Raw genomic sequence first — 56,007 nt, 5'->3', positions numbered from 1 at the left:
TAGGCGACCAGGTGCTGCGTCAGTTCTCCCATACCATTCAGGACCAATTGCACGAAGGCGAGCTGTTCGCCCGCCTCGGGGGCGAAGAGTTCGTGATCATCGTTGCAGGGCTTGCGCCGGAGCAGGCCACATTCACTGCCGAGCGTCTGCGTCGCGCCGTGCAGGACTTGCGCGTGGTGGTGCTCGACCGCCGCCTGCAGATCACCGTCAGCATCGGCCTGGCGGGTTGCCGCGCCCAGCAGTTGGCGCCCAACCTCGACAGCTTGCTGGCACAGGCTGACCAGGCGCTCTACCGTGCCAAGGCCGCGGGCCGCAATCGCATCGTACAGGCCGAGGCGCAGCGCCAGGTCGTCTGACTCAAACCGCCAGCAAGTCCCAGGACAACTTGGCAATCAGCACGCACAACAGCACCAGGAACAGTCCGCGAACGAACCCCGCCCCCTTGCGCACCGCAAGCCAAGTGCCCGTCAGCGCCCCCAGAATGTTGAAGGCCGCCATCGGCAATGCGATGGCCCAAAGTACATTTCCAGATGGGATGAAAAACACCAGTGCGGCCAGGTTGGTGGCGATGTTCACAAGCTTGGCTGACGCCGAGGCATGGAGAAAATCCAAGGCGAAGAAGCGAATGAACAGGAAGATCAGAAAGCTTCCGGTGCCCGGCCCGAACAGACCATCGTAGAAGCCGATCACGCCACCGATCAGCACCGCCAGGCACTGCTCCTTGCGACCGATTCGGGCGGGTTTGTGCAGGGTGCCGAAGTCCTTCTTGCAGAAGGTGTAGATGGCCATCAGCACGATCAGCACCAGCACCGCCGGGCGCATCACGCTGGGTGGCACCAGCGAAACCGTGGCGGCGCCGGCGAACGACATGACGAAGGCACTGGCAGCGGCTGGCACGATCAGGCCCCAGTCCAGATGCACCTTGCGCAGGAACGAACGAGCCGCGAACGAGGTGCCACAGACCGAGGCCAGTTTGTTGCTGCCCAGCAGCGCGGCCGGTTGCGCGTTCGGCAGTACGTTGAACAGCGCCGGAATCTGGATCAACCCGCCACCGCCAACAGCGGCATCGATCAGCCCGGCGGCGAAGGCGAACAACGAAAGCAGCGCGATATCCATCATGGGGCAGGTTCCGGAACGGAAAGCAGAGCCCCAAGGCTAACCAAATGGTGGCGCTTATGTTGAAATGCGACGTTGCGAAAACTGCAATCAGGAGCGTCCATGGCATTGGACATGTTGCGAGAAATCCAGGCCTTCGTCACCGTCGCCCACAAGCGCAGCTTCGTTGCCGCCGCCCGTGCCCTGGGGCGCTCGCCAAGCGCCGTCACCCGCGCCGTGCAGGCGCTGGAAGACAATGCCGGGGCCAAGCTGCTCAATCGTAGCGCCAGTACCGTGACCCTCACCGAGGCCGGTGAACGCCTGCTACCTCATGCCGAGCGCTTGCTGGATGTGCAACGGGATGCCGTCGACGAGCTGGCGGCGCTGAGCGGCTCATCCCAAGGCTGGATTCGCTTCGCCGCGCCCGAGCTGCTCAGCCAACAGCTATTGCCCGCGGTGCTCGCTTCATTCTCCCAGCAATATCCGCAGGTCACCCTGGACGTGCAGTTCAGCGACCAGGCCCTCGATCCGCTGCAGGGCAAGTTCGACTTCGTCATCCGGGGCGCCTTTCCGCAGTCCAGCGAGCTGATCGGTTATCCCCTTTGGTCCTATCGGCGCTACCTGTACGCCAGCCCCGATTACCTGGCCCGCCACGGCATGCCCGAGCATCCTGAGGCATTGCATGGGCACGCCCTGATCCTGCATACCGCGCCGCGCGTGCTCAAGGCCTGGCACTTCTATCGCGATGGGCAGATCAGCAGCCTGCGCCCACATCCGCGGCTGCGTCTGAGTGCTGGGGGGGCGATCCTGCAAAGCGCGTTAGCCGGTGCGGGAATCGCCCGCCTGGCTGATTGGGTGGCCGAGCCAATGGTGCATGCCGGGCGCCTGGTTCGCGTCTGCACCGACTACCGCCTGACTTCGAGCAGCGGCCAGGATCCGCAGATGCATGCGCTGTATCCCGCAGGGGAACTGCCCGTGCGGGTGCGCGAGCTATTGCAATGGGTGCGCCGCGCCTATCCTCAGCACTAGGTCAGTGAGCGTACGCATGCGCATAGCCCCTTACCGACAGCGCTGCTCAAATTCTGTTCAATTTAACAGAGCCCGCCGCCGGCTTGGGTTGCAGCGATTTATCCACAGACCTACCCACGTTTTTTGTGGACAGATTTCTCAACGCCGAGAATGACTTATCGTACGCACGACAACGCCGCAGGGCATCGCCCTGCAGCGTCTGGAAGCGGGTCATGCCCAAGAGAATAAGCCCGCCTATTGACGCGGCGGGCCGGCGCGAACGTATCAGCTTGGCGGAATGGTGCCTAACAGGCCGACCAGGATTGTCAGCAACAGGAATCCACCCAGGAAAAGTGCGAGCTTGCCCATCGGAACCTCTATAGATAATGGCGAAACGGCGAGGCTGGCCGGTGCTGTTGCAGAGCAGCGCAGCTTGCCCAGCGCACGCCGGTTCGGAAGGCTGGGCTTGATGGGTATTGTCTGATCCAGGCTGATACGGTTACAGATTCAGGTTCGTGGAAAAAAAGCATATCAGATGGGGCCGCAGACCCAGTCGCAGAGCAAACGTCACAAAGCCATGACCATCTCGTGCCAAGCCATCCCGCCATGGTCGGAGGCCGAAGGCTGCACATAGCGGTAGCCCATTTTTTCGTACAGCCCCACGTGGCGGTCCTTGCACATCAAGTGGATGGTGGCCTTGCCGCGCTGACGCATCTGATCGACGAAATGGCTCATGAGCAGGCCAGCGAACCCTCGCCCCTGAAAGGCAGGATCGACCACTACCGACATGATCACTACGTTCGGCGCCTGGGCGTCATGGCCGACCAATTCCTTGAAGGACTCGTCGGACATCACCACGTCAAAGGCACAACCACTGTTGATGAACCCGATCACCACCCCCTCGAGTTCCAGCACCAGGAACCCTTCCGGGTACTGAGCGATGCGCGTGGCGATCTTCTCGCGGGTGGCGGCCTCGTCACCTTCGTAGGCGCTGATCTCGATCTGATAGCAACGATCCACATCCTTGGATGTGGCCTGGCGCAAATGCGGGGTACTCATGGGGGCAATATCCGAAATACAAAAACGGAACGACATGCTAGCGCAAGTCTGTGCGCACACCGAATGAGGAATGCCAGCATTCACCCGTAAGTTCTGCCCAATGAAGCAGCTACCCAGCGCGGCAGGCTTTCACCTGCTCTGCGTCCAGCGCTCAGAACCGGGATCGACGGCAGCCGTGGCCACGTGATCTCTGGAGCGACAGGCCATGCGCGACGCGTGATTTCGAGCCCCATTTGCAACATAACTTTTCAGTGGATCGACACTGGCCATGCGCGCCTGAGCGCGACACTGAGCGGACTGGAGCCCGTGCAACCCCCATGAACATTGAGTGGTAAGCCGTAGGCGGTACATCACCTGAAACACTCCTGCCACCTTTCCTGTAGGAGGGTTCCTATGTGCTAGTAGCTTCCAGACTACGAGCTTGGCCGCTGCTGTATGAAACATCAGTTTCACCTGTTTGAACGAGCTGATACGGTCGCGGCCTCCTACCCCAGCATGGAATGCACGAGAGCGACATGGACCCCTATCGAACCTCCGCCCTGGCCCTGCAGAAGACGCTTCTCAACCTGCGCCAACAGCGTGACCTGCTCAAATCCCAAGGCCGCGACCAGGAAGCCGACAAGCTCGCCAGAACCATCGCCGGCATAGAGGCGACACTGCGCGAGATACCGGACACCCCTACCCTGCAGTAACACCTGATGCCAAAACCGCCTGGTTTCGCGGGCCAGGCGGCAGGCAGCTCTGAGGCAATCGCACCGGTGCGGGGTCAAAACGAATGGTTGAGCAGCAGCCCGCCGCCTGAATCAGGGCTCGCGTCGGAAAAGCCTTTCAGCGCATACAGCTGGACCTTCCAACCCTCGCTGAGTTTTTGGGTCAGAAACAGGGTGAGCTCCTGGATCTCATCGCCGTCTGATGACACTTTCTGTCGCCAGTCGTACACCGCCCCTATCGATGTGGCTGTTGCGATTCGGCTGAGCAGGCCGATGGAAGTGAAAACCGGATCATGGAAATCCGAGCCGGCAGGATCGCCGAACTTCTTCCAACCCAATGTGGCGAAGCCATTCACCGCACCGAATGCCCGAACCAGATCCACCTGGGCGGAATAATCGGTCTTGCCGGTGCCCAGGCAATGGTCTTCATCGGCGGTGGGCAGCTTTATCTTTCCAACCAGATCCACAAGCAGATTACCGCCGTCGCGGCCATCGAGCAGTGCGTAATCGGCACTGGCCACCGTATCGCCGAGCCCGCTCTCGACGCGCCCACAGTCGTCACCCGCCAGCGGTTCACCACCCGGCCCTACCGCAGGATTGGTGATGCGTAGATAGGGAATGGTCAACTTGTAGATCATCGGACCGGTTTCGTACTTGCCAATGACCGGGACATACCAGGTCTCGCTGGTGGCCGCCGTGCCGTAGTGCCCCCGCGAGTAATCCATCCCCGTGGACAAGGTCACTTCATCGGCCAGGGCTGGCCAGGCCAGGGCCATCAGGCAGGGAAACAACCCACGCATCGAAATCATGCCTACCTCGTTGCGATCAGGACATTACATCAGGTGCGGTACAGCCTGGTCTGGATGCTTTGAAGCATAGCCGGGCGCAGGCAAACCGAGCCTAATGAGAACCAGAATGTTCAGAGCGCTCGAGCTTCTCAGGCCGTTCCACTTTTTCAGGGCGCTCAGGGCGCTCGACCTTCTCGGGCCGCTCGACTTTTTCCGGACGCTCGACCTTCTCAGGGCGTTCGACTTTGTCCGGCCGCTCTACCCTCTCAGGACGCTCGACTTTCTCGATGCGCTCGATCTTCTCGATGCGGTCAGGCTTGTCTGGCCGGTCCGAACGCTCGATCTTCTCAATCCGTTCGATCCGCTCAACACGCACGCCATTTTCGAAGACCTCAATGCGCTCGCGCGTTTCCACCCGATCACCGGATTCGCGCGTTTCGATGCGTTCTCGACGCTCTACGCCCCCCGACTCAGATACGTCTGTGCGCTCCACCTTTTCTCGGGCTGCGCCACTCTCGATGCGCTCGCGGGTGTGCCCCTGTTCATGGCTGGAGCCACGGCCAGCTTGCTTTGCGGATTCGACGGCTGTAGACGTTCCCGATTCGACTTCCCGAGGCCCATCGGACTCGCCCCCCTGAGACTGACGGGGCTGCACGCCATGCCAGTGACTGTCGCCGTGATGTTCATGCACCACCTCCACTCGCTGCGCGTGAATGATGCGCCCAGTGTCGAACACACCGCTGACGCGGACGCGTTGACCGATGGCAAGCGTCTCGACCCGTCCCTCGGTGGCGCGGTCGACCTTGGCTGTGAAACCACCGACTTCGATGCGATTACCCTGCTGTCCACGTACCAGCCCTTCGACCAAGGCGTTACGCACTCGTCCAGCGAAGGGGAAGCTTGGATCCCGGAGGGTTTGCGCCACATTCAGTTGTTGACCGTTCCAGGCGCCGCGCACCAGTACCTCACCCGTGGGTGGCAACACCTTATTCAAGGCCAGGCCATGCAAGTCGCCCGGTTTGCCGATATCACCGATGGCACTGACCTGGACCAGACCCGGCGCTCGATCTACGCGGCTGGCCACCACCTCGCCCTGCGCATTGCGCATGCCGCTGACACGCACCGGCTCGCCAATGCGCAGGCCCGGCGCTACCCGGGCACTTGCCGCCACCCGCACCGGTTGGCCCATGACGCGCATCGGCGTATCGCCGGATGCAAGCCCAGTCACCGGCCCTTCATAGGCATTGAGTATGGCAATGCTGCGCGCTTCCAGACCCCGACGGGACGGCTGGGCCTCGACGGCCACCACCTGGCCGATCGCCAATCGTTGACTGCTGGCAGGCTGGCCGTTCTCGCTGAGCGCCACTTTGTTGTCGAAATGAACCTCCACGCCATTGACGCAGATCGAACCGAATCCTGTGATGGTGCCGACGATGCCCGTGCCGCCCACACCACCTTCGTCCTGCGACGCACCGGTACCCCCGATGCCGCCACCGCCCGGACGCGCACCGGTCCCACCGACGCCTCCATTGTCAGGCGCGCCTGTCCCACCGACGCCGCCCGGCGCCATCATGCCTGTACCGCCGCTGCCACCCGGCTCGAGGCAGGCAGGCGCGGCACTCAGCGGCGCCGACAGGGTAAGCGCGCAGCACAGCGCTGCGAGCGAGCTCAGCAGGTGCGACGTCATGTTCATGGCTTACTGGCCTTGGTCGCGGACGCGGCCTCGGGCGGGCTGGGTTCGGCGTAGAAATAAAGGCCGACGGTGATGCGCTGACGGGCCTCAGCCGGCGGCTGTTCGCGCTCCTCGAGCTCGGCGGCCAGCTGGTTGAGCGTGAGCAGGAGCTGCATGCCATCGGTACGCACGGCGTCTCTGAGCTGCTGGACACCCGCCTGGGACAAGCTGTCGTAGTGCACGCTGCGCTCGAAGAACGGCTCGCCTGCATCGGTCAGGTTATGTACAGCGGCGCAGGCATGGTCATGCAAGTTGTGCCGAAAATAGGCGATCTTTTCCTCGAAGCCGCGCTGAGGGATGAATGCTCGGGTCTGCAAATGGACCTGATCGTCTTCATCGACGCACACGATCCCTAGGCGGAGCCACTCATCCAGCACGACACGGGCGCGGATATCCGTGCTCAGCGACGCGACCAAGGCATCGAATGACCGTTCGCCGCCCACACTGGCCAAACGCGGCAATGCCCGAGGTTCGCCGGGTTGTTCACAGAATGGCTCGTGGTTCAGCCAGATACTCACCAGATGCGCGCCAAAAGATACTGCTTCCGGCAGGCTGGCCTCGTCCTCCAGGACCTGGGACCGCAAGCGCCGGACGTCCTTGCGGTGAACCCCTGTCAACAGACTGATCCGACTGTCGCTGGGCGGTTTTCCATCGAGACGGAACTCGCGCTCAGCAACCTCTACGAAGACCTCCTTGAGCAGGTTGACGAAGCTACTGAAGGTCACTCCCTTTCTCAGCATCAACCGCACCAATGGCCGCATCACAGAGCGCAATGCCGGTAACAGGGAGGGCGGTAGAGTGGGCAGATGCATTGCAAAGCTTCCTTAACCAAGGGGGAGCGCACGGTGCTCATGGGCGGTACATTCGAGCACCTTGCCCTGCACATCACAACCGTTCAGGACCCGCCTCGTCGATGCGAAACCCGGATCGCTCCGGGTTTCGGCTTCCGAGGTTCAGCGGTCAGGCACCGCCACGATCATCACCAACATCATGATCGGGGCCATCATCGGCGCCGCGGCCTACACCGTGATCGTCGCCCACGTCGTGGTTAGGACCATCATCTGCGCCATGGCCGACACCATGAGGCCCGCCAGCGTCGTGGTTGGCACCATCATCGGCACCGTGGCCGACACCATGGGTACCACCGTCATCGCTGCCACGCCCCGAATTGCCATGGCCACTGTTACCGCTATGGCCTCCATCGCCCCCGTGACCTGAGCCACCATGGCCACCACCAGTACCACCATGCCCCCCACCGCTGCCGCCACCATGACCGCCTCCGCCGCCACCGTGGCCACCGCCGCCATGACCGCCACCACCTCCGCCATGGCCACCGCCGCCATGACCGCCACCACCTCCGCCATGGCCACCGCCACCGCCACCACCACCACCGCCGTGGCCACCACCGCCGCCACCATGACCGCCACCTCCGCCGCCATCCTTGGCGTATGCGCTGGAGAAATCACTAATCGAGTCAGGCACCAATGCCAGCGATGCCGAAAGGACGCCACCGATGGCCAGCGCCAACAAGCATTTTTTGAGCAGCATGACGAATCTCCGCTTCAGAGTTGCATTTCCGTACTCAAATCGAACGCAACAACCAATGAACTCCAGCTGCCTTGCGGGCAACCAGCCAACCAGCGGCCGTTCCTTGGTGATGAAGGTGCAGTAACTCGTGCACGTTCCCTTCTATGCCAGTCAGCGTTTTTATTTTGTGGGAATTTTTCCCACGTAATGAGATTAGTTTTTCACACTGGAGAGTCAATGACCGGTTATCCGGTTATTGGGTGCAGAGATCGGTCAGGGGAAGCCCCGCCCTTCGGGAAATGCCAGAGGTGGCTACAAAGGGCGCGGGTAAGACAGGCCAGTGGAGCTCACGCATGCCAGCAGCGGTACCAGCCATCCTGTTCGGTGATGCGCAGCTGCGTCTGGTAGAGGGCGGACAAGCGTTCGCTGGTCAGCACTTCGGCCTTGGGACCATCGGCGATGATGCGTCCCTTCTCGAGCAACACCACACGCTCGATCTCGGGAATGATTTCGTCGATATGGTGAGTGGTAATGATCATCGCATGGTCTTCACCGCAGAAGCGCCGCAACAGGTTGAGCATGCCCAGGCTGGCGCCCATGTCCAAGCCATTGGCCGGCTCGTCGAGAATCAGCGCTCGCGGCTGATGGACCAACGCCCGTGCCAACAGAAGCCTGCGTCGCTGGCCGGTGGACAGACGCTGGAACATGGTCTGCTCGTATTCGGCCATCTCGACGACTGCTAGCAACTGACGCGCCCGCTCGCGCTGCTCATCGCTCGGCTGCAGATGGCCATGGGCGCCAATGGCACCAAAGAAACCGGAAACCACCACATCCAGGGCCTGGGTATAGGGTGTGTAATCATCCTGCAGGTCTTGAGAGATGAAGCCGATGCGGCTTCGCAGCGCCCACAGATTGACCGTCTCGCTCCCGAACAGGCGCAAGTGGCTGCCTTCGCGCTCCACCGGGTAGAGCTCTCGGGTGATCAGCTTGAGCAACGTGCTCTTGCCGGCACCGTTGGGGCCCAGAATGGCGACTTTCTCGCCTTCGCCGATGTGCAGGGAAAACCCATCGAGCACGCGGGTCTGCTGCTGGAAGGCGGTCACATTGTGAATATCGATCATGGTTGGCTCATCTGAGGGCAAACGAACGCAGAGTGTGCCGTCGATGTACACAAACGGAAAGACATGAAGCGCGCCATGAAGCGCCAGTCCTAGAACATCTGCGGATTGTCGATTTTCGAGCCGCTGCAGACCATGCCGACATCAAGGCGATATCGCGCCGTTAAAAGGACACCTCCATGCCCCGCCCTGCCTGTAGCTTCACGAAAAACATTGCCGGTCTTGATTGCCCAGACCAGCCACAACCGAATGGCCATGAGGAAGTGTGCAATCATGATTGATCGACCTGAGGCCTGGGCCTGGCTCGAACGCTGGCTTCAAGATAACTGGCCAGGGCTGTACGCAGGCCTCTTGGCCTTAATCATCGCAGCGTTACGCGTAATTTATGGGGGCGGCTCGCTGCGACGAATGCTGATCGAAGCCCCCTTGTGCGGCGCCCTCGCACTCGCTGCAAGTCACGGCCTTTCGCTGATCGGCGTGCCAAGCGAAACCGCACCCTTCTTTGGCGGCGTGATCGGACTGCTCGGCGTCGAAGGCATACGTGCCGCAGTCATCAAGTTCTTCGTTCAGAAAAAGCCGTTGCCCTGACGCTGCGCAACGGCGATACAAAAAGCCCAGCTCAGGCTGGGCTTGATGAGGGGGAGGATATTCAGAGACTGGCTCTAGAACACATCAGCGCCGCATCGAGCAAACGGCCTTGGTCGTACCAGGCATCTCGCTGGTATGCCAGATATTGATGCTCCTGCCCTGAACCCTTGACTTCGACAAGGCCAGTTGCCTGGTTCGGGTCGGTACTGTCGACATATAGCGCGAGCACGTCCTGATGCTCTTGCGTATACGTCTTCGCGCTTGCCGGGAGCTCACTCTTCACACAACTTAAGTAAGCCGATGGGTTTTTCCCCGTGTAGCCCGAGGAATTGTCGTGCCCCATGCGGATATCAGGATCGTGTGTACAGCCAACAACGAAGAAACCCGCAAGGACCGACAGCAGCGCGCCATGCGCCAGCGTTCTAGGCGTTATGGAACTGTTCATGTGAAATCTCCGGCCACCCCACTGAAATGGATAGGTTCGGACCCACACTGCCCCTTTTTTGAAATAATTACTGCGGTTCGATTTTCGAGCCTACACCCTCCGTTGGTGTTTGGCGCGTAAAAAAGCTCATCTATTTCAATTCGCTATAGAAATGAAATCACCTCGTTCTATACAACGAATGGCACTCGTTCTTGAATGTACGGCACGATCTTCCCAAGCAATTAGCGGGCATAATCCACCAACTCAAGCGGCGCATCACGCTCGAACAGCATGACCTCGAACCAAGGACTCATCGTTGCGGAAAATTTCGAAAACAGTCTGATCTTCACGACTGCACACGAGCGCTAGGCCATCGTGGCCGAGCGTCATGCTGGGTCGGTCAAGGATTCGAGGTGCCGACCCTGGTCCGGGGCCTTCAGGGGATGACTGGCGGCATGGGCTCAGCAATGATTTGCCTACCCTAGAAATGCAAAAAGCCCTGAATAATCAGGGCTTTGAATGTGGCGGAAGCGTAGAGATTCGAACTCTAGGATAGTTGCCCATCGACGGTTTTCAAGACCGTTGCCTTAAACCACTCGGCCACGCTTCCAGGATCAATTTTGCGGCCGCAATCATACCGTAATGAAACAAGCTGTCAAACTCTCTGTGTCGCGGCTTGCAGTTGCTCTGGTATCCTCATTGCAACCATTCGTTTCGAAACCACAGATTCACACCACAGGAGTGTCGCCATGCGCGAACAGGATTATGCCGTCCACCACGGCCAGCAGGCCGAGCAGCAGGAAGTCAGCCGCGTCCTGCGCAACACATACAGTCTGCTGGCGCTCACCCTCGCCTTCAGCGGCGTCATGGCATTCGTGGCCCAACAGATGCGAGTCGGTTACCCGAACGTGTTCGTGGTACTGATCGGTTTCTACGGTCTGTTCTTCCTCACCGCCAAGCTGCGTGATTCGGTCTGGGGTCTGGTCTCCACCTTCGCACTCACCGGCTTCATGGGTTTCATCCTCGGCCCGATCCTCAACCGTTATCTGGGCATGAGCGGCGGCGCCGAAGTGGTGAGCTCGGCCTTCGCGATGACCGCCCTCGTATTCGGTGGTCTGTCGGCCTACGTGCTGGTCACCCGTAAGGACATGAGCTTCCTCAGCGGCTTCATCACCGCTGGCTTCTTCGTGCTGCTGGGCGCTGTCGTGGCCAGCTTCTTCTTCCAGATCAGCGGCCTGCAACTGGCGATCAGCGCGGGCTTCGTGCTGTTCTCGTCGGTCTGCATCCTGTTCCAGACGAGTGCGATCATCCACGGTGGTGAGCGCAACTACATCATGGCGACCATCAGCCTGTATGTATCGATCTACAACCTGTTCGTCAGCCTGTTGCAGCTGTTCGGCATCATGGGCCGTGACGACTGATAGCCCTGCTACTAGAAAGAGCCCGCTTCGGCGGGCTTTTTCATGGGTGACTTTCGAGTTCCTGCACACCCCACCGCGGGGCCAGCCAGCCTAGTGCCCTGCGAATACATGGACAACGCGTTATCCTGCTATAACCTGTCAGGCCTCAAGTACGGCCGCCTTCACGCATTTCCCCCTACCCCAATCCAGTCTTGCCCCGTAGAATGCGCTCCTTTTTTCATCCTGGGCAGCTTCCCATGAGTTCCATCGAACACGGGCCGGGCGCGACGGCGCCTGCCAATGAACTGGTCCTCGGTCTAGAGGACAAGCCAAGGCCGTTGATCGGCCTGCTGGCTGCACTTCAGCACCTGCTGGCGATCATCGTCCCGATCGTCACTCCTGGCCTGCTGATTTGCCAGGCTTTGGGGGTTTCCCCGCGTGATACCAACCTGATCGTCTCCATGTCGCTGGTGATTTCCGGTATCGCGACCTTCGTCCAGTGCAAGCGCTTCGGGCCGTTTGGCGCTGGGCTGTTGATCGTGCAGGGCACCAGCTTCAACTTCGTCGGACCGCTGATCGCAGGCGGTGCGCTGATGGTCAAGCAGGGCACCCCGGTAGAGAGCGTGATGGCTGCAATTTTCGGTGTGGTGATCGCCGGCTCCTTCGTGGAGATGGGCGTGTCACGCATCCTCCCGTTCGTCAAACGCCTGATCACCCCTCTGGTGACCGGCATCGTGGTGCTGATGATCGGTCTTACGCTGATCAAGGTGGGCCTGATCAGCATGGGAGGCGGCTTCACCGCCATGGGTAACGGCACTTTCGCCAACGGCGAGAACCTGCTGCTGTCGGGCGTTGTGCTGGCGATCATCGTGATCCTCAACCGCATTCCCGTGGTGTGGATGCGCAGCTGCGCCATCGTCATCGCCCTCGCCGTGGGCTATGCCCTGGCCGGCTACCTCGGCCGCCTGGACTTCACCGGCATGCATGAAGCCGCGCTGTTCCAAGTGCCGATGCCGCTGCACTTTGGCCTGAGCTTCTCGTGGGCCCTGTTCATTCCGATGCTGGTGATCTATCTGGTGACTTCGCTGGAAGCCATCGGTGACGTCACGGCCACCAGCAAAGTCTCGCGCCAACCGGTCGAAGGCCCGCTGTGGATGCAGCGCATCAAGGGTGGCGTGCTGGTCAACGGTGCCAACTCGCTGTTAGCTGGCGTGTTCAATACGTTCCCCAGCTCTATCTTTGCGCAGAACAACGGCGTCATTCAGCTGACCGGCATCGCCAGTCGCCATATCGGTGTGTGGATTGCCCTTATGCTGGTGCTGCTGGGCCTGTTCCCCAGCGTTGCCGGTGTGATCCAGGCAGTGCCTGAACCAGTGCTCGGTGGCGCAGCCATGGTGATGTTCGGCGCGGTAGCAGCGTCGGGTATCAACATCCTGGCCAGCACCCGCCTGGACCGTCGGGCACTGCTCATCATCTCGGTATCCCTGGCCCTAGGCCTGGGCGTGGCACAAGTGCCGGAGTTCCTCGCGCACATGCCGGCGGCGCTGCGTAACGTGCTGGAGTCGGGCGTGGCCACCGGCGGCATCTGCGCCCTGGTGCTGAATTGGTTCCTGCCAGAGAGCAAGGGCCAGGCCTGACGCATGCTTGCGTTGACCCAAAAAGCCCGCGCCGACAGGTGCGGGCTTTTTGCTTTATCATGGCCCCATCCCCTTGCACGAGCTTTCCATGAAATTCGCCATCGCGGTTTTTTCCCCGGCCCATGCGCCCTCCTCGCGTCGCGCCCTGCGTTTCGCCGAGGCAGCGCTGGCCGCTGGGCACGAGATTGCCCGGCTGTTCTTCTACCAGGACGGGGTACACAGCGCCTCGGCCAATATCGTTGCCCCCCAAGATGAACTGGACGTTGCCGCCCAATGGCGCGACTTCATCGATAGCCATCGGCTGGATGCCGTGGTCTGCATCGCCGCAGCCCTGCGTCGAGGCGTGCTGGATGAGAGCGAAGCCAACCGCTACCAGCGCCCGGCCGTGAACCTGCCGGCCCCTTGGGAGCTGTCGGGCCTCGGCCAGTTGCATGAGGCAGCACAAGTGGCCGACCGCCTGGTCTGCTTCGGAGGTGATTGAGATGGCCAAATCCCTGTTGATCATCAGCCGCCAGGCGCCCTGGAACGGCCCCAGCGCCCGTGAGGCCCTGGATATCGCCCTGGCCGGCGGCGCCTTCGATTTGCCCCTGGGCATGCTCTTTCTCGATGATGGCGTATTCCAACTCGCTCCCGGCCAGCAGCCTGGCGCACTGCAACAGAAAAATCTCGCTGCCAATCTCCAGGCGCTGCCGATGTTCGGTGTCGAGGAACTGTTCGCCTGCGGCCACAGCCTGGCCGAGCGCGGCCTGGCGGGTGACGCGCTGGAGCTGGCGGTCGAGGTGCTGGATGATGCAGGCCTGACCGCCCTGATTGCCCGTTTCGACCAGGTGGTGACACTCTGATGACGACCTTGCATGTAATCAGCCATTCGCCCTTCGGCGACAATCGTCTGGACAGCTGCCTACGCCTGCTGGGCACGGATGATGCTCTGCTGCTGTGCGGCGACGCTGTCTATGCCCTGCGCGCCGGCAGTGAGCCATGGCGCAAGCTCGAAGCCGCCGCCTTAGGTAACCGCCTTTACGCCCTCGCCGAGGATCTGCAGGCCCGCGCCATCGACAGCGCATTAGCCGAGCCTGTGGACTATCCGGCCTTCGTCGAACTGTCACTGCATTACCACAAGGTCAACAGCTGGCTATGAGCAACCTCACTGTCGGCGATCAGCAGATCGCCCTGGACAAGGACGGCTTTCTGGCCGACTTGCAAGCGTGGTCCCCTGAGGTCGCCCAAGCGCTGGCCGCACGCGAGAATATTGCGCTGACGCCTGAGCACTGGGAGGTACTGGAAGTGCTGCGCCAGTTCTACGATGAGTTCCAGCTGTCACCGGCCACCCGCCCGCTGATCAAGTACACCGCCCTCAAGCTAGGCCCGGAAAAAGGCAACAGTCCGCACCTCAATCGTCTGTTCAACGGCACTCCCGCCAAACTCGCTGCCAAGCTGGCGGGCCTGCCCAAACCAACCAACTGCATATGACCATCGCTCGTCCACTCACTTTGCAAACCCCGGCCGAACATCCCTTCGCTGAATTCGTGCGCATCCTCGGCAAAGGCAAGCGCGGCGCCCGTGGCCTGACCCGTGAGGAGGCCCGCACGGCCATGACTCTGCTGCTCGAGGGCAAGGTCGAAGACACCCAACTGGGCGCCTTCCTCATGCTGCTGCGGCACAAGGAGGAAAGCGCCGAGGAGCTCGCCGGCTTCACCGAGGCCTTACGCGCTCACCTGCAGCCCCCTACCATCAACGTGGACCTGGACTGGCCCACGTACGCCGGCAAGAAGCGCCATCTGCCTTGGTACCTGCTTGCGGTCAAATGCCTGGCGGGTAACGGTGTGCGCATTATCCTGCATGGCGGCGGTGCGCACACCGCCGGGCGCCTGTATACCGAGCAATTGCTGGACTTGCTGGACATCCCCCTGTGCCGCGACTGGCCCGCTGTAGCCCAGGCCCTGGAAGAGCGCTGCCTGGCCTTCGCACCGCTGCAGGACTGGGCCCCGCAACTGCAGCGCATGATCGATCTGCGCAACACCTTGGGGCTGCGCTCGCCGATTCACTCGCTGGCCCGGGTGCTCAATCCGCTGGGCGCACGCTGCGGCCTGCAAAGCATCTTCCATCCCGGCTACCAGGCTGTGCATCGCGAGGCGAGCCGTCTACTGGGCGACCATGCCGTGGTGATCAAGGGCGACGGCGGGGAGATCGAGGTCAACCCCGATGTGATCAGCCATCTCTATGGCACCACCGCCGGCGCAGCCTGGGACGAAGAATGGCCGGCGCTGAGTGCCCAGCGCCACGTCAAGCCAGCCACCCTGCAACCTGAGCACCTGTTGAAGGTATGGCGCGGCGAAGCCGAGGACAGCTATGGCGAACTGGCAGTGCTGGCGACCATGGCGATGGCCCTGCGTGGGCTTGGGCAAAGCCGTGAGCAGGCCTTCGAAACCGCACGCAACTACTGGACGCAACGTAAAAACATCGAATAAATCGATCCGATCGCCGCAGTCTTTGCGCTATTTATTCGAACAGAGTTGCCTAGACTGAGCTCCAACGACAAACGACTATGTTCCGAGGAGCTCACCATGGGCCTTTTAATCGACGGCCGCTGGCATGACCAGTGGTACCAGAACAGCAAGGACGGCGCATTCCAGCGCGAGAACGCCCAACGCCGTAATCAACTACCTGCCGCCGAAGCCGGGCGCTACCACTTGTACGTCTCCCTGGCCTGTCCCTGGGCTCACCGCACCTTGATCTTCCGTGCCCTCAAGGGCCTGGAACCGCTGATCGATGTCTCTGTAGTGAGTTGGCTGATGGGCGAGCATGGCTGGACCTTCGATCGTCAGCACGGCTCCACCGGCGACCACCTGGACGACCTGCAGTACCTTCACCAGCGCTATACCCAGGATGACCCACACTACACCGGCCGCGTGACGGTACCGGTGCTGTGGGACAAACAGCAAAAGCGCATCGTCAACAACGAGTCGGCAGAGATCATCCGCATTTTCAACAGCGCCTTCGATGAGCTGACAGGCAACCGGCTGGACCTCTACCCCGAGCCGCTTCGCCCGACCATCGATGCACTCAACGAACGCATCTACCCGGCGGTGAACAACGGCGTGTACCGTGCAGGCTTCGCCACCACCCAAGAGGCCTACGAGGCGGCGTTCGATCAGGTGTTCGCTGAACTGGATCACCTCGAGACCCTGTTGGGCCGTCAACGCTACCTGGCGGGGGAATATCTCACCGAGGCCGACGTACGTCTGTTCACTACCCTTGTGCGCTTCGACGCCGTGTACCACGGCCACTTCAAGTGCAACCTGCGTCGCCTGGCCGACTACCCGAACCTGTCCAACTGGCTGCGCGAGCTGTACCAGTGGCCGGGCGTGGCCGGGACCGTGAACCTGGAGCACATCCAGAAGCACTATTACATGAGCCACAAGACCATCAACCCGAATGGCATCGTGCCCAAAGGGCCGCTGCAGGATTTCAACCAGCCGCATGACCGCGAGCGGCTGGCGGGCAAAGGCATCTGGCAGGCTTGAAACAGCTGGGGCCGCTTAGCGGCCCCAATCATGTCACCCTTGTTGTGATCCTTCGAACCACGCCAGCTTCTCGCGTAGCCGCACCACCTCCCCGACAATCACCAGGGTCGGCGCATGCACTTCATGACGCGCCACCAGCGCTGGCAGATCCGCCAGGGTCCCAGTGAACACCCGCTGGTTACGTGTGGTCCCCTGTTGCACCAACGCCGCCGGGGTACTGGCCGCGCGGCCATGGCGAATCAGTTCGGCGCAGATGGTCGGCAGGCCGACCAGGCCCATGTAGAACACCAGGGTCTGGGCAGGCGCCACCAGATCATCCCAAGGCAAGTTGCTGGTGCCATCCTTCAGATGCCCGGTGACGAAGCGAACCGACTGGGCATAATCCCGATGGGTCAGCGGAATTCCGCCATAAGCTGAGCAACCACTGGCCGCGGTGATGCCCGGTACCACCTGAAACGGGATACCCTCCTCGGCCAGCTCTTCGATCTCCTCACCACCACGGCCGAAGATGAACGGGTCGCCGCCCTTCAGGCGCAACACTCGCTTGCCCTGGCGCGCCAGGTCCACCAGCAGGCGATTGATCTGCTCCTGCGGCACCGCATGATCGGCGCGGCGCTTGCCAACGTAGATCCGCTCGGCATCACGTCGGCACATCTCGATGATCGCCGGCGCCACCAATCGGTCATACAGCACCACATCGGCCTGCTGCATCAGGCGCAAGGCACGGAAGGTCAGCAGGTCCGGGTCACCCGGGCCGGCACCGACCAGATACACCTCGCCCCCTTGCTGCACCGGCGCACCATCGACCTTCGCCTGCAACAGGCGCTCGGCCTCGCTGCCCTGCCCGGCCAACTGGCGTTCGGCGATCGGCCCCTGAAAGACATCCTCCCAGAAACCGCGACGCTGGTTGACGTCCGGATACAACGCCTTGACCTTGTCGCGAAAACGCGCGGCCAAACCGGCCAACTCGCCATAGGCGGCTGGAATCCAGGCCTCCAGGCGCGCGCGGATCAGCCGCGCCAGCACTGGCGCGTCGCCGCCACTGGACACGGCCACTACCAAAGGCGAACGATCGACGATCGCGGGGAAAATCACCGTGCACAGGGCCGGCGCATCCACTACGTTGACCGGCAGGCTACGCGCCTGGGCATCGGCAGAGACCTGGGCATTGAGCACGGAGTCGTCGGTGGCGGCGATCACCAACCGGCAACCGTCAAGGTCGCCTGGCTGGTAACCGCGCACCAAGACCTCACCGCCACCCTCGCGGGCCAGCGCGGCCAGCTGGCCGTCGACCTCCGGTGCCACTACCCGCAGTGCGGCGCCGGCGTCGGCCAGCAGACGCGCCTTGCGCAGGGCGATCTCACCGCCACCGACGACCAGTACCCGACCACCCTGCAGCTTGTGGAACAGCGGCAGGTAATCCATTTAGCGGATGACCTCGACACCACCCATGTAGGGCTTGAGCACTTCCGGCACGCGAATCGAGCCATCGGCCTGCTGATAGTTCTCCAGCACCGCCACCAGGGTGCGGCCGACCGCCAGGCCTGAGCCGTTGAGGGTATGCACCAGCTCAGGCTTGCCGGTCTCCGGATTGCGCCAGCGGGCCTGCATGCGGCGGGCCTGGAAGTCGCCGCAGTTCGAGCAGGAGCTGATCTCGCGGTACTTGCCCTGGCTCGGCACCCAGACTTCCAGATCGTAGGTCTTCACGGCGCTAAAGCCCATGTCGCCGGTGCACAGGGCCAGGACACGGTACGGCAACTCCAAGGCCTGCAGCACGCGCTCGGCGTTGGCGGTCAGGCCTTCGAGCGCTTCCATCGACTTGGACGGCTCGACGATCTGCACCATCTCGACCTTGTCGAACTGGTGCTGGCGGATCATGCCGCGGGTATCGCGACCCGAAGCACCGGCTTCGCTGCGGAAGCACGGAGTGTGGGCGACGAACTTGATCGGCAGTTGCTTGGCATCGATGATCTCGCCGGCGACGATGTTGGTCAGCGACACTTCGGCGGTCGGAATCAGGTAGAAGTCCGCCTCGCCTTCACGGGCGATCTTGAACAGGTCTTCCTCGAACTTCGGCAACTGGCCGGTGCCCTGCAGGGCCGGCGCTTGCACCAGATACGGGGTATAGGCCTCCTCGTAGCCGTGCTCGCTGGTGTGCAGATTGATCATGAACTGGGCCAGGGCGCGGTGCATGCGGGCGATCGGGCCACGCAGCAGGGCAAAGCGTGCGCCGGAGAGCTTGGCCGCGGTCTCGAAGTCCAGGCCGCCGCTGATCTCGCCCAGTGCCACGTGGTCCTTGATCTCGAAATCGAAGTCACGCGGCGTTCCCCAACGGCGCACCTCGACGTTGGCCTCCTCGTCCGGGCCGACTGGAACGCTGGCGTCCGGCAGGTTGGGGATGGTCAGCACGATAGCGTCAAGTTCGGCCTGGATGGCATCCAGCTCTGCCTTGCCCTCGGCCAGCTCGCCAGCCATGCGCTCGACATCCGCCATCAGCGGCGCGATGTCTTCACCCTTGGCCTTGGCCTGGCCGATCGACTTGGAACGGGCGTTACGCTCGGCCTGCAGTTGCTCGGTGCGGGTCTGCACGGCCTTACGGCGCTCTTCCAGGGATTCGATGCGCGCGACATCCAGGCTGAAGCCACGGGAGGCCAGGCGATCCGCCACTTCCTGAAGTTGGCCGCGTAACAGTTTGGAATCGAGCATATCGTTCTCTCGTTATGTGAGTGTTGGTTCAGAATTTGGTCAGCGACAGGCCGGCCCAAGTGGCAAGCAGCCCGCCGATTACGCTAATACCGGTATAGCCCAAGGCCAGCGGAACTTGCCCACTTTCCATCAGGCGCACGGTATCGAGCGAGAAAGAAGAAAAAGTCGTCAGGCCACCCAGAAAGCCGACGATCAGCCCGGCGCGCAGCTCGACCGGCGCCAGCGGCTTGTGCAGGAACAAGCCATAGAGCAGGCCGATCAGCAGGCAGCCGATCAGGTTGACCGCCAGCGTACCGAGATAGAAGTGGCGTGGCCAGTGTGCCGCCACCCAATTGCTCGTGGCAAAGCGCAACAGGGTTCCGGCGATACCGCCCGCGCTGACCGCGGCGATGAGGCCGATCATGGCTTTCTCCGTTGCCGGGGGCTGGTGCGGTCCAACTCGGCCAGGTGGCGCAGTTTCTCCCCTATCTTGAGCTCCAGGCCCCGGGGTACCGGCTGGTAGTACTGGCGTGGCTCGAGCTGTTCGGGGAAGTAGTCTTCACCTGCGGCATACGCATCAGGCTCGTCATGGGCGTAGCGGTATTCCTCGCCATACCCCAGCTGCTTCATCAGCTTGGTCGGAGCGTTGCGCAAGTGCAACGGCACCTCCAGGGAACCGTGCTCGGCGGCTTCGCGCATGGCGGCCTTGAAGCCCATGTACACGGCATTGCTCTTCGGCGCGCAGGCGATGTAGGTAATGGCCTGAGCCACCGCCAGTTCCCCCTCGGGGCTGCCCAGACGCTCCTGCACATCCCAGGCAGCCAGGCACAGGCTCAAGGCGCGAGGATCGGCGTTGCCGATGTCCTCGCTGGCCATGCGCACCACTCGACGAGCGATGTACAGCGGATCGCAGCCGCCGTCGAGCATACGCGCATACCAGTACAACGCCGCATCGGGATTGGAGCCCCGCACAGACTTGTGCAACGCCGAGATCTGGTCGTAGAAGGCCTCGCCCCCCTTGTCGAAGCGACGCCGGCTGTCGCCGAGCAAGCTCTGCAACAGATCGACGCCGATCTCGCCGCCGTCCTCAGCGAGATCCGAAGCGTTCTCCAGCAAGTTGAGCATCCGCCGGCCATCGCCGTCAGCTGCCGCCATCAGCATTTTGAAAGCGTCGTCACCGACACTCAGCTGGCGTGCACCAAGGCCGCGTTCCTCGGTCAGGGCGCGGTTGACCAACTTGCGCAAGGCCGCTTCGTCCAGGCTCTTGAGCACATACACCCGAGCCCGAGACAGCAAGGCGTTGTTCAATTCGAACGAGGGGTTCTCGGTGGTGGCACCGATGAAGATCAGCGTGCCGTCTTCCACATAAGGCAGAAAGGCATCCTGCTGGGACTTGTTGAAGCGGTGCACCTCATCGACGAACAGGATGGTCCGGCGACCATACTGGCCCGCCTGCTGCTTGGCCACCTCTACCGCCTGGCGGATCTCCTTGACCCCGGCCAGCACCGCCGACACCGTCTCGAAGTGAGCGTCGCAGAACTGCGCCAACAACCGCGCCAGGGTGGTCTTGCCCACTCCAGGCGGCCCCCAGAAGATCATCGAGTGCAGCGCGCCCTGTTCCAGCGCCTCACGCAGCGGCTTGCCACGCGCCAGCAGGTGCTCCTGGCCGACGTACTCGTCCAGGTTGGACGGACGCAGCCGGGCGGCCAGGGGCTGGGCGACAGGTTCGCTTCGAAACAGATCCATGATGCGCTCTCATTACTCCTGGATGACGTCGGCGCCTTCCGGGATCTTGAACTGGAACTTGCTCGCCGGGATCGCCTCGTTGGCCTTGACCCCGTTGAACAGGATATTGGTGCGCTGACCCACGCTGTCGACCAGTTGCATGTCGTTGATCAGACCGCGGCGGAACGACACACGCAGAGAGTCGAACAAGGTGTCCTTGGTCTTGGGTTTCAAGGTGAAGTCCATGACTTCGCCCTGTTCCTTGGAGGTGATATCGAAGCTCTGGCTGATCTTGGACACATCACCGGACAGCAACAGCGCCGGGGTCTGGTTCAGTCGCACGTCGAGCTTCTTGATGGTGGCCTGCTCCAGGTCCGGGTCCCACAGGGTGACCTTCTGCCCGTCGGACACCACCACCTGCTCCTGAGGCGCATCAGTGTGCCAGTAGAACAGGCCTGGGCGTTTGACGGACATCTCGCCACTGGTTTCCTGCAAGCTCGTGCCGCTGGCATCGAGGGTAAGTTGTGAGAAACGAGCCGAGATGGTCTGCGACTTCTCCAGCAACTGGGTCAGGCGTGCAACGTCCTTCTCATCGGCCTGGGCCGACACAGCGCCCAGGGCCAGGGCAGAAACCAACAGCATGCGAATCGCGCGCATGGGAATCCTCGTTGAACAGTGAATGGGCCGGGCGCCGCCTTCGACGTCCGGCAAGGTGATCATCAATCGCGTGGGCCGCCCGGGGCAATCACTTCCCGCGAGCCGTTGCTGTTCATGGGGGTGACCACACCGGCCATCTCCATCGCCTCGATCATCCGCGCGGCGCGGTTATAGCCGATCTTCAACTTGCGCTGCACTGCGGAAATGGACGCCCGACGACTTTCCAGTACGAACTGCACGGCTTCGTCGTACAACGCATCGGCTTCCGGATCGTCGCCATCGCCGCCGCCACCACCGCCGCCCTCGAAGCCGCTACCGGCTTCCTCGACGCCGTTGAGGATGTCGTCGTTGTAGTCCGGCGCGCCGCGCAGCTTCCAGGCTTCGACGACCCGGTGCACCTCGTCGTCGGAGACGAACGCACCATGCACACGGATCGGCAGGCTGGTGCCCGGCGGCATGTAGAGCATGTCACCGTGACCGAGCAACTGCTCGGCGCCACCCTGGTCGATGATGGTCCGAGAGTCGATCTTGCTGGACACCTGGAACGCCATGCGGGTCGGAATGTTGGCCTTGATCAGGCCGGTGATCACATCCACCGACGGACGCTGGGTGGCAAGAATCAGGTGAATACCGGCGGCCCGTGCCTTCTGGGCGATACGGGCGATCAGCTCTTCGACCTTCTTGCCGACGATCATCATCATGTCGGCGAACTCGTCGACGATCACCACGATGGTCGGCAGCGTCTTCAGCGCAGGCGGCTCGTCGTCCATGCTCTCGCGGCGGTACAGCGGGTCGTGGATGACCTCGCCGGCCTCCTGGGCATCCTTGATCTTGCGGTTGAAGCCCGCCAGGTTCCGCACGCCCATGGCGGCCATCAGCTTGTAGCGCCGCTCCATCTCGGCCACGCTCCAGCGCAGTGCATTGGCGGCGTCCTTCATGTCAGTGACCACCGGGCAGAGCAGATGCGGAATACCCTCGTAGATCGACAGCTCGAGCATCTTCGGGTCGATCATGATCAACCGCGCATCTTCAGGACTGGATTTGAACAGGATCGACAGGATCATGGCGTTGACACCCACCGACTTACCGGAACCGGTGGTACCGGCCACCAGCAGGTGCGGCATCTTGGCAAGGTCAGTGATCACCGGCTTGCCGCCGATGTCATGGCCCAGGGCCAGGGTGACCGGCGACTTTTGCTCGTCGTACTGCGGCGTGGACAGCACCTCGGAGAAGCGCACCATCTGCCGGTTTTCGTTGGGAATCTCGATACCCACGGTGGTCTTGCCCGGGATGACTTCAACCACGCGCACGCTGGTCACTGCCAGCGAACGCGCCAGGTCCTTGGCCAGGTTGGCGATGCGGCTGACCTTCACGCCGGCGGCCGGCTGGATCTCGTAACGCGTGATCACCGGACCCGGATGGATCGAGTCCACCGTAACTTCGACGCCGAACTCCTTGAGCTTGATTTCCAGCAATTGGCCGACACCGGCCAGGGATTCTGGCGAGTACTCGATCTTCTTCTGCTCGGCCGGGTCGAGAATGGAGATTGACGGCAAGGTACCTTCCACGGCGCTATCGACGAACAGCGGTGCCTGCTTCTCCTTCATCACCCGCTTGCTCGGTTCAGGCGCCTTGACCGGGGTTGGCGGCATGATCACCGGCGCGACCGGTTGCTCGCGTGGCACCACAGGTTCGCGTGGTAGCACAGGCCGGGCGGGCGCTTCGTCACGTTCGCTGATGCGTTCGCGCGGCTGAGGCTTGATCGGCTCGCGCTTCTCGGCGGCCATCGGCGCCACATCGAGGATCGGCTCATCCACCTCGCGCAGTTGCGCCACCAGGCGCTTGCGCTCGTTGCGCGCTTCCCACCAACGGTTGGCCGCGCTCTGCACCAGTTCGAACAGATCGAGCGTGATCTTGCCGGTGATGTCCATCACCTTGAACCAGGACAGGTCGGTGAAGACCGTCAGGCCGAACAGGAACAGGGCGATGAACATCAAGGTGCTGCCCTGCACGTTCAACAGGTTGCGCGCCAGATCGCCCAGGCTTTCGCCCAACGCACCACCGGCAGAGAACGGCATGCTCGCCGGTGGATGGAAATGGATATGCGCCAGCGCCGCGCCCGACAGCACCAGGAATACCAACCCGATCAACCGCCAGGAAAACAGCCAGCCGCTCCACTGCCAGGGCTGGTGACGCTCGCGGAAGATCTGCCAGGTCTTGATCGCCAGCAGCAACGGGAAGATATAGGCGAAGTAGCCCAGCACCATGAACAGGATATCGGCAAAGTAGGCACCGGCGCGGCCAGCGGCGTTCTGCACCTGTTCGGCATTGCTGGTGTGACTGAAGCCTGGGTCCGACGTGTCGTAGGTCAGCAGTGCCATCCACAGGTACAGGCACAGGGCGCCGACAGCGATCAGCGCACCTTCCTTGAGGCGGTAATGCAGCTGCTGTCGCCACAGGGGCACGGGCAAAGGGGGCGGGGTTGCGGTGGATTTCTTCAAAACGCGTCTATTCCTGCGCTTGCTGCGCGTCCAGTAGTGATCGACCCGGTGTCCGGTCAATGAACCACTACTTTTAACATTACTGCCCGCCAGCCGCCATGGCGGCACGCCAGGTGAGGCTGGAGCGGCGCGGATTTCCTATGGGTGCAATTTGAGCACGCATTTTCTTTCGTGACAAAGGCTTATGCTGTGTTTTTGCACAGGTATGACAGCAAATGTGCCGGATGGTGCCAATGGACGCCTGAATGGTCAGGAAATTACCTCGCAAAGTGCCAGCCTGCGCCCAGACGCGCCAACGGCTGACACCACAAGGCCACACATTGACCTCACACCACCAGCGCGCCATGCTGGTTGCCCTCCCCTCCCCCACCGCCGAAAGACCATGCTCACCTGGCTGACCCGCGACTCGCTGAACTTCCCGCCCCTGGAAAAAGCCCTGCACGACCCCAACGGCCTGCTGGCCGCAGGCGGCGACCTGACGCCGGAGCGCTTGGTGCAGGCTTATCGCCATGGCTGCTTCCCGTGGTACCAGGATGGCCAACCGATCCTGTGGTGGTCACCGGACCCTCGCACCGTGCTTTTCCCGGACGAGCTGCACGTATCGCGCTCATTGGCCAAGTTCATCCGCCAAGGCCATTACCAGGTCAGCTTCGACACCGACTTCCCCGCCGTCATCGCCGCCTGCGCCGCGCCACGCGATTATGCCGACGGCACCTGGATCACCGACAACATGCAGGCGGCCTACTGCGAACTGCACCGACGTGGCATCGCCCACTCGGTCGAGGTACGCCGCGACGGTCAACTGGTGGGCGGGCTATATGGCCTGGCCATGGGCCGACTGTTTTTCGGCGAGTCGATGTTCAGCCGCGCCGACAATGCGTCCAAGGTCGGCTTCGTAGCCCTGGTCGAGCACCTCAAAGCCGCCGGATTCGTGCTGATCGACTGCCAGATGCCGACCAACCATCTGCACAGCCTCGGCGCCCGCGCCATCAGCCGGGCCTGCTTTGCAGAGCACCTGGCACGCTATCTCGATACCCCAAACACGGCGACCTGGGCTCGCTAGGCGAGTTCTGCCAGCTGGCTTACACTTAAGTCAAAGTCTTACCGAGGGGTTGATCATGACAGAGCTGGCGCGGTTGAAGTTCTATGCCACTCAACCCCACTCCTGCAGCTATTTGCCAGAGGAGCAGGCCACTACGCTGTTCCTGGACCCCAGCCAACCGATGGACGTGCATGTGTATGCCGACCTGTCGGAAATGGGCTTTCGCCGCAGCGGCGATCACCTGTACCGCCCTCATTGCCAGAACTGCAACGCCTGCGTGCCCGCGCGCATTCCGGCTGCGCGCTTCATCCCCAACCGCCAGCAACGGCGCATCCTCAAACGCAACGCCGATCTGACCGTCACCGCCGCGCGCCCGGCGTTTCGCGAAGAATATTTCGACCTGTACCGCCGCTACATCGAGCAACGCCATGCCGATGGCGACATGTACCCCCCCAGCCGTGACCAGTTCTCCACTTTCCTGGTGCGCGACCTGCCGTTCTGCTGGTTCTATGAGTTCCGCCTGGAAGGCAAACTCATGGCGGTGGCCGTGAGCGATCTGCTGCCCAACGGCCTGTCTGCGGTCTACACCTTCTATGAGCCCGAGCAGGAGCGCCGCAGCCTTGGGCGCTATGCCATCCTCTGGCAGATCACCGAAGCCCTGCGGCAAAACCTCGATGCGGTCTACCTCGGCTACTGGATCAAGAACTGCAAGAAAATGAACTACAAGACCCAGTACCGGCCCATTGAACTGCTGATCAACCAGCGCTGGGTTACCCTCAATTGAAAGCATTGGCTTGAAACACAGTTTTCGGGCATAATCCACGCCACTTTTTTGCCCGGTGCAGTTGCGTATCGGGCCATTCACTGGATACCGAGGGCTTTACTGCATGTCGAAAGAAGACAGCTTCGAAATGGAAGGTACTGTCGTCGACACCCTGCCCAACACCATGTTCCGCGTGGAGTTGGAAAACGGGCACGTCGTAACCGCGCACATCTCCGGAAAGATGCGCAAGAACTACATCCGCATTCTCACTGGCGACAAGGTCCGCGTCGAACTGACGCCATATGACCTGAGCAAGGGCCGCATCACCTATCGCGCCCGCTGAGTCTCAGCCAATAAAAAGCCCGGCCAATGTGCCGGGCTTTTTTGTGCTCGCTCGAATGCAGAAGGTCGCTTTCTGCTGTTTTGGCGACAGAAGGCCACTCCCACAGGAGAAGCCTTAATGTCGCGAAAGGGGCTGCAAGCAGCCCAGACCTCATGCAACCTCAGCCGTGGTCTCGAAGTCGAACACCAGCTCGCCATCACGCAGGTCGACATGCACCACACCGCCATGCTCGGAGAGCTCGCCGAACAGGATCTCTTCGGCCAGCGGCCGCTTGATCTTGTCCTGGATGAGCCGCGCCATCGGCCGCGCCCCCATCTGCACGTCATAACCAGAAGCCGCCAGCCAACCGCGGGCGTCATCACTGACTTCCAGCAGCACGCGCTTGTCTTCCAGCTGCGCCTGCAGCTCGATGAGGAACTTATCGACGATGCTCTTGATGGTTTCGTGGCTCAGGCGGCCGAACTGGATAATGGTGTCCAGACGGTTGCGGAACTCTGGCGTGAAGCTCTTGCGGATCACCTCCATAGCGTCAGACGTGTGGTCCTGCTGAGTAAAGCCGATCGAGGCCCGCGCGGCAGTTTCAGCACCGGCGTTGGTGGTCATGATCAGGATCACGTTGCGGAAGTCCGCCTTGCGCCCATTGTTATCGGTCAGGGTCCCGTGATCCATCACCTGCAGCAGCAGGTTGAACACTTCCGGGTGGGCCTTCTCGATCTCATCGAGCAACAGCACACAATGCGGCTGCTTGGTGATCGCTTCGGTCAGCAGACCACCCTGGTCGAACCCGACATAGCCAGGAGGCGCACCGATCAGGCGCGATACGGTATGCCGCTCCATGTACTCGGACATGTCGAAGCGCACCAGCTCCACCCCAAGCGCCTTGGCCAGCTGACGGGCCGCCTCGGTCTTGCCCACACCCGTGGGGCCTGCGAACAGGAACGAGCCGACCGGCTTGTCCGGCGACTTGAGCCCGGCACGGGACAGCTTGATGGCAGTGGCCAGCGAATCGATGGCGGCATCCTGACCAAACACGGTGAGCTTGAGATCGCGCTCGAGGTTGCGCAGCAGCTCCTTGTCGGAGCTGGTGACATGCTTGGGCGGGATCCGCGCGATCTTGGCGACGATGTCCTCGACCTGAGGCACATCGATGCGCTTGACGCGACTGCCCTCTGGCTGCAGGCGCTGATAGGCACCCGCCTCGTCGATCACGTCGATAGCCTTGTCCGGCATGTGCCGGTCATTGATATAGCGCGCAGCGAGTTCGGCGGCGGCGCGCAAGGCTTCGTCGCTGTACTCGATGTTGTGATGACTCTCGAAGCGGCCCTTCAGGCCCCGCAGGATGCCCACGGTATCTTCGACCGACGGCTCGGTGACGTCGACCTTCTGGAAGCGCCGCGCCAAGGCGCGGTCCTTCTCGAAAATGCCACGGAATTCCTGGAAGGTGGTCGAGCCGATGCAGCGGATGTCGCCCGACGACAGCAGCGGCTTGAGCAGGTTGGAGGCATCCATCACGCCACCGGATGCAGCACCTGCACCGATTATGGTGTGGATCTCGTCGATGAACAGAATGGCCTGCGGACGCTTGCGCAGCTCACCGAGCAACGCCTTGAAGCGCTTCTCGAAATCGCCGCGGTACTTGGTACCGGCCAGCAATGCGCCAAGGTCCAGGGAATACACCACGCTCTGGGCCAGCAGATCCGGCACCTGACCGTCCACGATGCGCTTGGCCAGACCTTCGGCAATGGCCGTCTTGCCCACGCCAGCCTCGCCGACCAGCAGCGGGTTGTTCTTGCGCCGACGAGCAAGAATCTGCGCGACGCGCTCGACTTCCTGCTCACGCCCCACCAGCGGATCGATGCGGCCCAGACGGGCCAATTCGTTCAGGTTGCTGGCATAAGCATCCAGCGGATTGCTCGAGGAAGCAGATTCGCCGCCCTCCTCGTCCTGCATGTCCTGATCGTTTTCGCTGTGCGAGCCGTGGCCCGGCACCTTGGAGATGCCATGGGCGATGTAGTTGACCACGTCGATGCGTGCCACGCTCTGCTGCTTGAGCAGAAACACGGCCTGGCTTTCCTGCTCGCTGAAGATCGCCACCAGCACGTTGGCGCCGGTGACTTCGCGCTTGCCGGAGCTCTGCACATGGAACACGGCACGCTGCAGCACGCGCTGGAAGCCCAGGGTCGGCTGAGTCTCGCGGTCCTCGTCATGGACAGGGATCAGCGGCGTGGTGGAATCGATGAACTCTTGCAGGTCGTGCTTGAGCTTGTCGAGATTGGCGCCACAGGCGCGCAGAACGGTCGCGGCGGCCTCATTGTCAAGGAGTGCTAGCAGCAGGTGCTCGACGGTCATGAACTCATGACGCTTCGAACGAGCCTCCTTGAAGGCCAGATTGAGGGTGACTTCGAGCTCGCGGTTTAACATAGCTTCACCTCATACCCAAGTGGTCGGCGATTAACCGTCCTTCTCGATTTCACAGAGTAGCGGATGCTGGCTTTCCCTGGCGTATTGGTTGACCTGCATGGCCTTTGTCTCGGCGATGTCACGGGTAAACAATCCGCACACTGCCCGCCCTTCGGTATGGACGGTCAGCATGATCTTGGTCGCCAGCTCGCGGTTCAGATTGAAGAACGTCTCGAGCACTTCGACGACGAAATCCATTGGCGTGTAGTCATCGTTGAACAAAACCACCTTGTACATCGGTGGCGCCTGCAGGATCGGCTTGGCTTCCTGTACCGCCAGACCGGAGCCGTCGTCCTCGTTAGATTGCGGGCGATCCTGATTGAATGTTAGTCGAATCTGGCTGAGTGGTTGCATGGAAAGAATTTCATCATAACGACAAGTTAAGGTGATGGTTTGACCGCGTAGGCCGCTGCCGGCGCGGGGGCCGTCTGACCTTGACTATCGGCAAAACGGTGTTACAACCAATAAGAACCCACCGTGGTCGATAAAGATCCGCGCAGTCAACCAGATTTTTTCGCATGGTTCGTATGCGGATGACGTGGATGATACTCCAGTGATGGAGTCCTTTGCAGAGGGACATGAGGATGGCGAGCGGTAAAGTCAAGTGGTTCAACAATGCCAAGGGCTATGGATTCGTCAACGAGGAGGGCAAGAGCGAAGACCTGTTCGCCCACTATTCGCATATCCAGATGGACGGCTACAAGACACTCAAGGCTGGCCAGTCCGTGACCTTCGACATCGTCCAGGGACCCAAGGGGCTGCACGCCGTCAACATCTGCGGCGCCGGCGCCACGGCATCGAAAGTCGAAGTCCAGCCGGTCGAGAGCATCGTCCAAGCCTGATCCACCCCTGACCTTCTGCAGGCACATCGGCAACCGGCCAGCCCCGCAAGGGCTGGCCGGTTTTCATTGCCTTCACATGTGCTTGATCATCTCATCACCAAAGCCGGAGCTGCTGACCAACTTGGCGCCGTCCATCAGGCGCTCGAAGTCGTAGGTCACGGTCTTGGCCGCGATGGCGCCGTTGGTGCCCTTGATGATCAGGTCGGCTGCCTCGGTCCAGCCCATGTGGCGCAGCATCATTTCGGCCGACAGAATCACCGAGCCCGGATTGACCTTGTCCTGCCCGGCATACTTGGGCGCCGTACCATGGGTCGCCTCGAACATCGCGACGGTGTCGGACAGGTTGGCGCCCGGGGCGATACCGATGCCCCCGACCTCGGCCGCCAGGGCGTCGGAAAGGTAGTCGCCGTTGAGATTCAGGGTGGCGATCACATCGTACTCGGCCGGTCGCAGCAGAATCTGCTGGAGCATGGCGTCGGCAATCGCATCTTTGACCACGATCTGGCGCCCGGTCTTGGGATTCTTAAAGCTCATCCACGGGCCGCCATCGAGCAGCTCGGCCTTGAATTCGTCCCGCGCCACCTCGTACCCCCAATCCTTGAAGGCCCCTTCGGTGAACTTCATGATATTGCCCTTGTGCACTAGGGTCACCGACTTGCGGTCGTTGTCCACGGCATACTGCAGCGCCTTGCGCACCAGGCGCTTGGTGCCCTGCTCGGAGACCGGCTTGACGCCGATGCCGCAGTTCTCGTCGAAGCGGATCTTGGTGACGCCCATTTCCTCCTTGAGGAACTTGATCACCTTGTTGGCCTCGGCAGAGCCGGCCTTCCATTCGATGCCGGCATAGATGTCCTCGGAGTTCTCGCGGAAGATCACCATGTCGACATCACCAGGCTTTTTCACCGGGCTCGGCACGCCCTGGAACCACAGCACCGGACGCAGGCACACGTACAGATCCAACTGCTGGCGCAAGGCCACGTTCAGGGAACGGATACCCCCACCGACCGGCGTGGTCAGTGGCCCTTTGATCGACACCACGTAATCGCGCACGGCATCGAGGGTTTCCTGGGGCAGCCAGGTGTCCTGGTCGTAGACCTGCGTGGCCTTCTCGCCGGCATACACCTCCATCCAGGCGATCTTGCGCTTGCCGCCGTAGGCCTTCTGCACGGCAGCATCCACTACCTTGATCATCACCGGCGAAACATCGACACCGATACCGTCGCCCTCGATGTACGGGATGATGGGATTGTCGGGAACATTGAGCGAATGGTCTGCATTGACGGTGATCTTCGCGCCGTCTGCTGGAACCTTGATTTTCTGGTATCCCATGCTGCACTACTCCGCTTTTCCAGGTGTGATTGGACATCCTGCGATCCAATGAGCCTAAACCAGCTTTCCTGAGCTGCAAGCTTCACGCTGCAAGTTGCAAGCTGACCGGCAGCGACCACTGACAAGCCCACTCACAGTTTGGCCGCGCGCAGACGCCGAGGGCTGCGGCATCGCGCCACATTGCCCTTACGCCTTTCGTCTTATAGGCGGTCCGATATCACTTAGCCCGAAGGGTTTGGTATACTCCGGCCCTGACCGTAGGGTCATTGGGGCGACCCCTTGGAAAAACGCGGCTCGCCCTCGGCCAAGAATGGCCAAAAAGCCTGGGCTGTTACCGCCGCCCAGCCGTTTGACGCTCGACTGATGCATCCACCATCACCGCTCGCAAGCCTCTCGACCAATTGCCCATGGCGCTGCCAGGGCGTAGCGCCTACCCTGCGCATCTCGAGACTTCGAGCACGCTCAGCAAAACAGAGAGTTAACCCGCATGCCCACCCGTTCCAAGATCATCTATACCTTCACCGACGAAGCTCCCGCCCTCGCCACCTATTCCCTGCTGCCGATCATCGAAGCCTTCACCGCTTCGGCTGACATCGCCGTCGAAACCCGTGACATCTCCCTGGCTGGCCGTATCCTCGCGGCGTTCCCGGAGCAACTGGGCGCCGAGAAGCGCGTAGGCGATCACCTGGCGGAGCTGGGCCAGCTGGCCACCACCCCGGAAGCCAACATCATCAAGCTGCCGAACATCAGCGCCTCGGTACCGCAGCTCAAGGCCGCGATCAAGGAACTGCAAGGCAAGGGCTTCAACATCCCCGACTACGCTGACGAGCCGAGCACGGAGCAAGAAAAAGAATCCCGCGCCCGCTACGACCGCATCAAAGGCAGCGCCGTGAACCCGGTTCTGCGCGAAGGCAACTCCGACCGCCGCGCTCCGCTGTCGGTCAAGAACTATGCCCGCAAGCATCCGCACAAGATGGGCGCCTGGACTGCCGACTCCAAGTCGCACGTCGCCCACATGACCCAAGGCGACTTCTACGGCAGCGAAAAAGCCGCACTGATCGAAGGCGATGACAGCCTGCGCATCGAGCTGGTCGGCAAAGACGGCGTTACCACCGTCCTGAAAGAAAAGACCGCCGTCAAAGCCGCTGAAGTCATCGACTGCGCCGTCATGAGCCGCAAGGCCCTCAAAGCCTTCATCGCCGAGCAGATCGCCGATGCCAAGGCCTCCGGCGTGCTGTTGTCGGTCCACCTGAAAGCCACCATGATGAAGGTCTCCGACCCGATCATGTTCGGCGTCATCGTCGAAGAGTTCTACAACGACGTGCTGGCCAAGCACGCCGCAGCCCTCGCCGAAGTCGGCTTCAACGCCAACAACGGCATCGGCGACCTGTACGCCCGCATCAAGGACCTGCCAGCTGACAAGCAGGCCGAGATCGAAGCCGACATCCAGGCCCTGTACGCCGTCCGCCCGGCCCTGGCCATGGTCAACTCCGACAAGGGCATCACCAACCTGCACGTGCCGAGCGATGTCATCGTCGACGCCTCGATGCCTGCGATGATCCGCGACTCGGGCAAGATGTGGAACACCGCCGGTGAACTGCAGGACGCCAAGGCCGTCATCCCGGACCGTTGCTACGCCGGCATCTACCAGGCCGTGATCGAGGACTGCAAGGCCAACGGCGCCTTCGACCCGACCACCATGGGCAGCGTGCCGAACGTCGGCCTGATGGCTCAGAAGGCCGAAGAGTACGGCTCCCACGACAAGACCTTCCAGATCAAGGCCGACGGCGTCGTGCGCGTGGTCGATGGCAAGGGCAAGGTGCTGCTGGAACAGAGCGTCGAAGCCGGTGACATCTTCCGTATGTGCCAGACCAAGGACGCGCCGATCCAGGACTGGGTCAAGCTGGCCGTCAACCGCGCCCGCCTGAGCAACACCCCGGCGGTGTTCTGGCTGGACCCTGCCCGCGCCCACGACGGCGTGATGATAGAGAAGGTCCAGAAGTACCTGAAGGACCACGACACCAGCGGCCTGGACATCCGCATCCTGGCGCCGGTCGATGCCATCAAGTTCTCCCTGGCCCGCATCCGCGAAGGCAAGGACACCATCTCGGTGACCGGCAACGTCCTGCGCGACTACCTGACCGACCTGTTCCCGATCATGGAGCTGGGCACCAGCGCCAAGATGCTGTCGATCGTCCCGCTGATGAATGGCGGTGGCCTGTTCGAGACCGGCGCCGGCGGTTCGGCTCCGAAGCACGTGCAGCAGCTGGTCGAAGAGAACTTCCTGCGCTGGGATTCGCTGGGTGAGTTCCTGGCCCTGGCCGCTTCCCTGGAGCACCTGGGCAACACCTACGACAACCCACGCGCCAAAGTCCTGGCCAATACCCTGGACCAGGCCACCGGCAAGTTCCTCGACACCAACAAGTCGCCATCGCGCAAAGTCGGCGGTATCGACAACCGCGGCAGCCACTTCTACCTGACCCTGTACTGGGCCGAGGCTCTGGCTGCCCAGACCGACGACGCCGCCCTGCAGGCGCGCTTCGCACCGCTGGCCAAGACCCTGGCCGAGAACGAAGCGACCATCGTCGCCGAACTGGCTGCCGTCCAGGGCAAGCCGGCCGACATCGGTGGTTACTACGCGCCGGATGCCGAGCTGACTGCCAAGGTCATGCGCCCAAGCCAGACCCTCAACAGCGCCATTGCCGCACTGTAAGGTTCTGATGTAACACCACAAACCCCGGCCACGCACCGGGGTTTGTGCTTTTTCAGCCGCAGGTTTCAAGCTGCAAACCACAAGCAAGCGCAGTCTGCATAGCATCTTGACTTGTGGCTTGCAGCTTGGAGCTTGTCACTTAGGGAGAGCACCGACCGTGTCCTGGCAACCCCACATCACCGTCGCCACCATCGTCGAACACGAGGGCAAGTTCCTCTTCGTCGAAGAGTTCAAGGCCGGCCAACACGTCTTCAACCAACCTGCCGGGCATCTTGAGCCCAACGAGACCCTGACCCAGGCCGCCCTGCGCGAGACCCTGGAGGAAACCGCCTGGGAAGTCGAACTCACTGGCGTGGTTGGCATCTACCTCTATACCGCCCCCAGCAATGGCGTTACCTACCAGCGCATCTGTTTCGCCGCGCGCCCTGTGCATCACCACGCCGACCGCCCCCTGGACAGCGATATTGTCCGTGCCGTCTGGCTGACCCGCGAGCAACTGCTGGCCGACCCCGCACGCTGGCGCAGCGAGCTGGTACCGCGCTGCATCGACGATTACCTGGCCGGTCCACTGCATAGCCTCGCCTTGCTGCGCGACTGACGTCCGGCCCTTGGCCTGATAGAATCGGAATTTTTCCCCCTGATACACACCGGTAGCCATGACCAGCCCAGCACTCAAAGACCCCGCCAAGACCCGCGTTATCGTCGGCATGTCCGGCGGCGTGGACTCTTCCGTCTCCGCCCTTTTGCTCATGGAGCAGGGCTACCAGGTGGAAGGTCTGTTCATGAAGAACTGGGAAGAGGACGACGGCACCGAATACTGCACCGCCCGCGAGGACCTGGCCGACGCCCAGGCCGTGTGCGATCGCATCGGTATCAAGCTGCATACCGCCAATTTCGCGGCCGAATACTGGGACAACGTATTCGAGCATTTCCTGGAGGAGTACAAGGCCGGACGTACACCGAACCCGGACATCCTGTGCAACCGCGAGATCAAGTTCAAAGCCTTCCTCGACTATGCCCTGTCCCTGGGCGCCGACCTGATCGCTACCGGCCACTATGTGCGCCGCCGCGACACCGGCGAGCTCACCGAACTGCTCAAGGGGCTGGACCCGAACAAAGACCAGAGCTATTTCCTGCATGCTGTCGGCGGCAAGGAGATCGCCCGCACCCTGTTCCCGGTCGGCGAGCTGGAAAAGCCCGAAGTACGTGCCATTGCCGAGAAGCACGGCCTGGCCACGGCCAAGAAGAAAGATTCCACCGGTATCTGCTTCATCGGTGAGCGCCGCTTCAGCGATTTCCTCAAGCAGTACCTGCCCGCCCAGCCGGGCGACATCGAGACCACCGACGGAGAAGTCATCGGGCGTCACCACGGCCTGATGTACCACACCATCGGCCAGCGCCAGGGCCTGGGCATCGGCGGCCTGAAGGACGCCGGCGACGAGCCGTGGTACGTGCTGCACAAAGACCTGACCCGCAACGTACTGGTGGTCGGTCAAGGCAACGAACACCCTTGGCTGTTCTCCCGCGCCCTGCTCGCCTCGGAGATCTTCTGGGTCAACCCGATCGACCTGAGCAGCCCGCGCAGGCTGACCGCCAAGGTGCGCTACCGCCAGAGCGACCAGCAATGCACCCTGGAGCGCACCGAGCATGGCTATCGCGCGGTCTTCGACGAGCCGCAACGCGCTGTCACTCCGGGGCAGTCGGTGGTGTTCTATGACGGCGAGGTATGCCTGGGCGGCGGTGTGATCGAGACCGCCGAGCCTTGGAGCCCCCGCCAATGAATACTCTCCAGGAGCAATTGGTCGCCCTGGGCGGCGTGTTCCAGGCCGCAGTGCTGGTCGACCGCATCGCCCGGACCGGCCAGGCCAGCGAGGCCAATATCGGCTGCATGCTGGGTAGCCTGTTGGTGCGTGACCCCAAGGACACCCTGGAGGTGTTCGGCGGCGATGACCTGAACCTGCGCGACGGCTACCGCGCCCTGGTCGGCGCCCTGGAGCGCGACCCCAGCAGCCTTCAGCGCGAGCCGCTGCGCTATGCCCTGTCGATGCTCGGCCTGGAGCGCCAGCTGGCCAAACGGGACGACATGCTCGAGACCATCGGCAAGCGCCTGCCCCAGATCCAGGCCCAGGCCGATCATTTCGGCCTGGTTCACGATAATGTCATCGCATCCAGCGGAGCCTTGTACCAGGACACCCTGAGCACCTTGCGCCAGCGCATCCAAGTGCATGGCGACATGCGCTTCCTTCAGCAGGCCGGCAATGCCTCGAAGATCCGCGCCCTGCTGCTCTCCGGCATCCGCGCTGCGCGTCTGTGGCGTCAGCTGGGTGGGCACCGCTGGCAGCTGGTGTTCAGCCGTCGCAAATTGCTCAACGAACTGTACGACATGATGCGAGGGTAAGCTGCATGCATCCAGCAGAAGCAGCACGTCGGCTTTTACGTGCTGCTTGCAGCTAGAAGCTCGCCGCCTACCTTTTTCATGTATGATATGCGCCCTTCCAAAAGCCTGACTGTCCGAGAACACCCCATGCAGCTCTCCTCGCTCACTGCGGTTTCCCCTGTAGACGGCCGCTACGCCGGCAAAACCCAGGCCTTGCGCCCCATCTTCAGCGAGTACGGCCTGATCCGTTTCCGCGCCCTGGTCGAGGTGCGCTGGCTCCAGCGTCTGGCCGCCCACCCGCAGATCGGCGAAGTGCCGGCGTTCTCCGCCGAAGCCAATGCCCTGCTGGACACCCTGGCCACCGATTTCAAACTCGAGCACGCCGAGCGCGTCAAGGAAATCGAGCGCACCACCAACCACGACGTCAAGGCCATCGAATACCTGCTCAAGGAGCAGGCCGCGACCCTGCCGGAACTGGCCAAGGTCAGCGAATTCATCCATTTCGCCTGCACCAGCGAGGACATCAACAACCTGTCCCACGCCCTGATGCTGCGCGCCGGCCGTGACGAAGTGCTGCTGCCGCTGATGCGCCAGATCGCCCAGGCCATCCGCGCCCTGGCCCACGCCCACGCCGACGTGCCGATGCTCTCGCGCACCCACGGTCAGCCGGCTTCGCCGACCACTCTGGGCAAAGAGCTGGCCAACGTGGTCTACCGCCTGGAGCGCCAGATCGCCCAGGTCGCCGCCGTGCCGCTGCTGGGCAAGATCAACGGCGCTGTGGGCAACTACAACGCCCACCTGTCGGCCTATTCGCAGATCGACTGGGAAGCCAACGCCCGCGCCTTCATCGAAGACGAACTGGGCCTGCAGTTCAACCCCTACACCACCCAGATCGAGCCGCACGACTACATTGCCGAGCTGTTCGACGCCATCGCCCGCTTCAACACCATCCTCATCGACTTCGACCGCGACGTCTGGGGCTACATTTCCCTGGGCTACTTCAAGCAGAAGACCGTCGCCGGCGAGATCGGCTCCTCGACCATGCCACACAAGGTCAACCCGATCGACTTCGAGAACTCCGAAGGCAACCTGGGTATCGCCAACGCCCTGTTCCAGCACCTGGCCAGCAAACTGCCGATCTCCCGCTGGCAGCGTGACCTGACCGACTCCACCGTGCTGCGCAACCTGGGCGTGGGCTTCGCCCATAGCGTCATCGCCTACGAGGCCAGCCTCAAGGGCATCGGCAAGCTGGAAGTGAACGTCGCTCGCATCGCCGAAGACTTGGACGCCTGCTGGGAAGTCCTGGCCGAGCCGATCCAGACCGTCATGCGCCGCTACAACATCGAGAACCCCTACGAGAAGCTCAAGGAGCTCACGCGCGGCAAGGGCATCAGCCCCGAAGCGCTGCAGGCGTTCATCGATGGGCTGGACATGCCAGCTGAAGCCAAGGCCGAGCTCAAGCAGCTGACCCCGGCTACCTACATCGGCAACGCGGCGGCCCAGGCCAAACGCATCTGACCTGCGCCCCGTGATCAACGCCCGGCCTGGCCGGGCGTTTTTATTCCCGGATGAAAATTACGTTTTTTCAATAGGTTGAACATGAATCCTGATACTCCACTGCAGCTGCTGGGCGGCCTGACGGCCCGTGAATTCCTTCGCGACTACTGGCAGAAGAAGCCCCTGCTGGTGCGCCAGGCCTTCCCGGACTTCGAAAGCCCGATCGACCCTGACGAACTGGCCGGCCTTGCCTTGGAAGAGGAAGTCGAGTCTCGCCTGGTGCTCGAGCACGGCGAGCGCCCGTGGGAGCTGCGCCGCGGCCCCTTCGCCGAAGACACTTTCGCCACCCTGCCAGAGCGCGATTGGACCCTGTTGGTCCAGGCAGTGGATCAGTTCGTCCCGGAAGTCGCCGAGCTGCTGGAGCATTTCCGCTTCCTGCCAAGCTGGCGTATCGATGACGTGATGGTCAGCTTCGCCGCGCCAGGCGGCAGCGTCGGCCCGCACTTCGACAATTACGACGTGTTCCTGCTCCAGGGCCACGGCAAGCGAAACTGGAAAGTCGGCCAGATGTGCGACAGCGACAGCCCGTTGCTGGAACACACCGACCTGCGCATCCTCGCCGAATTCGAACAGAGCAGCGAATGGACCCTGGAACCTGGCGACATGCTCTACCTGCCGCCGCGCCTGGCCCACTACGGCGTGGCCGAAGACGACTGCCTGACCTATTCGGTGGGCTTCCGCGCCCCGAGCGCCGCTGAAGTGCTGACCCACTTCACCGATTTCCTCAGCCAGTTCCTGCCGGACGAGGAGCGTTACAGCGATGCCGACGCCCAGCCTGCCGCAGATCCTCACCAGATCCAGCATGATGCCCTGGACCGCCTCAAGGCCCTGCTGGCCGAGCACATGGGTGACGAGCGCCTGCTGCTGACCTGGTTCGGCCAGTTCATGACCGAGCCGCGCTATCCGGAGCTGGTGACCGGCGAAGAGCTGAGCGAAGAAGACCTGATCGACAGCCTGGAGCAAGGCGCCATCCTGATCCGCAACCCGAGCGCGCGCATGGCCTGGTCGGAAGTCGACGACAACCTGCTGCTGTTCGCCAGCGGCCAGAGCCGCCTGCTCTCGGGCCATCTGCGTGAGCTGCTCAAGCTGATCTGCGCCGCCGACGCGCTGCACATCGAAAACCTTTCTCAGTGGCTCGAAGACGAAGAAGGTCTGACATTGCTGTGCCAGCTGGTCAAACAAGGAAGCCTGGGATTTGCCAATGAATAAGATCAGCGTTCGCCTCGCCGACTGGCATAAAGACAACGCCGATATCCGCCGCATCCGCGAGGCGGTGTTCGTCGCCGAGCAGCACATTCCACCAGAGCTGGAGTTCGACGCCGAAGACCAGGACGCCCTGCACTTCCTGGCCCTGGAAGGGGACTACCCGATCGGCACCGCACGCCTGCTGCCCGATGGCACCATCGGGCGGATCTCGGTGCTCAAGGACTGGCGCGGGCTGAAGGTCGGCGACACCCTGGTGCGCGCAGTGATCGTCGAGGCGCAGAACCGTGACCTCAAGCAGCAGATGCTCAGCGCCCAGGTACACGCCACGCCATTCTACGAGCGCCTGGGATTCCGCGTGGTCAGCGAGGAATTCCTCGAGGCCGGCATCCCGCATGTGGACATGGTGCGCGACTCCCGCGAACCGGCCTGACCCGCAAGTCGGTCTGATTCGACGGACCTATTCGCGGGTAACCCCCGCTCCCACAGGGCTCAGCGAAGCACCTGTGGAAGCGGGTTTACCCGCGAACAGTCAAGGAGGACGCTGAAACGCGCCCTGACAAAAAGCTGTATATCCATCCAGACAAAGCTTGCTTCCGCGCCCTGGCTTGCGCATTCTAGCGCCCTCATTTGCGATGAAGCGTTCCCGGCCATGCGCCTGTTCCTCTGCGAAAAACCCTCCCAGGCCAAGGACATCGCCAAAGTCCTCGGCGCCACCCGCAAGGCCGACGGTTGCTGGCAAGGCTCCGACGTTTGCGTGACCTGGTGCATCGGCCATCTGCTCGAAACTGCCCCGCCCGACAGCTACGACGAGCGCTACAAGCGCTGGAACCTCGCGGACCTGCCGATCATTCCGGAAAAATGGAAGATGCTGGTCAAGCCCAAGACCGCCAGCCAGTTCAAGGCCGTCAAGCGCCTGCTCGGTGAAGCCCGGGAACTAGTGATCGCCACCGACGCCGACCGCGAAGGCGAGATGATCGCCCGCGAGCTGGTGGAGCATTGTCGCTACCGCGGCCCGATCCAACGCCTGTGGCTCTCGGCCCTGGACGACGCCTCGATCCGCAAGGCCCTGGCCCGCCTGCTGCAAGGGCAGGAGACTTTCAGCCTGTACCATTCGGCCCTCGGCCGCTCCCGCGCCGACTGGCTGATCGGTATGAACATGAGCCGCCTGTTCACACTGCTGGGCCGCCAATCCGGCTACCAGGGCGTGCTGCCGGTGGGCCGGGTACAGACACCGACCCTGCGCCTGGTGGTCGACCGCGACCGCAGCATCGCTGACTTCGTGCCGGTGCCCTACTGGGCTATCGATGTGCAACTCCAGAGCAGCGGCAGCGTCTTCACCGCTCAATGGCGAGCGCCCGAAGATAACTGTGACGATCAGGGCCGCTGCCTGAACCCGGCACTGGCCCAGCAAGCCGCCGTCGACATGCAGGCCGCCGGCAGCGCCCAGGTGACCAAGGTGGCCACCGAACGCGTGCGCGAAGCGGCTCCCCTGCCCTTCGACCTGGGCACCCTGCAGGAGGTCTGCTCCAAGAAGCTCGGCCTCGGCGCCCAGGAGACCCTGGATATTGCCCAGGCCCTGTACGAAACTCACAAACTGATCACCTACCCACGTAGCGACTGCGGCTACCTGCCGCTCAGCCAGCATGGCGAGGCGCCGGGGATCCTGGCCGCCCTGCAACGCGCAGACGGCAGTCTTGCGCCTTTGCAAGCGCACCTGGAGCCCCAGCGCCGCTCGCGGGCCTGGAACGATGCCAAGGTCAGCGCCCACCACGGCATCATCCCCACCGCCGCCAGCGACCCTTCGCGCCTGCCACCCAAGCACAAGGCCGTCTACACCTTGATCCGCGCCCGCTACCTGGCGCAGTTCCTGCCCAACCACGAGTACGATCGCACCCAGGCCGAATTCGACTGCGCCGGCCACGCCCTGCGCGCGGTAGGCAAGCAGATCGTCGAGCCTGGTTGGCGTCGGGCCCTGCCCGAGGCGCTGACCCCGGCCAAAGGCCGCGAAGCGCCACCGCCTCAGGTGTTGCCGACCTTGAACCAAGGCCAGGCCTGCGCCGTGCATGACCTGCAACTCAAGGACCTGTGGACCCAACCGCCCAAACCCTTCACCGAAGGCGATCTGATCAAGGCAATGAAGAACGTCGCCAAGCTGGTGGACGACCCACTGCTCAAGCAGAAGCTCAAGGAAACCACCGGTATCGGCACCGAGGCCACCCGGGCCAGCATCATCCAGGGCCTGCTCGACCGCGGTTACCTGGTCAAGAACGGCAAGGCCCTGTCCGCCACACCGGCTGCCTTCAGCCTGATCGACGCCGTACCCCGCGCCATCGCCGACCCCGGTACCACCGCCATCTGGGAGCAGGCGCTGGACATGGTGCAGAGCGGCGAGATGAGCCTGGAAGAGTTCGTCGCCCGACAATCGGCCTGGATGGGCAAGCTGGTGCAGCGCTGCAGCGGCATGCGCCTGACCATCAGCGGGCCGCCGGTGCCGGCGGGGAGCAAGGGGGCGCCTTGGAAGAAAAAGCGGCGCAGTGGCGGGAAAGACAAGGCTTCTGCCGACAGCGCCAAAGCTACGGGCAGCAAGCCGAGGCAACCACGACGCAAGGCTTCGCGTTGATGCGTCGCCTATTCCGGCCCTTTCGCAGGTTTACCCGCGAAAGGGCCGGAATAGGCAAACGTCCCTCTGTCAGGTCCCGCTCTTGAGCCGGCTGAACGCCCGGGTCAGCTCCCGGTTGAAGGCTTTGGCATTGTCGTTCTTGCTGTACAACCGCGCCCTCACGTCGGCTGGTGGATAGGTCCCTGGCGCATTGCGGATCTTCGGGTCCACCAGAGCGTCGGCCGCCGTGATCGCGTTGGCATAGTGAATGGTGTCGGTGATTGGCGCGATCACCTCCGGCCGCATCAGGTAGTCCATCAATTTCCACGCCGCCTCCGGATGCGGCGCATCCTTAGGCACAACGAGCGCATCCAGCCAGATCAACGTGCCTTCCTTGGGAATGCTGTAATCCAGCGTGAACGGTTTTCCCGCCTGCTCGGCCTGGGCTTGGGCGATGGCCACGTTGCCGTTCCACGACATTGCCACGCAGGTCTCGCCGTTGGCCAGGTCGTTGATATTGCGGTCGTTGTCGAAATAGCGGATATACGGACGCACCTTGCGCAGGTGCGCCTCGGCGGTCTTGAGTTCTTCCAGGCGCTGCTGGTTGATGTCCAGCCCCAGGTAGCGCATCGTCGCGGCGAACACCTCGTTAGGGTCGTTGAGGAAACTCACCCCGCAATCGGCGAACTTCGCCACCACCTGCGGATCGAGCAGCATCGCCCAGCTGTCGCGCGGCGCATCCTCGAGCCGCGCCGCCACCGCCTGCTCTTGATAGCCCACGCCCGTGGTGCCCCAGGCGTAGGTGCCGGCATAGCGATTGCCCGGGTCGAACACCGCCATGTGCTGGCGAAACTCCTCGCCGATGCCCGCCCAGTGCGGCAACTTGCTCTTGTCCAGCGGCTGCAGGGCACCGCTGGCAATCGCCCGGCTCAGGTGCTGGCCGGCGCTGAGCACCACGTCGTAGCCACTGCCACCGGTGAGCAACTTGGTCTCGGCGGTTTCCAGGGAGTCGAAGTGGTCGGCCACCACGCGGATGCCGGTCTGCTTCTGGAAGTTGGCCAAGGTGTCCGGGGCGAGGTATTCGCCCCAGATGTAAAGATTGACGGTCGGCTGTTGTGCGTCGGCTGCCTGGGCCGCCGACGCTGCGCAACCCAGGGCGACCGCCAAGACCAGCGGGGCGAGTTTCATCAGCGACCTCCAGCGGCGTATTGCGGCATGGTGATGCAGGCGACGTTGCCGCCACCGAGCAGGATCTCCCGCGAGTTCTCGATACCGATGATGCGATGATCAGGGAACAACTCGGCCAAGGTGGCCTGCGCCACGCTGTCATTGCGATCACCGAACAGCGGCACGACGATGGCCGAGTTGCCGGCGTAATAATTGATGTAGGAGGCGCAGATCCGGGTGCCGGCCTGGCGCAGGTGGGTGCCGTCGACCTGGTCCAGCCCGGCCGCTTCCTCGGCGGTCCATTCCAGCACCTGGGGCTGCGGCAGCTTGTGTACCTTCAGCTCGCGGCCACGGCTGTCACGGGTGCTGCGCAAAATGTCATAAGCCTCTTGGTAGATCTCCCACTGCGGATCGTTGCGATCATCGGTCCACTGCAACACCACCTCGCCTGGGCGCACGAAGCAGGCCAGGTCGTCGACGTGGCCATCGGTCTCGTCGAACTTACAGCCACGCGGCAGCCAGATCACCTGCTCGGCGCCCAGGTAATCCTCGAGCCTGCGGGTGACTTCCTCCTTGCCCAGGTGGGCGTTACGGTTGCGGTTGAGCAGGCACTGTTCGGTGGTCAGTAGGCTGCCCTGGCCATCGCTCTGAATGCCACCCAGCTCGGCGATCAGGGGTGCGCGGTAGCGGTCCAGGCCCTCGATTTCGAGCATCTTCTGGGCGATCTGATCGTCCTTGTCCCAGGGATAGTAGAGGCCGCCGTCCAAACCGCCGTAGGCATTGAACTCGAAATCCACGCCGCGCACTTCGCCGGTACCGTCATTGACCACGAAGCAGGCGCCGCTGTCGCGGAACCAGGTGTCGTTGCAGGTCATCTCCACCACCCGCACATGAGCTGGCAGCAGGCGCCTGGCATTGGCGTATTGGGCGGCGGAGGCGCACACGGTCACCGGCTCGCTGGAGGCGATGGCGGTGACGATGTCGACCCAGACCTTCTGCGCAGGCTTGCCGCCGTTGCGCCACACATCCGGACGCTCCGGCCAGCCGAGCCAGCAGCGCGTCTTGCGCTCGAATTCGCCAGGCAGGCGGAAACCATCGGCCTTGGGGGTGGTGGTGAGCGAACGTGCCATGGGTCAACCTCGTCATCGGTGAGTGATGACTGCACGCTACGCCGCGCGGGCTCAGGCTTCCAACGATGAAAACTTGCCAATAGCTGAATTCAATTCAAGGTTCGGTGATCTGTTCGGTGAACCAGTCGATGAATTCGGCCACCGCGCCCCGCTCCAGACGCAGGCGCTCACACACCAACGCGTACTGGCCCTGAGCGGTCACGCTAGCGCTGAACGGGCGCACCAGGCGGCCACTTTGCAGGTCGGCCTGGCAGGTCAGGTTGTCGCCCATCGCCACGCCCTGCCCCAGTACCGCCGCCTCCAGGGCCAGCGCCGCATGGGGGAAGTACAGCTGGCGGGTGGGCAAAGCGTCCTCGGCGTGCGTGGCCAGCCAGGTGGTCCAGGTGCGTCCGTCCTGATCATCGTGCAGCAGACAATGGCGTACCAAGTCCCGTGGGCGCTTGAGCCCGCCTTGGTTGAACAGGCCCGGGCTGCACACGGGGAAGAACTGCAACAGCGGCAACGGGCGTACGAAGTGGGTGCTGGCATCCAGCGCACTGGTGCCGTAGGTGATGGCGATGTCGATATCCAAAGCCGGAGCCCCCGCGTTGATGGGCTGTTCGTGCAGGTGCAAGGTGATGTGCGGATAACGGCTGCTGAAGTCGGCAAGCCGTGCGACCAACCATTTCTGCGCCAGCTCCGCCGTGACCGCGACCCGCAGCACGGCCTGGGAGGCAGGGTCGCGCAGCTCGTCACAGGCCTTGCCGATCAGCTCGAAGGCCTGTTGCAAATGGTGCAGCAAGCGCTCGGCCTCGGTGGTCGGACGCACCTGGCGCCCCGCCCGTTCGAACAGGGCCACGCCAAGCTGATCCTCCAGTTGGCGAATCTGGTGGCTGACCGCGCTGTCGGTCACGCACAGCTCGGCGGCAGCACGGCCAAAGTGGCCATGGCGGGCGGCGCATTCGAACGTGCGCAGGGCAGTCAGGGAAGGCAGACGGCGCATCGAGGTATTCCGCGGGTCGAGGTAATCGGAGCCGAATCATATAGGGCATTTTCAGGCTCCCGTTAAGCCTTTACCCATGAAGGGGCTGGTGTCGTGAATTTTTTCTGTTACTTTTTCATGAAATTAATAACAACAAATTTCACGAGGCCCGCATGTTCAAACAGTCCGCGCAGCACGTTGCCAGCTACTACGCCCAGACCTACCCCACCACGATCCCGCTGCGCCCTGCCCTGCAAGGCGCCTTGGACACCGACGTGTTGATTATCGGCGCCGGCTTCAGCGGCCTGCACACGGCACTGCGCTTGGCCCTGGCCGGCAAGCGCGTGGTCGTGCTGGAGGCCAGCAGGGTGGCCTGGGCCGCTTCCGGGCGCAACGGTGGCCAGGCGTTGCTGGGCTGGTCCTGTGATATGCCGCCGCTGGAAAAGGCCTTGGGCGTCGAACGCGCCCGGCGCCTCTGGGACAGCATGCGCTGGGCCGCCGAAGAGATGCGCGAGCTGCCGGAACGCCACGGCTTCGACGTGGACTACCGGGTCGGCAGCCTGTGGACCGCAGTGATGCCTCGCCGCGTGAAAATACTCGAAGAAGCCAAGCACGAAGCCGAACGGAAATGGGGCTACGACTGCCTGCGCCTGATCGGCCGTGACGAGCTGCCCGACTGGATCGACAGCCCCCGCTACCAGGCTGCCCTGTACGATCCCAACGGTGCCCACCTCAACCCCCTCAAGCTGGCCCAGGGCCTGGCCGCCGCCATCGAAGCCGCGGGCGGACAGATCTTCGAGCAAAGCCAGGTGCTCGACTACCACGAAAGCTCGAGCGGCTTCGTCGCCCGTACAGGCCTGGGCGAAGTCCGCAGCCAGGTGCTGGTGTTGGCCTGCAACGCCTACATCGACCGCCTCGACCGCGACCTGTCGCGCCGTCTGCTGCCGGTCGGCTCCTACCAGGTGGCCACCGCGCCGCTGGATCCGGCCATGGCCCAGTCGCTGCTGCCGCGCAACAGTTGCGTGATCGACAACCAGTTCGTCCCCGACTACTTCCGCCTCACGCCAGACCATCGCCTGCTGTTTGGCGGCGGTTGCACCTACCTCGGAGGCATCCCCAAGGACGTCGCCAGCGCCACGCGCCCCTACCTGGAGCGTGTGTTCCCGCAGCTCACTGGGGTGAGCCTGGACTACGCCTGGGGCGGTCATCTGGATTGCAGCATCCAGCGCACCCCGGATATCGGCCGTCTGGGCCAACGCTACTGGCTGCAGGGCTTCTCGGGGCATGGCGTGCTGCCGACCCTGGCCGCGGCCCGGGCGGTGAGCGATGCGATCCTCGGCGACGAAGACCTGCTGGGGCTGTACCAAGGCATCGACAATGGCCGCTTCCCAGGCGGCGAGCTGATGGCCGCGCCCTTGGAGGCGGCGGCGAAGGCGTGGTACCGATTGCGCGACTACGTCTGACGGGAACAGGCAGGAGGGGATCTGGGGCCTGGCGTAGCCTGCAAGGAGCCGCAAAGCGCCCCCGGATCCCTGGGGCTTCACCTACTCCATGGCATGACTGGTATTCCCCGTCCTTGAGGACTACCCTGTACCGCCTCTAGCGCGGCCTTTTGCCGCACTCGCCGCCCTGTCTGTAAAAGCCCCATGCCTTTCGAACTCACCGTAGAACCGCTCACCCTGCTCATCCTCGCCCTGGTCGCCTTCGTGGCCGGTTTCATCGACGCCATCGCTGGCGGCGGGGGGCTGCTCACTACCCCGGCCTTGCTCACCGCCGGCATGCCGCCCCATCTGGTGCTGGGCACCAACAAACTCAGCTCCACCTTCGGCTCGGCCACCGCCAGCTTCACCTACTACCGACGCAAGCTGTTCCACCCCGCGCAGTGGCGCCGGGCGTTGGTCGGTACCTTGGTCGGCGCGCTGCTGGGGGCGCTGGCCGCCCACTACATGCCGGCCGATTGGCTGAACAAGATGCTGCCAGTGATCGTCTTCGCCTGTGGCGTCTACCTGTTGTTCGGCGGGACGCCCAAGGCACCGTTGGATGCCGACGCGCCGATCAAGAAGAAGTGGCAGTTCCCCCAGGGCTTTGGCCTGGGCTTCTATGACGGCGTGGCCGGCCCCGGCACCGGGGCGTTCTGGACGGTCAGTACCCTGCTGCTCTACCCCATCGACCTGGTGCGTGCCAGCGGCGTGGCGCGCAGCATGAACTTCGTCAGCAACATCGCGGCACTGACGGTGTTCATCATTTCCGGGCAGGTGGATTACATCGTCGGCCTGTGCATGGGCCTGTCGGTGATGGTCGGCGCCTTCTTCGGCGCACGCACGGCGATCAGCGGCGGCAGCAAGTTCATCCGCCCGGTGTTCATCGCCGTGGTGCTGGCGTTGACTGTACGCCTAGTGTGGCAGCACTGGGTCGGGTAGGCCCAGGCGACGTGCCACGTAGAGGTCGATCAGGTAACGGGCGATGGAGCGCCCGGCAGGCAGCGGCGGCAGATCGTGCACATTGAACCACTGGGCGTCCTCGATCTCGTCCGGTTGCATGACGATCTCGCCGCCCGCGTACTCGGCATGGAAGCCCAGCATCATCGAGTGCGGGAAGGGCCAGCACTGGCTGCCCACGTACTGGATGTTCTTCACCTCCACCGCCACTTCCTCGCGCACCTCCCGTACCAGGCAGTCCTCGGCCGATTCGCCTGGCTCGGCAAAGCCGGCCAGGGTGCTATAGACGCCCGTGACGAAACGCGGCGAGCGCGCCAGCAGCACTTCATCCCCCCGGGTGATCAGCACGATCATGCTCGGCGAGATGCGCGGGTAGCTGCGCAGGTCGCACGGCTGACAGTACATCGCCCGCTCCCAGCGGATCTGGGTCATCGGCTGGCCGCAGCTGCCGCAGAAGCGATGTTCGCGCGCCCAGGTGCCGACCTGCGCGGCATACCCCAAGAGGGTGTAGGTCAGCATGTCGCCTTCGAGCATGAACTGGCGCAGGCCGCGCCAGCTGCAGCCGGACACATCGGCACTGCCACGCAGCTCGAGCAGGAACACCGGCTGGCCGTCCAGGTGGCCGATGCCATGCTCGCAGAGCACGTCCAGGTCTTGCTCCTTGAGCCAATCGCGGGGGAACAGCGCGCCGTTGTCATCCATCAGGAACCCTTCCGGGCCACGGGCGACGGCCAGGCCGCCGGTGATCTGCGGGTCGAGTACTGCGGTAGTCCAACGTGCTGACATTTCGGGATCCTTAAAAGCGCGTCCCCCCGCCCCGGTCAGTCGGCGAAGGTCGGTTTCTGTTTGCTCATGTGCGCCGCCATGGCGACCCGCAGGTCTTCGGACTGCAACATGGCGGCGTTCCAGGTGGCGATGTACTCCAGGCCATCGTCGATGCGATGGTCGCGCATGTAGTTGAGCATCTCTTTGGTGCCGCTCACCGCAATCGGCGATTTTTGCGCGATTTGCGCTGCCAAGGCAAAGACTCCTTCACGCAGTGCGGCCTGGTCGTCGAACACCTGATTGACCAGGCCGATGCGCTGGGCCTCGTGCGCCCCGACATGGCGTCCGGTGTAGGCCATTTCGCGCATCACACCGTCGCCGATGATACGCGGCAAACGTTGCAAGGTCCCGACATCGGCGGCCATGCCCATGTCGATTTCCTTGATCGAGAACTGCGCATCGGCACTGCAGTAACGCATGTCACAGGCCGAGACCAGGTCGATCGCACCGCCCAGGCAGTAGCCCTGGATCGCCGCCAGCACCGGTTTGCGGCAGTTGTCCACGGCATTGAACGAGGCCTGCAGGCCCAGGATGGTGCGCCGAAGCAGGCGCGCATTGCGGCCCACGTCCTTTCCCATTTGCCCGGCCAGCTGAGCCAGCAAGGCCAGGTCGATACCTGCACTGAAGTGCTGGCCCGCGGCGCTCAGTACCACCACGCGCACCGCGTCGGTGTCGTCGATCCATTGGAAGATGTCGATGATTTCCTTCCAGAAGTCGCCGTTCATGGCATTGAGCTTTTCCGGACGGTTGATCTGCACATGGGCAATGTTGTCGGTCAACTCAACCTTGAATGCGCGGTACTCGGTCACGGGCAGTACTCCTGTAGGTAAAAGGTTCACGCGCCGGACTATAACGCACCCTCAAGGCCGTGCTTGTGCCAAAAGCGGGACTGAACGCCTTGCACCTGACGCCCGCATCGGGCACCTTGCGCGACTGCTGAATCAAAAGGATACAAATTCATGTCCCGCTCCCTGACCGGCGCTCTCGCCCATAACTTCCTGGGCCAGTCGCCGCTCTGGTACAAGGCCGTCATCTGCCTGTTCCTCGTGCTCAACCCCGTGCTGCTGGCAACCCTCGGTCCGGTGGTCACCGGCTGGGTGCTGGTGATCGAGTTCATCTTCACCCTGGGCATGGCGCTCAAGTGCTACCCGTTGATGCCCGGCGGCTTGCTGCTGATCGAGGCGCTGCTGTTGGAGATGACCACGCCCCAGGCCCTCTATGAAGAGCTGCAGCACAATTTTCCGGTGATTCTGCTGCTGATGTTCATGGTCGCCGGTATTCACTTCATGAAGGAACTGCTGCTGTTCCTGTTCTCCAAGATCCTGCTGGGCGTGCGTTCGAAGGCCATCCTGGCGCTGCTGTTCTGCGTGCTGTCGGCATTCCTGTCGGCATTTCTCGATGCCTTGACCGTCACGGCGGTGATCATCAGCGCCGCAGTGGGTTTCTATGCGGTCTATCACCGCGTCGCCTCCGGCGCCAACCCGCGCGAGGAGTCCGAACTCGACAGCGACCACCAGGTGCCGCAACTGCACCGTGAAGACCTGGACCAGTTCCGCGCCTTTTTGCGCAGCCTGTTGATGCATGGCGCGGTGGGCACGGCCCTGGGCGGGGTGTGCACCTTGGTAGGCGAGCCACAGAACCTGCTGATCGGCCATGAGATGGGCTGGCATTTCGCCGATTTCTTCTACAAGGTGGCGCCGGTGTCGATGCCGGTACTGGCGGCAGGCCTTGTGACGTGCGTGTTGCTGGAGAAGCTGCGGTTGTTCGGTTACGGCACGCTGATGCCCGAGCGCGTGCGCCAGGTGCTGGCCAGCTATGCGGCCGAAGACGATGCCGCGCGGACCTCGGCCCAGCGCGTCGCTTTGCTGGTACAGGGGATCGCCGCACTGATCCTGATTGTCTGCCTAGGCCTGCACGTTGCCGAGGTCGGCCTGATCGGCCTGCTGGTGATCGTGCTGATCACCGCCTTCACCGGCATCACCGACGAGCACCGCCTGGGCCGTGCGTTCCAGGATGCGATGCCGTTCACCGCACTGTTGGTGGTGTTCTTCGCGGTGGTCGCGGTGATCCATCAGCAGCAGTTGTTCAGCCCATTGATCACGTGGGTCCTGGCTCTGCCAGCCGACCAGCAGCCGGGCATGCTGTACCTGGCCAATGGCTTGCTGTCGGCGATCAGCGACAACGTGTTCGTCGCCACGATTTACATCACCGAGGTGAAGCAGGCGTTTCTCAACGGCGCCATGAGCCGTGAGCACTTCGAGACCCTGGCGGTGGCGATCAACACCGGCACCAACCTGCCCAGCGTGGCCACGCCCAATGGGCAGGCGGCGTTCCTGTTCCTGCTGACCTCGGCGATCGCACCGCTGGTGCGGTTGTCGTACGGGCGGATGGTATGGATGGCATTGCCTTATACCGTGGTCATGGGCGGGCTGGGCTGGTGGGCGGTGACCTACTGGCTCTGAGCGGCTAGCGCGGGCGAGAGGCGATGGCTTTGCAAGCGAGACTGTCGGGTCGAAATCAGCCCTCGGTACGCCCCGTCCCTTCCCGATCGCCCGTGTAATGTCGGGCGAACGGGAACGCCGGCAACCACGCTTCACGCCGAACGGTCCAACTTTCGTAAGTTGGCGTGAACTGATCTGGCGCATCCAGCGCTCCGAGGTGGACCTCCACCTCATCCCCGCTTCGCGAAAACACCGACGAACCGCAGCGCGGGCAGAAAAACCGTCCGGCATAGTCACCCGTCCGGCCTTCGACCTTCACCGCCTCTTCGGGGAAAATCGCCGACGCGTGAAACAGTGCCCCATGGTGTTTTCGAAAATCGAGGCAATGACAAAGCCCCACTCTATAGGGCTGCCCCGAAGCCTCGAAGCGGACCTGACCGCAAAGGCAACCGCCTGTGAACAGGTGCATACCTGACCTCCTTTGGTCGTGATCTTGACGTCGCTGAAAAGGATAGTCCTACGAAGATTTCACTAGGTGTTCCGGCTCATCTTCTGGCCAAACGGCCAAATCGACAGCCCGCCATGGCGTCGTAACAAGGACGTGCCAGGACGGTCTGGGAATAGGAAGCCCCCTTTGGCCGGCAGGATAATCGCCGCTTGGCGGCTCGGCCTGACCGGGTCGCACGTCGTCGCGTAGCGGCAAGCACAACAACAACAAACCTGCAGCGGCCAGGCACCCACAAAAGGGGCATTACGACACATGGCAAAGGAAGAGAACGTTGAAACACTCGCCCTTGGCGTGACAGATCCTTCGCAGACCGAGGAAGCCAAGAAGGATCGTCACCTCGAAGGCAAGATCGACTGGATTGTCTTCGGCATCACCAGCATCCTCGCAGTCGCATTCGTCATCTGGGGCTTCGTCAGCCAAGCGAGCCTGGCCAAAAGCGCCTCCACCGCCCAGTCCTGGGTCATCGTCCATTTCGGTTGGTTCTTCGTTCTCACCTCGACCTTGTTCGTGGTCTTCGTGCTGTGGCTGGCCGCAAGCCGCTATGGAAAAGTCCCGTTGGGGCGCGATGGCGAGGCGCCGGAGTTTCGCACCGTGTCCTGGGTAGCGATGATGTTCAGCGCCGGCATGGGCATCGGTCTGATGTTCTTCGGCGTGGCTGAGCCACTGTCGCATTACGTCTCCCCGCCTCCAGGAACTGCCGCCGGACAAACCAGCGAGGCGATGCAGGTGGCCATGGCCACTACCCTGTTCCACTGGACGCTGCACCCCTGGGCCATGTACGCCATCGTCGGCCTGGTGATCGCCTACGGCACGTTCCGGCGCGGGCGCTCGCAGCTGATTTCCACGGCGTTCCGACCGCTGATCGGCCGCCATGCCAACGGCCCCATCGGCCGCGTGATCGACATGATGGCGATCTTCGCCACTTTGTTCGGCTCCGCCGCCTCCCTGGGCCTGGGCGCCCTGCAGATCGCCGGCGGCCTGGAGTACAACGGCTGGATCGAGCATCCCGGCAAAATCTTCTACATCTCGATCATCACCCTGCTGACCGTGGCCTTCGTCGCCTCGGCGGTGTCCGGTATCGGCAAGGGCATCCAGTGGCTGTCCAACACCAATATGGTGCTGGCGTTGGTGCTGGCGCTGTTCACCTTCATGGTCGGCCCGACGCTGCTGATGCTCAACCTGCTGCCGACCTCGATCGGCGTATACATCAAGATGCTCCCGGAAATGATGGCGCGCACCAGCGCCAGCGGTGGCGAGCAGATGGACAACTGGCTGGCCGGCTGGACCGTGTTCTACTGGGCCTGGTGGATTTCCTGGACGCCCTTCGTCGGCATGTTCATCGCGCGCATCAGCCGCGGGCGCACCATTCGCCAATTCGTCACCGGTGTGCTGCTGGTGCCTAGCCTGGTGAGCTTGATCTGGTTCACGATCTTCGGCGGTGCCGGTATCGATGCCCTGCAAGAAGGCACCTTCACCCTGGTCAATGGCGCCGTGAACAGCAACCACGCGCTCTACGAGCTGCTGGAAAGCTACCCGTGGGCGTCGGTGACTTCGGTATTGATCATGATCCTGGTGGGTATCTTCTTCGTCTCCGGCGCCGATGCCGCCTCCCTGGTGATGGGCACGCTGTCCGAGCACGGCACCACGGAGCCGTCCCGGGCCACGGTGATCTTCTGGGGCGCGCTGACCGGCACAGTAGCGGCGATCATGCTGGCGATCGGTGACCCGGCCAACCCAGGCGAGGCCCTGACCGGGCTGCAAAACCTCACGATCGTCGTGGCGTTGCCGTTCGTGATCGTGATGGTGCTGCTGTGCCTGGCGCTTTACCGCGACCTGCGCCGCGATCCGATGATGCTGCGTCACCTGCGCGGCAACGAGCTGATCGAGAAAGCCGTACTGTATGGCGCGGTCAAGCATGGCGAGGAGTTCTACATCGTCGTCCAGGAAAAGAAATCCGCCGTCAAACGCACCCACGCCGAGGCACAGGCCACAGAGACCTGAGGCCACTCAGCGCGGTGCGTGTGGGAGCGATTGCCCTGCTCCACCGCGCCGCCTGCTTCGCAGCGGTTCGACGCCGCGAACGGGCCATGGAAAATGGCACAGGATGGCCTTCAGTTGGCTTCCCTGACCGCACTCAGAAACGCCCGGGTCCGCTCCTGCTGAGGATGCTCGTACAGCTGGGCGGGCGCGCCCTGTTCGTGGATCTGCCCCTTGTAGAAGAAGCACACCCGATCCGCGAACTCGCGGGCAAAGCCCATCTGGTGGGTGACCATGAGCATGGTCAGGTTGTGCTCGCTGCCGAGCCTGCGGATGACATTGAGCACTTCACCGCACAGCTCCGGGTCCAAGGCCGAGGTGACCTCGTCGAACAGCATCACCTTGGGCCGCATGGCCAAGGCCCGGGCGATGGCCACCCGCTGTTGCTGGCCACCTGAAAGCTGCGAAGGGTAATGGTCGAACTTGTTGCCCAGCCCGACCATTTCCAGCAGTTCAGCGGCGCGCTCTCGGGCTTCGGCGGGCTTGATGCCAAGGACCTGCACTGGCGCTTCGATGACGTTCTGCAAGGCGCTCATGTGCGGGAACAGGTTGAAGCTCTGGAACACCATGCCGATCTTCGAGCGCACGCGGCGCACATGGCGGTCGTTGGCGCTCACCAGGGTGCCGTTGCGTCCTGGCATGTGGGTCAGCGATTCGCCGTCCACTTCGATCATGCCCTGGTCGATACCCTCCAGGGTCATCAGTACCCGTAGCAAGGTCGATTTGCCCGAGCCGCTGGGGCCGATGATCGCCACCTTCTCGCCCGGCGCGACTTCCAGGTTCAGGCCATCGAGCACGGTGAAGTTGCCGTAGCGTTTGGTCACGTCGCGAAAGGCGACGATCGGCTGGGCGATGGCCGGTTCCGGCATGGCGTGGTCCCGCTGCAGGGGGCTGGTGGTGAGGGTGGCGAGGTTCGAGACAGGCGCGATCATTAGCGTAACTCCAGGCGCACTTCGAGGCGCCGAACCAGATAGGCCAGAGCGATGCTCAAGGCCAGGAAGAACAGACCGACCAGGGTGATCGGCTCCAGGTAGCGGAAGCTTTCGGAGCCGACGTTCTTGGCCTGCTGCATGATTTCCACCACGGTGATGGCAGAGAGCACCGGGGTGTCCTTGAGCATCGCGATCAGGTAGTTGCCCAATGGCGGTAGGATCGGTCGCACCGCCTGGGGCAGGATGACCGTGCGGTAGGCCGTCCAGGGCGCGAAGTTCAACGCCACCACCGCCTCCCACTGGCTGCGCGGCACGGCGTCCAGGCCCCCGCGATAGACCTCGGCGAGGTAGCAAGCGTAGTGCAGGCCGATGCCGAGGATGCCCGCCTGCATCGCGCTCATGTTCACGCCATAGTTGGGCAGCACGTAGTACAGAAAGTACACCTGGATCAACAGCGGTGTGCTGCGGATGAACTCGATCAGCAAGGTCACCGGCCAGGCGATGACCACTTGCCGGCTACGTCGACCGATCGCCAGGAACAGCCCCAGAACGATCGCGATCAAAAAGCCCACCAGCGTGATGCCCAGGGTCTTGATCGAGGCCTGCAGCAACTGTGGCAGGATCTGCGCGACGTAGTTCCAGTCCCAGATATTCATGACAGGCTCCCCCGCAGGCGACCACGGCCCAGGCGCCGTTCGACGCCGCGCATGGTGAAGTTGATGACTTGCGCCAAGACGAAGTACAGCAGCAGGGTCAGGCTGAAGATCTCCAGGGTCTGGAAGGTCGCCTGATCCAGTTGGCGGGCGCGGAAGCTCAGGTCTGACAAGGTGATCAAGGACACCAGCGAGGTGTTCTTGAGCAGCTCGATCAACAGGTTGGTGCCCGGAGCGATCGCCGCCAGCAGTGCCTGGGGCAGGATGACCCGGCGAAAGCGGGTGGCCGGCGGCATGTTGAGGGCGACGCAGGCTTCATATTGCCCCTTGGCCACCGAGCCGATGGCCCCACGCATCACTTCGGCGCCATAGGCACCGATGTGCAGCCCCAGGCCGACGATGGCCACCGTGTAGGCGCTCAGCTCAAGGTTGAACGGCGGCAGCGGCAGGACGAAGAACAGCCAGAACAGCTGCACCAGCAGCGACGTGCCGCGAAACAGCTCGATGTACGCCACGCAGAACCAGCTCAAAGGCCGCCAGGACGAGCGCCTGCCAAGGGCCGCGAGTATCGCGGCGACAATGGCCAGCAGCGAGCCGAAGAATGTGACCTGGACAGTGATCCAGGCGCCTTGCAGTAACAGCGGTATCAATTCACCCATGGTTCGACCTGAATAATCGGATTACGCAGGGAACGGCATGGCAAGCGCCATGCCACCTCGATTCATTGCTGGGCACACAGCTCGGCGGCGGTCTTGTCGGTCACGTTGGAGCGGTCGAAGCCGAACGGCGCGACAGTCTTCAGGTGCTCCTCGCTGCCCAGCCAGCGCTTGAGCTCGGCATTGACCGCATCACGCAGGTCCTTGTCCTCTGGGCGAAACGCCAGAGCGCCATAGCCGGTATGGGACGGATCGTCGGTGAAGTCGGTGATCGCCTGGACCTTGTCGCCGCCCTTTTTCGCCAAGCCCTTCATGGTCAGCTGAGTGCCCACGGCGGCGTCCGCGCGACCGGCACGCACGGCTTGCAACTGCGCCGTGGTGTCGGGTACCTGAAGGATCTGCTCGTCCTTGACCCCGGATTCGCGGGCATAGGCGAGGTTGACGGTACCGGCCATGATCGCGAGCTTCACGTCGGGGTTCTTGGCGATGTCGGCATAGCTGTGCAGGCCTTTGGGGTTGCCGGCGGCCACCAGCAAGGTGTCGGGCAAGGCGTACTGCGGGTCGGTGAAGATCACCTGTTTGCAGCGCGCCGGCGTGATGTACATGCCGGCGGCGATCACATCGAAGCGCCCCGCCCGCAGACCAGGGATCAACGAGCCCCATTCGGTCAGCACGCCATCGACTTGCTTGATGCCCATCTTCTGGAAGATGACTTTGGCGATCTCGGGCGATTCGCCCGTGACTCGACCATCGGTCTCGGTGAAAGCGAACGGGGTTTCGTTGGCATATCCGATGCGGATACGGCTGTTTTCCTTGATGGTGTCGAGGGTCGTCGCCTGGGCGCTGGCTG

Annotated in this window: 56 protein-coding genes and 1 tRNA gene (2 of these 57 running past the window's edge); 28 read left to right on the top strand and 29 right to left on the bottom strand. The window is 62.8% G+C overall.

Annotated elements, in window-relative coordinates; all coding sequences use genetic code 11:
• On the top strand, window positions 1-356 hold the end of the coding sequence (locus tag DQ397_RS15400) for a GGDEF domain-containing protein (RefSeq protein ID WP_043211689.1). It extends 1,054 nt beyond the left edge of the window; the window shows 356 of its 1,410 coding nt (coding positions 1,055-1,410); its start codon lies off the left edge, out of view; it ends in the stop codon at window positions 354-356.
• A gap of 1 nt (window position 357) precedes the next feature.
• On the opposite strand, the gene DQ397_RS15395 is transcribed toward DQ397_RS15400, so the two are convergent.
• Window positions 358-1,119: a TSUP family transporter gene (locus DQ397_RS15395; protein WP_043211686.1), complete on the bottom strand. Its 762-nt coding sequence runs from the start codon at window positions 1,117-1,119 to the stop codon at window positions 358-360.
• Window positions 1,120-1,218: 99 nt separating this feature from the next.
• Between DQ397_RS15395 and DQ397_RS15390 the strand changes: the two genes are divergently transcribed.
• Window positions 1,219-2,124, top strand: coding sequence for a LysR family transcriptional regulator (locus DQ397_RS15390; RefSeq protein ID WP_043211684.1), 906 nt, complete (start codon window positions 1,219-1,221; stop codon window positions 2,122-2,124).
• A gap of 546 nt (window positions 2,125-2,670) precedes the next feature.
• Here the strand turns inward: DQ397_RS15390 and DQ397_RS15385 are convergent.
• Complete coding sequence (locus tag DQ397_RS15385; protein WP_043211682.1) at window positions 2,671-3,162, bottom strand: GNAT family N-acetyltransferase; 492 nt, start codon at window positions 3,160-3,162, stop codon at window positions 2,671-2,673.
• A gap of 515 nt (window positions 3,163-3,677) precedes the next feature.
• Between DQ397_RS15385 and DQ397_RS24545 the strand changes: the two genes are divergently transcribed.
• Window positions 3,678-3,854, top strand: a complete 177-nt coding sequence (locus DQ397_RS24545) for a hypothetical protein (RefSeq protein ID WP_167358086.1) — start codon at window positions 3,678-3,680, stop codon at window positions 3,852-3,854.
• 74 nt (window positions 3,855-3,928) lie between these two features.
• Here the strand turns inward: DQ397_RS24545 and DQ397_RS15380 are convergent, their stop codons facing one another.
• The 6 genes from DQ397_RS15380 to DQ397_RS15360 form a co-directional block, all read right to left on the bottom strand.
• Entirely contained in the window at window positions 3,929-4,648 is a 720-nt protein-coding gene (locus tag DQ397_RS15380) for a hypothetical protein (RefSeq protein ID WP_372240770.1), read from the bottom strand.
• Between the two features lie 124 nt (window positions 4,649-4,772).
• Entirely contained in the window at window positions 4,773-6,353 is a 1,581-nt protein-coding gene (locus DQ397_RS15375; protein ID WP_306106459.1) for a DUF5666 domain-containing protein, read from the bottom strand.
• Complete coding sequence (locus DQ397_RS15370) at window positions 6,350-7,204, bottom strand: DUF6502 family protein (protein WP_043211678.1); 855 nt, start codon at window positions 7,202-7,204, stop codon at window positions 6,350-6,352. Before DQ397_RS15370 ends, DQ397_RS15375 begins: the two co-directional genes overlap by 4 nt.
• A 207-nt stretch (window positions 7,205-7,411) precedes the next feature.
• On the bottom strand, window positions 7,412-7,810 hold the full coding sequence (locus DQ397_RS24540) for a hypothetical protein (RefSeq protein WP_178113794.1): 399 nt from the start codon (window positions 7,808-7,810) through the stop codon (window positions 7,412-7,414).
• Window positions 7,811-8,266: 456 nt separating this feature from the next.
• Window positions 8,267-9,040: an ABC transporter ATP-binding protein gene (locus DQ397_RS15365; RefSeq protein ID WP_043212268.1), complete on the bottom strand. Its 774-nt coding sequence runs from the start codon at window positions 9,038-9,040 to the stop codon at window positions 8,267-8,269.
• Window positions 9,041-9,129: 89 nt separating this feature from the next.
• Window positions 9,130-9,312, bottom strand: a complete 183-nt coding sequence (locus DQ397_RS15360) for a hypothetical protein (protein ID WP_080642114.1) — start codon at window positions 9,310-9,312, stop codon at window positions 9,130-9,132.
• On the opposite strand from DQ397_RS15360, the gene DQ397_RS15355 reads away from it, so the two are divergent.
• Window positions 9,311-9,625, top strand: coding sequence for a phage holin, lambda family (locus DQ397_RS15355; RefSeq protein WP_080642113.1), 315 nt, complete (start codon window positions 9,311-9,313; stop codon window positions 9,623-9,625). The genes DQ397_RS15360 and DQ397_RS15355 overlap by 2 nt on opposite strands.
• Window positions 9,626-9,686: 61 nt before the next feature.
• On the opposite strand, the gene DQ397_RS15350 is transcribed toward DQ397_RS15355, so the two are convergent.
• Both DQ397_RS15350 and DQ397_RS15345 read right to left on the bottom strand, forming a co-directional pair.
• Window positions 9,687-10,070: a hypothetical protein gene (locus DQ397_RS15350; RefSeq protein ID WP_043212267.1), complete on the bottom strand. Its 384-nt coding sequence runs from the start codon at window positions 10,068-10,070 to the stop codon at window positions 9,687-9,689.
• Between the two features lie 501 nt (window positions 10,071-10,571).
• A tRNA-Ser gene (locus DQ397_RS15345) sits at window positions 10,572-10,659 on the bottom strand.
• 139 nt (window positions 10,660-10,798) lie between these two features.
• Between DQ397_RS15345 and DQ397_RS15340 the strand changes: the two genes are divergently transcribed.
• From DQ397_RS15340 to DQ397_RS15305, 8 genes are all read left to right on the top strand, one after another.
• Window positions 10,799-11,470: a Bax inhibitor-1/YccA family protein gene (locus tag DQ397_RS15340; protein ID WP_043212266.1), complete on the top strand. Its 672-nt coding sequence runs from the start codon at window positions 10,799-10,801 to the stop codon at window positions 11,468-11,470.
• Between the two features lie 236 nt (window positions 11,471-11,706).
• Entirely contained in the window at window positions 11,707-13,086 is a 1,380-nt protein-coding gene (locus tag DQ397_RS15335; RefSeq protein WP_043212265.1) for a nucleobase:cation symporter-2 family protein, read from the top strand.
• Between the two features lie 88 nt (window positions 13,087-13,174).
• Window positions 13,175-13,567 carry a sulfurtransferase complex subunit TusD gene (tusD, locus tag DQ397_RS15330; protein ID WP_043212264.1) on the top strand — a complete coding sequence of 131 codons (393 nt, stop codon included), beginning with the start codon at window positions 13,175-13,177 and terminating at the stop codon, window positions 13,565-13,567.
• 1 nt (window position 13,568) lies between these two features.
• Window positions 13,569-13,928: a sulfurtransferase complex subunit TusC gene (tusC, locus tag DQ397_RS15325; RefSeq protein WP_043212262.1), complete on the top strand. Its 360-nt coding sequence runs from the start codon at window positions 13,569-13,571 to the stop codon at window positions 13,926-13,928.
• The gene (gene tusB / locus DQ397_RS15320) at window positions 13,928-14,224 is read left to right on the top strand and encodes a sulfurtransferase complex subunit TusB (RefSeq protein ID WP_043212260.1); all 297 of its coding nucleotides are present in this window, start codon (window positions 13,928-13,930) and stop codon (window positions 14,222-14,224) included. Before tusC ends, tusB begins: the two co-directional genes overlap by 1 nt.
• Entirely contained in the window at window positions 14,221-14,556 is a 336-nt protein-coding gene (locus DQ397_RS15315) for a TusE/DsrC/DsvC family sulfur relay protein (RefSeq protein WP_043212258.1), read from the top strand. Before tusB ends, DQ397_RS15315 begins: the two co-directional genes overlap by 4 nt.
• Window positions 14,553-15,554 carry a glycosyl transferase family protein gene (locus DQ397_RS15310; protein ID WP_043212256.1) on the top strand — a complete coding sequence of 334 codons (1,002 nt, stop codon included), beginning with the start codon at window positions 14,553-14,555 and terminating at the stop codon, window positions 15,552-15,554. Before DQ397_RS15315 ends, DQ397_RS15310 begins: the two co-directional genes overlap by 4 nt.
• Window positions 15,555-15,650: 96 nt before the next feature.
• Complete coding sequence (locus DQ397_RS15305; RefSeq protein ID WP_043212253.1) at window positions 15,651-16,610, top strand: glutathione S-transferase family protein; 960 nt, start codon at window positions 15,651-15,653, stop codon at window positions 16,608-16,610.
• 33 nt (window positions 16,611-16,643) lie between these two features.
• Here DQ397_RS15305 and cysG read toward each other — a convergent pair whose 3' ends face one another.
• The 6 genes from cysG to DQ397_RS15275 all read right to left on the bottom strand — a co-directional run bounded on the left by cysG (window position 16,644) and on the right by DQ397_RS15275 (window position 24,238).
• Window positions 16,644-18,035 carry a siroheme synthase CysG gene (cysG, locus tag DQ397_RS15300; protein ID WP_043212251.1) on the bottom strand — a complete coding sequence of 464 codons (1,392 nt, stop codon included), beginning with the start codon at window positions 18,033-18,035 and terminating at the stop codon, window positions 16,644-16,646.
• On the bottom strand, window positions 18,036-19,316 hold the full coding sequence (gene serS, locus DQ397_RS15295) for a serine--tRNA ligase (protein ID WP_043212249.1): 1,281 nt from the start codon (window positions 19,314-19,316) through the stop codon (window positions 18,036-18,038).
• A 28-nt stretch (window positions 19,317-19,344) separates the two neighbouring features.
• Window positions 19,345-19,719, bottom strand: coding sequence for a fluoride efflux transporter CrcB (crcB, locus tag DQ397_RS15290; RefSeq protein WP_043212246.1), 375 nt, complete (start codon window positions 19,717-19,719; stop codon window positions 19,345-19,347).
• Complete coding sequence (locus DQ397_RS15285) at window positions 19,716-21,041, bottom strand: replication-associated recombination protein A (RefSeq protein ID WP_043212243.1); 1,326 nt, start codon at window positions 21,039-21,041, stop codon at window positions 19,716-19,718. The genes crcB and DQ397_RS15285 overlap by 4 nt, the downstream gene beginning before the upstream one ends.
• A 12-nt stretch (window positions 21,042-21,053) precedes the next feature.
• Window positions 21,054-21,677: an outer membrane lipoprotein chaperone LolA gene (gene lolA / locus DQ397_RS15280; protein WP_043212241.1), complete on the bottom strand. Its 624-nt coding sequence runs from the start codon at window positions 21,675-21,677 to the stop codon at window positions 21,054-21,056.
• A gap of 62 nt (window positions 21,678-21,739) precedes the next feature.
• On the bottom strand, window positions 21,740-24,238 hold the full coding sequence (locus tag DQ397_RS15275) for a DNA translocase FtsK (RefSeq protein ID WP_372240769.1): 2,499 nt from the start codon (window positions 24,236-24,238) through the stop codon (window positions 21,740-21,742).
• A gap of 322 nt (window positions 24,239-24,560) precedes the next feature.
• On the opposite strand from DQ397_RS15275, the gene aat reads away from it, so the two are divergent.
• From aat to infA, 3 genes are all read left to right on the top strand, one after another.
• Window positions 24,561-25,241 (top strand): leucyl/phenylalanyl-tRNA--protein transferase, encoded by a 681-nt coding sequence (aat, locus tag DQ397_RS15270; RefSeq protein WP_043212240.1) that lies wholly within the window; start codon window positions 24,561-24,563, stop codon window positions 25,239-25,241.
• A 55-nt stretch (window positions 25,242-25,296) separates the two neighbouring features.
• The gene (locus tag DQ397_RS15265) at window positions 25,297-26,004 is read left to right on the top strand and encodes an arginyltransferase (RefSeq protein WP_043212238.1); all 708 of its coding nucleotides are present in this window, start codon (window positions 25,297-25,299) and stop codon (window positions 26,002-26,004) included.
• Window positions 26,005-26,107: 103 nt separating this feature from the next.
• Window positions 26,108-26,326 carry a translation initiation factor IF-1 gene (infA, locus tag DQ397_RS15260; RefSeq protein ID WP_002553999.1) on the top strand — a complete coding sequence of 73 codons (219 nt, stop codon included), beginning with the start codon at window positions 26,108-26,110 and terminating at the stop codon, window positions 26,324-26,326.
• 150 nt (window positions 26,327-26,476) lie between these two features.
• Here the strand turns inward: infA and clpA are convergent, their stop codons facing one another.
• Both clpA and clpS read right to left on the bottom strand, forming a co-directional pair.
• Entirely contained in the window at window positions 26,477-28,747 is a 2,271-nt protein-coding gene (gene clpA / locus DQ397_RS15255; protein WP_043212236.1) for an ATP-dependent Clp protease ATP-binding subunit ClpA, read from the bottom strand.
• Window positions 28,748-28,777: 30 nt separating this feature from the next.
• A complete protein-coding gene (gene clpS / locus DQ397_RS15250; RefSeq protein ID WP_043212233.1) occupies window positions 28,778-29,140 on the bottom strand; it encodes an ATP-dependent Clp protease adapter ClpS in 363 nt (120 codons plus the stop codon).
• 230 nt (window positions 29,141-29,370) lie between these two features.
• On the opposite strand from clpS, the gene cspD reads away from it, so the two are divergent.
• Complete coding sequence (gene cspD / locus DQ397_RS15245) at window positions 29,371-29,628, top strand: cold shock domain-containing protein CspD (protein WP_043212231.1); 258 nt, start codon at window positions 29,371-29,373, stop codon at window positions 29,626-29,628.
• Window positions 29,629-29,700: 72 nt separating this feature from the next.
• Here cspD and icd read toward each other — a convergent pair whose 3' ends face one another.
• Window positions 29,701-30,957, bottom strand: coding sequence for an NADP-dependent isocitrate dehydrogenase (gene icd, locus DQ397_RS15240; RefSeq protein WP_043212230.1), 1,257 nt, complete (start codon window positions 30,955-30,957; stop codon window positions 29,701-29,703).
• A gap of 487 nt (window positions 30,958-31,444) precedes the next feature.
• Between icd and DQ397_RS15235 the strand changes: the two genes are divergently transcribed.
• From DQ397_RS15235 to DQ397_RS15200, 8 genes are all read left to right on the top strand, one after another.
• Window positions 31,445-33,670, top strand: a complete 2,226-nt coding sequence (locus DQ397_RS15235) for an NADP-dependent isocitrate dehydrogenase (protein ID WP_043212228.1) — start codon at window positions 31,445-31,447, stop codon at window positions 33,668-33,670.
• Between the two features lie 157 nt (window positions 33,671-33,827).
• On the top strand, window positions 33,828-34,268 hold the full coding sequence (locus DQ397_RS15230) for an NUDIX hydrolase (protein WP_043212226.1): 441 nt from the start codon (window positions 33,828-33,830) through the stop codon (window positions 34,266-34,268).
• 58 nt (window positions 34,269-34,326) lie between these two features.
• Window positions 34,327-35,451, top strand: a complete 1,125-nt coding sequence (mnmA, locus tag DQ397_RS15225) for a tRNA 2-thiouridine(34) synthase MnmA (RefSeq protein ID WP_043212224.1) — start codon at window positions 34,327-34,329, stop codon at window positions 35,449-35,451.
• Window positions 35,448-36,068 (top strand): high frequency lysogenization protein HflD, encoded by a 621-nt coding sequence (gene hflD / locus DQ397_RS15220; protein ID WP_043212222.1) that lies wholly within the window; start codon window positions 35,448-35,450, stop codon window positions 36,066-36,068. Before mnmA ends, hflD begins: the two co-directional genes overlap by 4 nt.
• 126 nt (window positions 36,069-36,194) lie before the next feature.
• Window positions 36,195-37,565 carry an adenylosuccinate lyase gene (gene purB, locus DQ397_RS15215; protein WP_043212220.1) on the top strand — a complete coding sequence of 457 codons (1,371 nt, stop codon included), beginning with the start codon at window positions 36,195-36,197 and terminating at the stop codon, window positions 37,563-37,565.
• 81 nt (window positions 37,566-37,646) lie between these two features.
• On the top strand, window positions 37,647-38,813 hold the full coding sequence (locus DQ397_RS15210; protein ID WP_043212218.1) for a cupin domain-containing protein: 1,167 nt from the start codon (window positions 37,647-37,649) through the stop codon (window positions 38,811-38,813).
• A complete protein-coding gene (locus DQ397_RS15205; protein ID WP_043212214.1) occupies window positions 38,806-39,240 on the top strand; it encodes a GNAT family N-acetyltransferase in 435 nt (144 codons plus the stop codon). Before DQ397_RS15210 ends, DQ397_RS15205 begins: the two co-directional genes overlap by 8 nt.
• A 219-nt stretch (window positions 39,241-39,459) precedes the next feature.
• Window positions 39,460-41,430 carry a DNA topoisomerase III gene (locus DQ397_RS15200; RefSeq protein WP_043212213.1) on the top strand — a complete coding sequence of 657 codons (1,971 nt, stop codon included), beginning with the start codon at window positions 39,460-39,462 and terminating at the stop codon, window positions 41,428-41,430.
• A gap of 69 nt (window positions 41,431-41,499) precedes the next feature.
• On the opposite strand, the gene DQ397_RS15195 is transcribed toward DQ397_RS15200, so the two are convergent.
• The 3 genes from DQ397_RS15195 to DQ397_RS15185 form a co-directional block, all read right to left on the bottom strand.
• Complete coding sequence (locus DQ397_RS15195; protein WP_043212211.1) at window positions 41,500-42,597, bottom strand: extracellular solute-binding protein; 1,098 nt, start codon at window positions 42,595-42,597, stop codon at window positions 41,500-41,502.
• Window positions 42,597-43,706, bottom strand: coding sequence for an agmatine deiminase (gene aguA, locus DQ397_RS15190; RefSeq protein ID WP_043212208.1), 1,110 nt, complete (start codon window positions 43,704-43,706; stop codon window positions 42,597-42,599). Before aguA ends, DQ397_RS15195 begins: the two co-directional genes overlap by 1 nt.
• A gap of 94 nt (window positions 43,707-43,800) precedes the next feature.
• Window positions 43,801-44,688, bottom strand: a complete 888-nt coding sequence (locus DQ397_RS15185; RefSeq protein WP_043212206.1) for a LysR substrate-binding domain-containing protein — start codon at window positions 44,686-44,688, stop codon at window positions 43,801-43,803.
• Between the two features lie 152 nt (window positions 44,689-44,840).
• On the opposite strand from DQ397_RS15185, the gene DQ397_RS15180 reads away from it, so the two are divergent.
• Together DQ397_RS15180 and DQ397_RS15175 are read left to right on the top strand one after the other, a co-directional pair.
• The gene (locus DQ397_RS15180; protein ID WP_043212205.1) at window positions 44,841-46,130 is read left to right on the top strand and encodes an FAD-binding oxidoreductase; all 1,290 of its coding nucleotides are present in this window, start codon (window positions 44,841-44,843) and stop codon (window positions 46,128-46,130) included.
• Window positions 46,131-46,313: 183 nt separating this feature from the next.
• The gene (locus DQ397_RS15175; RefSeq protein WP_043212203.1) at window positions 46,314-47,087 is read left to right on the top strand and encodes a TSUP family transporter; all 774 of its coding nucleotides are present in this window, start codon (window positions 46,314-46,316) and stop codon (window positions 47,085-47,087) included.
• On the opposite strand, the gene nudC is transcribed toward DQ397_RS15175, so the two are convergent.
• Window positions 47,061-47,891, bottom strand: a complete 831-nt coding sequence (nudC, locus tag DQ397_RS15170) for an NAD(+) diphosphatase (RefSeq protein ID WP_043212201.1) — start codon at window positions 47,889-47,891, stop codon at window positions 47,061-47,063. The genes DQ397_RS15175 and nudC overlap by 27 nt on opposite strands.
• Before the next feature lie 35 nt (window positions 47,892-47,926).
• Entirely contained in the window at window positions 47,927-48,739 is an 813-nt protein-coding gene (locus DQ397_RS15165; protein ID WP_043212200.1) for a crotonase/enoyl-CoA hydratase family protein, read from the bottom strand.
• A 150-nt stretch (window positions 48,740-48,889) separates the two neighbouring features.
• Here DQ397_RS15165 and nhaB point away from each other — a divergent pair, with 150 nt between their 5' ends.
• Entirely contained in the window at window positions 48,890-50,392 is a 1,503-nt protein-coding gene (gene nhaB / locus DQ397_RS15160) for a sodium/proton antiporter NhaB (RefSeq protein ID WP_043212198.1), read from the top strand.
• 55 nt (window positions 50,393-50,447) lie between these two features.
• Here nhaB and DQ397_RS15155 read toward each other — a convergent pair whose 3' ends face one another.
• Complete coding sequence (locus tag DQ397_RS15155; protein WP_043212196.1) at window positions 50,448-50,840, bottom strand: GFA family protein; 393 nt, start codon at window positions 50,838-50,840, stop codon at window positions 50,448-50,450.
• A 291-nt stretch (window positions 50,841-51,131) separates the two neighbouring features.
• Between DQ397_RS15155 and DQ397_RS15150 the strand changes: the two genes are divergently transcribed.
• A complete protein-coding gene (locus tag DQ397_RS15150; RefSeq protein ID WP_043212194.1) occupies window positions 51,132-52,880 on the top strand; it encodes a BCCT family transporter in 1,749 nt (582 codons plus the stop codon).
• A gap of 110 nt (window positions 52,881-52,990) precedes the next feature.
• Here the strand turns inward: DQ397_RS15150 and ehuA are convergent, their stop codons facing one another.
• The 4 genes from ehuA to ehuB form a co-directional block, all read right to left on the bottom strand.
• On the bottom strand, window positions 52,991-53,848 hold the full coding sequence (gene ehuA, locus DQ397_RS15145) for an ectoine/hydroxyectoine ABC transporter ATP-binding protein EhuA (protein ID WP_043212192.1): 858 nt from the start codon (window positions 53,846-53,848) through the stop codon (window positions 52,991-52,993).
• Window positions 53,848-54,504, bottom strand: coding sequence for an ectoine/hydroxyectoine ABC transporter permease subunit EhuD (gene ehuD / locus DQ397_RS15140; protein ID WP_043212190.1), 657 nt, complete (start codon window positions 54,502-54,504; stop codon window positions 53,848-53,850). The genes ehuA and ehuD overlap by 1 nt, the downstream gene beginning before the upstream one ends.
• Window positions 54,501-55,160: an ectoine/hydroxyectoine ABC transporter permease subunit EhuC gene (gene ehuC / locus DQ397_RS15135; RefSeq protein WP_043212187.1), complete on the bottom strand. Its 660-nt coding sequence runs from the start codon at window positions 55,158-55,160 to the stop codon at window positions 54,501-54,503. Before ehuC ends, ehuD begins: the two co-directional genes overlap by 4 nt.
• A 62-nt stretch (window positions 55,161-55,222) precedes the next feature.
• Window positions 55,223-56,007: the 3' portion of an ectoine/hydroxyectoine ABC transporter substrate-binding protein EhuB gene (ehuB, locus tag DQ397_RS15130; RefSeq protein WP_043212186.1), read on the bottom strand. It continues 73 nt past the right edge of the window; 785 of the gene's 858 nt are visible here — the last part of the coding sequence; its start codon lies off the right edge, out of view — the gene reads right to left on this strand; the stop codon is at window positions 55,223-55,225.

Origin of the sequence: Pseudomonas sp. CK-NBRI-02, assembly GCF_008124495.1 — a bacterium.
GTDB classification, from domain to species: domain Bacteria; phylum Pseudomonadota; class Gammaproteobacteria; order Pseudomonadales; family Pseudomonadaceae; genus Aquipseudomonas; species Aquipseudomonas guariconensis.
Note: the sequence above shows the minus strand (reverse complement) of the source record. Positions and strands in the feature narration are given on the sequence as shown.

Bases quoted from the DNA above. Each gene is read 5' to 3' on its own strand.
- DQ397_RS15395 (WP_043211686.1), bottom strand. From the start codon at position 1,119: ATGATGGATATCGCGCTGCTTTCGTTGTTCGCCTTCGCCGCCGGGCTG.
- DQ397_RS15390 (WP_043211684.1), top strand. From the start codon at position 1,219: ATGGCATTGGACATGTTGCGAGAAATCCAGGCCTTCGTCACCGTCGCC.
- DQ397_RS15385 (WP_043211682.1), bottom strand. From the start codon at position 3,162: ATGAGTACCCCGCATTTGCGCCAGGCCACATCCAAGGATGTGGATCGT.
- DQ397_RS24545 (WP_167358086.1), top strand. From the start codon at position 3,678: ATGGACCCCTATCGAACCTCCGCCCTGGCCCTGCAGAAGACGCTTCTC.
- DQ397_RS15380 (WP_372240770.1), bottom strand. From the start codon at position 4,648: ATGGCCCTGGCCTGGCCAGCCCTGGCCGATGAAGTGACCTTGTCCACG.
- DQ397_RS15375 (WP_306106459.1), bottom strand. From the start codon at position 6,353: ATGAACATGACGTCGCACCTGCTGAGCTCGCTCGCAGCGCTGTGCTGC.
- DQ397_RS15370 (WP_043211678.1), bottom strand. From the start codon at position 7,204: ATGCATCTGCCCACTCTACCGCCCTCCCTGTTACCGGCATTGCGCTCT.
- DQ397_RS24540 (WP_178113794.1), bottom strand. From the start codon at position 7,810: ATGGTGGCGGCGGTGGTGGCCACGGCGGTGGTGGTGGTGGCGGTGGCG.
- DQ397_RS15365 (WP_043212268.1), bottom strand. From the start codon at position 9,040: ATGATCGATATTCACAATGTGACCGCCTTCCAGCAGCAGACCCGCGTG.
- DQ397_RS15355 (WP_080642113.1), top strand. From the start codon at position 9,311: ATGATTGATCGACCTGAGGCCTGGGCCTGGCTCGAACGCTGGCTTCAA.
- DQ397_RS15360 (WP_080642114.1), bottom strand. From the start codon at position 9,312: ATGATTGCACACTTCCTCATGGCCATTCGGTTGTGGCTGGTCTGGGCA.
- DQ397_RS15350 (WP_043212267.1), bottom strand. From the start codon at position 10,070: ATGAACAGTTCCATAACGCCTAGAACGCTGGCGCATGGCGCGCTGCTG.
- DQ397_RS15340 (WP_043212266.1), top strand. From the start codon at position 10,799: ATGCGCGAACAGGATTATGCCGTCCACCACGGCCAGCAGGCCGAGCAG.
- DQ397_RS15335 (WP_043212265.1), top strand. From the start codon at position 11,707: ATGAGTTCCATCGAACACGGGCCGGGCGCGACGGCGCCTGCCAATGAA.
- tusD (WP_043212264.1), top strand. From the start codon at position 13,175: ATGAAATTCGCCATCGCGGTTTTTTCCCCGGCCCATGCGCCCTCCTCG.
- tusC (WP_043212262.1), top strand. From the start codon at position 13,569: ATGGCCAAATCCCTGTTGATCATCAGCCGCCAGGCGCCCTGGAACGGC.
- tusB (WP_043212260.1), top strand. From the start codon at position 13,928: ATGACGACCTTGCATGTAATCAGCCATTCGCCCTTCGGCGACAATCGT.
- DQ397_RS15315 (WP_043212258.1), top strand. From the start codon at position 14,221: ATGAGCAACCTCACTGTCGGCGATCAGCAGATCGCCCTGGACAAGGAC.
- DQ397_RS15310 (WP_043212256.1), top strand. From the start codon at position 14,553: ATGACCATCGCTCGTCCACTCACTTTGCAAACCCCGGCCGAACATCCC.
- DQ397_RS15305 (WP_043212253.1), top strand. From the start codon at position 15,651: ATGGGCCTTTTAATCGACGGCCGCTGGCATGACCAGTGGTACCAGAAC.
- cysG (WP_043212251.1), bottom strand. From the start codon at position 18,035: ATGGATTACCTGCCGCTGTTCCACAAGCTGCAGGGTGGTCGGGTACTG.
- serS (WP_043212249.1), bottom strand. From the start codon at position 19,316: ATGCTCGATTCCAAACTGTTACGCGGCCAACTTCAGGAAGTGGCGGAT.
- crcB (WP_043212246.1), bottom strand. From the start codon at position 19,719: ATGATCGGCCTCATCGCCGCGGTCAGCGCGGGCGGTATCGCCGGAACC.
- DQ397_RS15285 (WP_043212243.1), bottom strand. From the start codon at position 21,041: ATGGATCTGTTTCGAAGCGAACCTGTCGCCCAGCCCCTGGCCGCCCGG.
- lolA (WP_043212241.1), bottom strand. From the start codon at position 21,677: ATGCGCGCGATTCGCATGCTGTTGGTTTCTGCCCTGGCCCTGGGCGCT.
- aat (WP_043212240.1), top strand. From the start codon at position 24,561: ATGCTCACCTGGCTGACCCGCGACTCGCTGAACTTCCCGCCCCTGGAA.
- DQ397_RS15265 (WP_043212238.1), top strand. From the start codon at position 25,297: ATGACAGAGCTGGCGCGGTTGAAGTTCTATGCCACTCAACCCCACTCC.
- infA (WP_002553999.1), top strand. From the start codon at position 26,108: ATGTCGAAAGAAGACAGCTTCGAAATGGAAGGTACTGTCGTCGACACC.
- clpA (WP_043212236.1), bottom strand. From the start codon at position 28,747: ATGTTAAACCGCGAGCTCGAAGTCACCCTCAATCTGGCCTTCAAGGAG.
- clpS (WP_043212233.1), bottom strand. From the start codon at position 29,140: ATGCAACCACTCAGCCAGATTCGACTAACATTCAATCAGGATCGCCCG.
- cspD (WP_043212231.1), top strand. From the start codon at position 29,371: ATGGCGAGCGGTAAAGTCAAGTGGTTCAACAATGCCAAGGGCTATGGA.
- icd (WP_043212230.1), bottom strand. From the start codon at position 30,957: ATGGGATACCAGAAAATCAAGGTTCCAGCAGACGGCGCGAAGATCACC.
- DQ397_RS15235 (WP_043212228.1), top strand. From the start codon at position 31,445: ATGCCCACCCGTTCCAAGATCATCTATACCTTCACCGACGAAGCTCCC.
- mnmA (WP_043212224.1), top strand. From the start codon at position 34,327: ATGACCAGCCCAGCACTCAAAGACCCCGCCAAGACCCGCGTTATCGTC.
- hflD (WP_043212222.1), top strand. From the start codon at position 35,448: ATGAATACTCTCCAGGAGCAATTGGTCGCCCTGGGCGGCGTGTTCCAG.
- purB (WP_043212220.1), top strand. From the start codon at position 36,195: ATGCAGCTCTCCTCGCTCACTGCGGTTTCCCCTGTAGACGGCCGCTAC.
- DQ397_RS15210 (WP_043212218.1), top strand. From the start codon at position 37,647: ATGAATCCTGATACTCCACTGCAGCTGCTGGGCGGCCTGACGGCCCGT.
- DQ397_RS15205 (WP_043212214.1), top strand. From the start codon at position 38,806: ATGAATAAGATCAGCGTTCGCCTCGCCGACTGGCATAAAGACAACGCC.
- DQ397_RS15200 (WP_043212213.1), top strand. From the start codon at position 39,460: ATGCGCCTGTTCCTCTGCGAAAAACCCTCCCAGGCCAAGGACATCGCC.
- DQ397_RS15195 (WP_043212211.1), bottom strand. From the start codon at position 42,597: ATGAAACTCGCCCCGCTGGTCTTGGCGGTCGCCCTGGGTTGCGCAGCG.
- aguA (WP_043212208.1), bottom strand. From the start codon at position 43,706: ATGGCACGTTCGCTCACCACCACCCCCAAGGCCGATGGTTTCCGCCTG.
- DQ397_RS15185 (WP_043212206.1), bottom strand. From the start codon at position 44,688: ATGCGCCGTCTGCCTTCCCTGACTGCCCTGCGCACGTTCGAATGCGCC.
- DQ397_RS15180 (WP_043212205.1), top strand. From the start codon at position 44,841: ATGTTCAAACAGTCCGCGCAGCACGTTGCCAGCTACTACGCCCAGACC.
- DQ397_RS15175 (WP_043212203.1), top strand. From the start codon at position 46,314: ATGCCTTTCGAACTCACCGTAGAACCGCTCACCCTGCTCATCCTCGCC.
- nudC (WP_043212201.1), bottom strand. From the start codon at position 47,891: ATGTCAGCACGTTGGACTACCGCAGTACTCGACCCGCAGATCACCGGC.
- nhaB (WP_043212198.1), top strand. From the start codon at position 48,890: ATGTCCCGCTCCCTGACCGGCGCTCTCGCCCATAACTTCCTGGGCCAG.
- DQ397_RS15155 (WP_043212196.1), bottom strand. From the start codon at position 50,840: ATGCACCTGTTCACAGGCGGTTGCCTTTGCGGTCAGGTCCGCTTCGAG.
- DQ397_RS15150 (WP_043212194.1), top strand. From the start codon at position 51,132: ATGGCAAAGGAAGAGAACGTTGAAACACTCGCCCTTGGCGTGACAGAT.
- ehuA (WP_043212192.1), bottom strand. From the start codon at position 53,848: ATGATCGCGCCTGTCTCGAACCTCGCCACCCTCACCACCAGCCCCCTG.
- ehuD (WP_043212190.1), bottom strand. From the start codon at position 54,504: ATGAATATCTGGGACTGGAACTACGTCGCGCAGATCCTGCCACAGTTG.
- ehuC (WP_043212187.1), bottom strand. From the start codon at position 55,160: ATGGGTGAATTGATACCGCTGTTACTGCAAGGCGCCTGGATCACTGTC.